Below are 57,671 nucleotides of genomic sequence, written 5' to 3' on the forward strand. Positions count from 1 at the left end.
GTGGATCCGTATTACCTGATCCAGAAGGCGCAATCCACCGGCTACTACCCCGACATCCTGCTCGCCTGCCGGCGCATCAATGATGCGATGGGTCAGCATGTGGCAAGCGAAGTCATCAAACTGATGGTCGGACAGGGCCACGCGATACGCGGCAGCCGCGTGCTGGTGCTGGGGCTTACCTTCAAGGAGAACTGCCCGGATCTGCGCAACACGCGCGTCGTGGACCTGGTGCGCGAGCTGCAGAGTTTCGGTGCGGCCGTGGACGTGCACGACCCATGGGCCGATGCGGACGAGGCGCGCGGCCACTACGGCCTGGAGCTGCTGCCGAGCGTGCAAGCCAGGCACGACTACGCCGCCGTGGTGCTGGCCGTCGCGCATGATCGATTCAAAACCGATAGCGCCTACGACGTCCGCGCACTGACCATGGACAACGGCGTGGTCTACGACATCAAAGGCGTGCTGCCCAAGGAACAGGTCCACGCGCGGCTATAAGCCGGCCGCATCCACGCCAACCCTACCGATACCGGGCGCCACCATCACAGGTGCGCCAGGGCAATGCTGGCATTGCCCACCACACGCTCCCGTTCCGCTCCCGGCAACGCCTGGGCCTTGAGCAGGTGCGTGCAGGCATCGAGCGATGCCGGGTAATCGCCACAGCCATACGCGGCGATGGCGTACTCATCCATCAACTTGTAGGCATAGACATCGCTTTCGATGGCCAGGCCTTCGGTGGGCTTGGACAGCTGCATGCCTTGCCCGGCAAACAACCGCGCCCAGTGAAACTGGTGCTTTTTGCGCGCATAGACCGCCAGGTCATGGAGCGGCTCGGCGCGTTTCGGGCACGCGGCCCAGGCTTGCAAGTAGGCATGCATCACACGCTCCTCGCGGTAACCGAGCTGCACCATGATGCGGGCAATGCACAACAAGCTGACGAACAGCTCCTGCTCCCAGCCGCCATAGCGCACCCGCATGTAGAAAGCGCGAATGGCCCGCTTGAGGTCGCCGCCGCGCATGTAGCATTGTCCAAGGTAAAAGCTGTAGCGCGACAGCATGAAGGGATCGGTCTCTTCCTGCATGGCTTGTTCGATGACGCGGGCATCGTCCAGATACTTTTCCGGATCGCGATGGTGCGCGCCATCCTGCACCGTATGCAGGTGAAAACCATCGACGTCGCTGCGCGTCACCTGCGCGGGCAATACCAAAAATTCATGCACCTTGCCCCGGTAGTAACAGCCCAGCCGGGTTTCGAACAAGGCCGGCCGGCGATGCTCGGTATCGCCATGGCGAAAACGCACATCGTACACATCGAACCACATCTGCTCCTTGAACCTGCGCGCATCGAATGCGGCATCGACGTGAATCACGTCATGCGCGTCCAAAACAAGGCAATAATCGACGTCCTTGCGGCGGCGCGTCCATTCGATCGCCAAGTTTCGATTGCTGGCAAAATCGCGCCACGTATCGCGATAGACGTCGCAGTCGATGCTGTGCTTTTGAAAGAAGCGCCGGGCAACGGCCTCCGTATCGTCATCGGAGCCCGTATCGACGATGCAGGCGTAGTCGATCAACGGCAGCGCCGAGGCAAGGCAGCGCTCCAGCACCGGCGCCTCGTTGCGAACAATCATGCACAAACCAATACTTGCCATAGGTCATTCCTTGACGATGAGGCATGGAAACGGCACTGGCAACGATCAGCCGTGCCGTCCATGTTAGGCGACTTGTCCAAGACGCCGGCGATCAGCTGCTATGCGCGGACTTTCCAATGTTTGCGGTAACCGAGCTCAATGCCGAACCGACGAACGGAATGGCACTGAGCAGCGAGCTGAGCAACGACTGCAGGACTTGCGCAAACTTGAGCATGCCGGCTTGATCCTGCTGGCCGCCGCCGGCACCGCCCTCCTGACCCGAACCGGTGGAAGGCGCTTCGCGTGGCTGCGCCGCCGATGGCTGATTGGCCTCGCCTGCGCCTTGCATACGCGAAACACGGGCTTGCGGTTGAGCCGACTGGCTTGCATCGCTTGCATCGCTTGCATCGCTTGCATCGCTCGCATCACTTGCATCGCTCGCATCACTTGCATCGCCCGAATCGCTCGCGCCCTGCGCATTCCCCGCCGCCGAGCCATGCGATGGCGCCTGTCTTTGCTGGATCGATTGCATGCGCGACAAAGCACCCGAGACAAATTGAAGCAGAGACTGCAACACCTGCGTCGTCTCGCCTATCACATTCGAACCGGTTTCATTGCCCGGATCGGCGAAGGGCGGATCGTTCGATTGCACCTGCGATGGTTGGACGGCATTTTCGCCGTCCACATCGGCTGCGCTATACGTCGCCCCCTGATCCTGGCTAGGCAAACCGTGACTGGGAAAACCGTTGAGACCATTCATATCCATATTTCACTCCTGACACGTCATCCATGGTGACTACCGATTTTTGCGGCGATGGCGCGATGTATTTCGCGCCCGCCGGCATGGCCGGCGGGTCGCCGCCTTTACGTTATATCGATGGTGGACACGATGGTCTGCAAATGAGTAACCGCTCCTTGCAGGCCATCGCCTTATGGCATCGATATGCTTGCGATTTTCATCGCACCATCAATGCACCCCTTGCCTGCGATCTGGGCTGTAGGATACCCATTGACCTGCGTTGGCCAGGTACTGGTAGCCATAGGGCAGCGGTGCCGTTTGTGCTGTAGTGCTGTTTGACGGACCAGGCTGCGGACGGTTCGGCGGCCATTGACCTGCGCCGAGATTTTGCGGCTTCGTTTGCGCTACCTGACTGTACACCGGCGTGTACAGCGGGGGGTTGGGTCCAACCGGCAAGGTGACGGGGTTGTTGGGCGTTACAGTGGTTTGATTGACGGCGGGCCTGCCGTAAATCGTTTGCACGCCGGGCTTACTGATGAATGCATCAAGGTCATGCTCGACCGCCGCCTGGTCTGCCGCGGTGGTGCCTGGTACGAAACCCTTCGCCCACTGGACGGCGTTGTGCACCACACCCTTGAGGCCAGATACGACGTGGCCGCCTTTTGCACCGACATAACCGCCGATGGCACCCACTGCAAAAACCTTCAGCATGTCCTTGTCCGTCAAATGTCCGGCCGGACCCGCGTCACCTTGGTAGCCCCTCGGACCCTGAGCGCCCTTCGGACCGTGGACACCCTTCGGACCTCGCTCGCCCTTTGGACCTCGCTCCCCCTTTGGACCTCGCTCGCCGTTCAGACCTTGCTCGCCCTTCGGTCCTCGCTCGCCGTTCAGACCTTGCTCGCCCTTCGGTCCTCGCTCGCCGTTCAGACCTTGCTCGCCCTTCGGCCCTCGCTCGCCGTTCAGACCTTGCTCGCCCTTCGGTCCTCGCTCGCCGCTCAGACCTTGCTCGCCCTTCGGACCTTGCTCGCCCTTTGGACCTCGCTCGCCCTTTGGACCTTGGTGTTGGTATTGGTGATGGTAATGACCATGATGGTGCGGCTTCTCCTGTGGATGAGGCGTACTCGGCTTGCCGTAGCTCGGAGCATGCGACTGCTGCTTTGCGTGATAGTTGTAGTTGCTTTCAACGCTCCCGGCGGACAGCCACTTGCTGTCCTGGGTGCCTGGCTTCACGTTGGAAAAAAAGCCGGCACCACTGGGCGCCATATAGACCTTATCGCCGTAACTCACCGTATCGCCAGGCTTATAGGTCTGACTGGCGTTCCAGTGAGGGGCAAACTGATTCTGCCACGCGGCAATCGCGTTGGCCGATGCGCTGGTGCCTTGCGCGTTGAAGGACGATTGCGGATAGTTCGCTGCCACCGATGACGGACTGGCCGATTGCGGATAGTTCGTTGCCACCGACGATGGACTGGCCGATTGCGGATAAGTCGCTGCCACCGACGATGGACTGGCCGATTGCGGATAGTTTGTTGCCGCCGACGATGAGCTGGCCGATTGCGGATAATTCGTTGCTGCCGAAGCAGACGATCCACCAGCCTGTCCGCTGCCGGACGACGACACCGGGCCGTACGCATCGTAATGGAAATTATTGGTATAAACAGCGTTATTTATAGACATAAAAAAACTCCTGAGAACCACCAGATATCGGCCTCGGCATCGCATTGACGGGATACCGGATACATCTCCGCCCATCGGCCTCGTCGCAGCAGCACGAAAAGCTCCAGCCAAGACAAGCCGCCATCAACAGCCCATCATCAACCCTCACACCGAGCGTATCGGGCGCACTCGCGAAGGCCGATCGGCCAATGACCGTTGACGAACTCGTGGGCGACTATTGCATTGTTGAATGTGCCACCTCCTTGCGTACCTGCATCCTGGATGCCAATGGGTTGTGGCAAGTGATATCGCATTTAAAGGCGCGAGCATCGTTAACTATGTACATTCGTAAAATTTGTCATGGCCGCTCGCCGATGACACAAACGCGCGACCATCGATGCCGCTCATGCGTAGATGGCCAGCATCTGCAGGGGCGCTTCAAGCAAGATCAGCCTTCGTATCGGGCGACATATTCACCCTCATGCGAATCCTTGATGAGAAAATCGTATTTCTTCTCCTCCGCGGTAACCCCCAGCGGGATCGTTTCGTACGCAGGCACGTACAGATAGCCGTAGTCGGGGTGGGTTTGCGGCACCTGCCAGCGGGGCCAGTCCTTTGGCACGATCGTGGTGGCGTCCAGGTCGATTTCCCTGCCACGAATGTTGAGGCTCTCGGCGTCAGTAACGACTCGGTAATGATCGGGGTCGATCCGGTCCGGATGATGTTTATCTTCCGGCCTCAAGTAAATGAATTGGGCGAACTTTCCTTGTTGCAACGGATGCTCACCCAGTGCCAGGGTTTTTTCATAGGCGCCAAAATCGAAGTCAAGCGCACTCCTGTCATGAGCATTCGATCCGCCATAGACGCGGACACCCGGGGCACCGGTTTGGCGCAGATAATTGCCTACGTCCTCGAACGCGTCATCAAATAAAACCCTCAGGCGATGCAGTGCATCGACCTGTTCGCCTTTTGCCTCTGACTTGGCATCCACGCCCACCGCGGGCTGCGGGGGCAACGCCGCGCCATGATTGACGTAGTACCGGTAATTGGCATCCACAGTGCCGTGGTAGAGCCACTTGCTGTCGTCGGTACCTGGCGGAACTCCTTGATGCGTGCCGCCGACGTTAGGCGCCTGATAAACCTTCCCCGCACAAATCACCTGATCGCCTGGGCGATAGACACGGCTCGCATCCCAGCAGCCCGGTGCAACGTGCTTCAACCACGTTTGGAAATCGGTGCGCGCCCGCTCCGGTTCGCTACGTTCATGGATGTCTGGCAAGACCGATCTGCCGCGCCGGCCGACCTGAGCGCTGGGCAAAGGCGACCCCTGCGGCGGTTTCCCATCAGGAAAAAGATGGGCGATGTGCGGAAACAGGGTATGCATGGTGGTACCCGATCCGCCGGGAGGGTTGTCACCGTTCATGCCCGAATGATTCAGACCCACGACCTCGTGCGTGTTCGCATCGATCACAGGCGAACCGGACGCTCCGCCTGCCTGCGTGAAACCATGAGTGAAGTAGCGGAGTTTTCCGTTCTGGTTTGTGCCTGCGCGCTCGATCGTGGCGGGCGCTCCGTTGCTGTCGCGGTAAGCGATTCGCTTGGGGCCGGCAAAGGAGTGGTTGGGCATGTAAACCCGCTGCCCCGATTGCAACGGCGAGGCGTCGATACCCAGATAGCCGAATCGATTCAGCACCCCGCTCTGGTAGTCGCGTGGGTCGATGGAAAAAACGACCGCATCCATGCCACCGCCTGGGCCTGGCATGTAGCGGTCGCTACGGAAAAGCACCTTGTCAACGCGCACCGTTACCGGTGTCTTGACGCCCTTGCCCGACGGGTCATCTTCGAAGCCGGCGATCAGCTCGTACTTTGTGTTGCGCGGATCGGTAGGGATGACGTGCGCATTGGTCATGAACAAATTGTTCGGACCGAGGCGAAACGCCGTCTCCTGGGCTGGGTGGCCGTTGACTTTGAACACGGCTTCGGAGCGCGCGTACATCTGTGGATGAGATGCCTGCATCGACGTGCTTGAAGGGCTCTCGGCCGGGTAAGTCCACCGCGTGTTGCCGACGACGGCACGACGTGGCGGAGCGCTGGGCATGGGGGTAGTCGTTTGGGTACCGGTTGCCCGTGGCGGCGCGGGTAGATTTTTCGAAGGGCCCTGCCCGGACGGCGAAGCGGTTTGCTGGGGCAAAGTGGCCTGCCGTGTTTGAACACGTCCGCTGCGCCACCACGGGTTACGGCCCCACACCGCGCCAGCACCCTCCGGAGCAACACCCTTGACCAGTGCGGATCCGGACGCTACCGGGGTATAGATGTTGCCATTGATCGCGACACTGTCGCCATGGCGATAGGAGGCGTTGGGGTCATAGGTCGGCGGGATCGTCGCGGACCTCGCAAATCGCCCCGAATCCTGTCGCGCAATCTGCTCTTTCCATGGCCAATCCTGTATGACTACACCGGCCGGTTGCTGCGATTGGCTTGCCGATGGCCGATCCGTCGTGGCGGCAGGCGACGCGTCGGAAACGTCACCGCTGACCTGGGGCGAAACGTAATGGGTGTTGACAGGCATGCGTGATCTCCTTGCTTGACGTTCACATCGGATACTTCGCTTCTTTCAAGTCATCGGACGCCACAAGCTTCGATAAGCCATCGTGCTTCTCAGCCGACGATTGGTGGATGTGCCCGCGCGACGTATCGACGTGACGCGCCAGCATGGCCACGCACCACGCACTCAGCCGCTCCTCGTTGCTCAGCGCACGGTCGCTGCGCGTGACCCACGCGCGGCTCATGGCGAAACCTCCGCATGATGCGCGCTGAGCGCCCACGTAACGGCCAATTGAGCCGCCATGGCCGGCGCGCATCCTTGGCCGATGCGCCGCATGACCCGCGCCTGAGCTTGCGCCAGCACGGTGGAGGACACGCAGCCCTCCAACCGGCTGCGCACTTGGCTAAGCGCGTCCTCGACGCCGTTTTCCGGCCGCCGTCGAAAGAAACGCGATAGAAGGTTCATCATTGAAAGCTCCTGCAATGGATCGGCCACTGGCGATTTTCTTGGCCATGTCCGATGGGTGCGCGTTGCATCACGGTCAAGCGCGAAAGCCATTGCGCCAGCACCGTCAACGCTCCGTGCCTCCGATGGGAACGGTGGTGAATCCGCCTGTCGTCCTTTGCGTTGCCGGGCTCGTTGCCATCGTGCAGGCGGATTGCAAAATCTGGGTGCGATTGTTGCGCGCGCCTTTTGCCGGCGGTGGTATGGAGATATTCAAGCGGCAGCTTTCGTCCTCGCCGCCGCCCCAACGCACAGTCAACGTGCCTGATTTTTCCACGCCGCGTACCACCAATCGGCTGGCCTGCCCTGCAACGCCCACGCTATTGCCGTGTTCGTCGAGCACTTCGGCGCCGAACGGCACCGGCTCGCCGTTGGGCAACGCGGCGTCGATAAGCAGCAGTCGGCTGGTGTCCACCTCATAACGCAGACGCACCACACTGCCCAGGCGCGGCGCGACGTTTTGCGTGGTGCTCTTAAGCTCGACGTTGTCGGCCGCACCCTTGGGATCGAGCTCGACGGTATTGAGCTGGTACGGCAGCAAGTTGGGCACCACTGCGTATCCCGTGGCATCGACCCGCGCATTGACCGCGGCACTCACGCGCGCGCCGCCCGCGCCGGGTGCATAAACCAGGCCCACGGTATCGCCCGACGGCGGGGCAAACGTGATGCCGCCGGCATGCACGACCACACTGCCGCTGGCACCCGTGCCCGCCTGCCGGTATCCGGAGCCGTAACTGACCGAACTGGCAAGGTTGGTATGCGCGCCGTTGTACTGGCCGCTGAGCGATGCGTTGGTGCCATCGTCATGACTCAACGAAGCGTTATAGGTGAAGCGACCGTTCTCACCCAGCGACCCGTTCAGCGATGCCTGCCCTCGCTCGCCGGAGGTGTCCGCATGCGTGACGTAGCCGGTAAAGGTGGGGCGGTTGGGTCCGCGTCCGAGCGGAATGGTCATGTTGAGCATGATGCGCGTATCGCGTACCGTGCTTTGCAGCGCCGTATTGAAATAATCACCCAGCGAACCGGGAATGCGGTTGGTCAGCACCTGGCCTTGGGTGATATCGCTGCTGGTATCGCGGGTGCGCTGCACCGAAACGCTGTAGCTGATCGCCTTCCAATGATTGCTGTAGCCGGCGCTGAAGTCGACCTGGCGGCTGCGGTTGTTCCAATAGTCGCGCGAGGATGCATTGAGATACAGCTGTCCCCCATCATCGCCCAGCGACTGGTTGATCGTCACGTCCATGCGATTGCGCGGATGCAACACGTAATTGACATTGCCCAGCGCCGCCGCGGTGCGCAACGCCATGGCATCGCTCAGCCCGACGAATCCCGGCGTGGCATAGCGATACGCGGCCAGGCTGAAACTGGTGCCGGTGTCGGAAAAGCTTCGGCTATAGCCGGCCCGGTAACTGACGCCGCGCGTCGTGGCCGAACCGGGAACATGGTTGTCGGCGTAACTGATATCCGTGGAGATGGCACCGAAGGACGTATTGAACGCCATGCCGCCCAGCACCGAATGGTAGTCGCCGGACAAGGTCGCGCCGGCATAGCCGGTAAGCAGGTTGCTCAATCCGCGTTGATAGGTAAGCTGCCCGATGACCGGCATGTCGCCGGCGAGGCCCGCCTGATCCACCCGGCCAGCCGCTACGCTCCAAAGCTGCTGTCCGGGACGCAGCAATTGCGGTAACGCCGCGTACGGTTGCGTGAAGGAGCGCACGCGGCCATCAGCCTCGGTGATGTCGACATTCAGATCACCGCCATAGCCGGTGGGGTAGAGATCGTCGATCACAAATGGGCCGGGCGCTACCGTGGTGTCGTACACGATGTAGCCGTTCTGGCGTACTACGACGTGCGCATTGGTTTCGGCGATGCCATGGATGACCGGCGCATAACCGCGCAGCGACTGCGGCAGCATCTGCGTATCGGTATATATGCGCACACCGCGCAGGCGCACGCTGTCGAACATGTCGCCGGCGGTGAACGTATCGCCGACCACCAGCTGCGACTTCCACGCCGGAATGTCGTGCTGGAGATAATTGGAGGTGGTTTGGTACTGCGCGCCGGTATGGCGCGTCCAGCTCAACGCGCCAAGATGATAAAGATGCCACGAACCGATATTGAGCGACCCATTGAGGCCAAGATACCCCGTGGACTGCGTGGCACCGCGCGCGCCGCCGTTATAGACATTGGCGTTGTAGTTCAGCAGTGCGGCATTGATACCCGCATCCCACTGCGAGGGATCGATGTAACCGCGTGCGCCGCGTAGCGTATATATCTGCGGCACCGAAAGCGACAGCGATTGCTCGCCCGGATCGAACTCGGCCGTGGCGCCGGGGATGTAATCGCCCAGATCGCCGCAGAACTTGCCATTGGGCATCGCCAGGCGCGCCGGATGAGCCTTGTCGGCGGCGACCTTGCCCAGGTCGATGCCGTAGCTGACAAGCGCCGACGCGTCATAGCACGGCAGCGTAGACTTTCCGTCCGGCGAGCCGACCAGCACGATGTCGGTGCGCGCGCGCCAGCTTTTGTTGACGCGAATATCGCCGTGGTAAGTACCCGGCGGCACGTACCCTTGTTTTTCGAAACGCGACAGGTCGAGGTTCGCGCTTGTCCCGGACGACAGAAACGCGCTTTCGAACGAGACAGGGTCGGCACTTCCCGGCGAAGCCGGATCGGCCGGCGCGGCAGCCTGCGCGCGTGGCGTCAGGGCACTGAAGATCATGGCCGGGATCATCGCCCGGCGCCACGGCAATAATAATAATGGATGCTGTCCTTGCGCGGGATCAGTCTTCCTTGACGACATGAACGCCTCTCCTGTGCACTCGTGCCGAACACACCAGCGGTGCGCTCGCGAGCAGATAAAGTAAATGGAAGTTATGGGCCGACCGGCTTTTGATGTTTGCCGACCGCGCCAAAGTCATTGATGGTCTCGAAGATGGCCTTCACGTCGTTGCTGGGAAGGCTGTTCAAGTCCGGGATGGGAAACATGGCGCTCGTTCGCGGCGCCACCATGCCGCCACCGGGGTGTTCGTAGTTGCGCCCGTCGATACCGACGCCCACATAGGTAAAGTTGACGTAGTACGGCGTAGGATTGCTCGCCTGGAGCGCGACGCCCTTGCCGCTCTGGTCGGGCACGATCCTCCAGCTCAGCTGCTCGGGCGCGGTATCGGCGCTGCCTTGCAGACCCTGCGGACGGAACAGCAATTTGATGCGCGTGCGAACGGCAAACTGCATCACGCCGCCGTCACCGCTTTTCGCTTTAGGCGGCACTTCCAGCACGTTGAACCAGAACAGGGTTTCTTTGTCCTGTGGCAACGGCTCCTTCGAATACAGCACGCGAATGGCCTGGCCCTTGCCCGGATCCAAGCGAAACACCGGCGGCGTCAACGTAAAGGGGACCTTGGCCTTGTCCGGGGCCGAGCTGTCGTCGGCCCGGTTCATCCAGGCTTGCACCAGCCGCGGCCGTTTACCCACATTCTCAAGCATGACCGTCACGTCCTTGTTCTGCCCCGGATAGATCACGCGCGTTCCGCCGATCACAACACCCGCCTCGCCACGCCCCGTCCACATGCAAGCCAGCGCAGCCAGCAGCACGACGGCATGGCGCCATACGTTCGTCATACATCACCTCAAGAAGGAAAATGTCGGCGGCCAGCACCACCGCCGACTGGGATAGCCCTATCGATCAGTTGTAATCGACGGCGTACTCGATATTGGTATCGACTCGTCCGGACGTGGCCGCACCGGTGGAGAAATACTGCGCGTAGTAGGTCAAGGCGGCGCTGTTGTTTTGAACGACCACGCTCTGCAGACCCGCTTCAGACTGCCTGAGGTCGATCGGTTGCTTGTTGGCATCCAGCAACTGGATCTGCACATTCGTTGCCAGGTCGCCTTCGGCGTCAATGTTATTGTCCAGATTGCCGTTTTCGCCCGACACCTTCTGCGAGGTCGGCACGAAGTACATGCTCACCCGATGCCCGTTTTCGCAACTGGTTTGGCCAGTGCCACCCACCACCACCTGGAATGCCTTCTGGCCCGCGGTGATCCCTGCGCGCGGCAACAGGCCGGACTTGACGCCGCCCAAAACGACAGTGAAGTCGTCGATGCCGCCTTCCGTGCCGGCACCACCTTCCACCGAGCACGTACTGTCGTCGATCTGGCCTTCGAAGGTAATCACGCCGCCTCCGATTTCGTTTGCATGGACCGTAGCGATGGCCATGGCGCTCGCGGCGAGCGCGATGGCCGATGCATATTTGATGCCCTTCATTTCATCTCCTTTAACGGACTGGTTGACGCCCACCTCAACGTGGACCTTGAAAATGCACCGATGCTTTGCTTCATCGGTGCGAAAAAATGTGGCGTTCCGCTCGACCGGCAACACCTTGCCGGCGACTAACGGCGTGTTTACGACAGCACTTTCAGGCGACGCGGATCGCATCGAGGATTCGATACGCACTCACGAGGAACGGATGGACCGTGCCATGCACGCGCCCCTTCCTCTGGAGCCGGGAGCGCCGTCGTGTAAAACGGCTCGCCCCGCCCAAGGCGGTCTTGAACGCCGCGCCACTCCCCGTCATCCCTGCCGGGCAAGATAGGCCGCTACGTGAACCATCAACGCCTGGGCACTCGTGAAACCCATTCGAAAAAAAGCGACGTCCCTGTCAACTTCTCCATGACCATGGGCTTCGTCGAGCACCGGTTGCGAATACTGCACGCGGCGCGACGGCTGTTGGCGTTACATATCTACGACGTGATTCATCGCCGACGCGCCGCGATCGAAATCGCGCGACTACTGGGATGCATGGACCTGGCGGCGCGACATGCGGCGGCATCGTATCTACAACGCATGCCCGGCATGGCCATGCTTGTGCACGGGGCAACATGATCCGCACGACATATCGGGTAACCACCCGCCTTCGCCACCGCCGCCACATGATGCGACCCTTTCATCCCATGGGGCCCGACATGTCTGCACACGATCCTTTATCGCACGCTTCAGCATCTTCAGCCGGACAGCCGCCAAGTGCCGCCCATTCACATCAAGCGGCACCGATGGGGCGCGCTGCTTGCGCAGACCAGGGTGCGTCTTCGCAAGCAGCCGGTTGCGCGCCCGACGCTTACGCCGCAGCCCTGACCGCTGGCATGCCCACACCCACCCAACTGGCATCGCTCCTGCTGCGCAGCGCCTTTAGCGACCAGTGGAGCATCGATATTGGTTGCCACGACGATGCCCAGGGATGGCTAAATGAAACGGCCTTGCCCGCTGGCGTTTCGCTCGATCAATTTCAGCACGTGATGTGGCATACCGACGTCACCGCGATCTATATCGACGCGATCGATCGGTTCTGGAGCGAATACGCGAGCAGCTATCCGCTGCTGGCCAGAATCGGCCTGGTACGGGCCGCCATGCTTCAACACGAAGAAAACAGCCTGAGCGATGACGGCCGCCGGCTGGCCGCCCACCTTGCAGGCACGGCACCGGATGCGGCATTGCAGACGCTGACGCTTGAGGACTTGCGCACTCATCGCGTACCCGATCGTATGCGTGAAAGCGGCCTGCTTCGCGTGGGCGATTGCCACGCCGTGGATCTGCTTTACGCCACCGATCGAATCCGCCGCAAGACCGTGCTTTATATCCCGGGAAACGCCTCACCCTTGCACGAATTCGACAATCCCGATGGCATGAAGGATTGGCTGGCCGAACAAGCGCGCAACGAGGTCAAGCGCGATGCGCTTTCGACGCATTTCCAACTGGCCGACCGACCCGACGGATGGCTCCATGCCGGGCTGGATGAGACGCTCAAGGGCCTGGGCGCATGGCCCCAGCCGCACACCACGGCCGGCCCCTGGAACGACTGGGGACACGATTCCTCGATCGACACATTCGATCCGCACCACACCATCGTTACGGTGGCGCAGACCGATCCCCTGCGCACGCTTGCACGGCGACAAAAGGTGCGCATGTATGCCGATGCGAAAACCCATCTGGTCACCCACAACGATCTCAACCGCAGCCGGATTTTCAATATCGCCTCGGCGGCGGCCGTCTATGGTATGGCGTTGGCGCCATTGGCCTTGCTGCGGCCGGAGCTGGCCGTACCCGTGAGCGCACTGCGTGCGCAAGCGGCGTGCACGCAGAACGAACCGTGCGACCCGGCGCAAGCCGCCGGTCGTACCACGCCGCGCATCGTATTCGGCGCGCTCAACGCATCGCCTTCGGTCGCACCCGCAGCGCCGCCGGAAATCGGTGGCCATGAAGTAGACATGTAGCGCCTGCGGTCCGGTCGAAGCGGCACACAATGCATCTGATAAACGGGCGGCGTCTCCCACCAGGAATTGGCGCCCCGAGCGACGAGCGATCATTAAGGATAGATGATGAAGGGCATTGCCCGATGTAAAAAATGGGTCGCCGGCGGCGCCCTCGGCATGTTGCTTGCCCATGCGTTGACGGTCCATGCCGCGGATGTCCCGTGGCGCGACGGCATGGTGGTCTACACCGCCAAGGACAAACCGCTGGCGCAGGTACTGAAGGATATTCTTGCCACGCAGCCTTTTCCCGTCATCGTCAAACCTGACGTGCGCGGCCATGTCAACGGACAATTCCAGAAGCCGGCGCGCGCGGTTTTTTCCGATCTGGAAGCGGCCTACGGATTTACCTGGTTCTTCGACGGCTCGGCGATGTACATCGCCTCGAGCGCGGACAACATGTCCGAGGTGGTGGCCATCGCGCCGCTCAGCGGGCCGCAAGCGCTGCATGCGCTGGCCGATCTTGGCTTGATCGAGCCGCGCTTCAACGTGCGCATTTCCGGCGGCAGCGTGCTGGTCACCGGACCAAGCCGCTATGTCGAACTGGTGGTGAAGGCATTGGAAAGCGAACGCAACCGCGCTTCGCTCGCGATGAACCAGCGCAGCATGTCGATGGTCGGGGCCCTCGCGAGGCCCGTCCCGGCAACCACCGATGCCGGCATGGAGATTCGCGTTTTCCCCCTGCGCTACGCGCAGGCACAGGACAGCGTGCGCTCCTTGCACGGCAACGCCGAAGGCGACGTCGTGCCCGGCGTGGCGACGCTGCTGCGCAACCTGCTCCAAGGCGCCTATGCCTCCAGGCAGCCTGACAACAACAGCCTAATCCAGGGTTTGTCGGCCGGTAGCGCACTCGCTGCCCTGGCGCCCTTGCCGGGCCAGGATGGCGACGCCGGCGACTTGCGCACGCAGGCACTGCTGGCGTTCATCGCCGCGCAGCAAAGAAGCATCCCGCAAGCCAATCCCGCCGAAGGCCAGCTCGATCGATCGGTGCATATTCAGGCCGATGTACGCACCAATTCGATCGTCGTCTTCGACACGCCGGCCATGATGCCGATCTATGCGCAATTGATCCAACAGTTGGACCGCCCCCAACGGCTGGTGCAACTGGACGTTGCCATCATCGACATTGATAGCGAAGACGTGCGCGATCTGGGTATCGACCTGTCCCTGCGCGGCGACCACGCCGAACTCGGCATCTCCGGACAAGGGTTGAATTTTCAGTCGATCGGCGGCGCATCGCTGGACCGCTTGAACGCCCGCCTCAGCGCCCTGCAGACGCACGGACGCGCACGCGTGCTGTCGCGCCCGAAGATCATGACGCTGGACAACACCGAAGCGTTCATGGGCAATGAACAGACCTATTACATCAAGAGCAGCGGCGAGAAGTACGCCAGCGTCACGCCGATTCATTCGGGCTTGTCTTTCCGCGCCACGCCGCTGGTCATCCCGATGGACAACGCACCGGCGCGCATCAAGCTGTCGCTGGAGGTGGACGATGGCGGCTTTGTCGATTCCAACGTGGACGGCGTGCCCGGTTCCAGTCACAAATACCTTTCGACCGAGGCGGTGGTGGAAGATGGCCAGAGCTTGCTGGTCGGCGGCTTTCAATATGAAAACGTCGGCAACAGCCTGTCCGGCGTGCCGGGATTGAGCAGCGTGCCGGGCCTGGGAGCGTTGTTTCGCCGCACGCGCAAATCGCACGAAAGCGTGGAACGACTGTTCCTGATCACGCCACGCGTGGTGGACGACCGCCTCAACGATACCCCGGTGATGCAGGCCATGCTGCCCGCGCCGCCAGTCGCGCCCTCCAACCCGATGCCGTCTGTTTCGGCCACAGCGGTGCCTCCACCACCGCCGGCGCCGGCAACACGTGCGCGAAACGGGGATAGCGTGCAGTTCATGAACGTCTGGGCCACGCCGAAACGAAAGATCGATACAGCACCGCCCGCTGTGCTACCCGTGAAACCGCTGCCACCGATTCCCGATCCCCATGCCGTGCCGGCATCGAGCCAGGCCACATCCAAAGGCATCAAACCGCGCGCCGACACCCCGGGCAAACCAACGCCCAAGACATCGGGCGACAACCCCAAACCGTAACCGGCGATCTTATTCCACACCTATGGGTCATGCATGACTACATGCGCGCTACGCATTCTCTCGGGCATGCACGCCCAAGCGATCGTCCTGCTCGCCGACCGGGCCAGTTGGTCGATCGGCCGCGACGAACGCAGCGACGTGCTGTTGCTGGATGAGGACATTCACGCCACCCAAGCGCGTCTGCTTTGGCAAGCGGAACTCGCATCGGGTCAATTAGTAGCCGATGCGGACGGCGTGGAAGTGTTCGATTGTCCGCTGCCGGCAGGACACAAGGCCGAACTGGCGCTGGGTAGCCGTCTGCGCGTGGGCTCTGTGCTATGCGACGTGGTGGCCGTGGACGGCACCGATGCGCTGGGCGTGCCAAAGGTCAGGGACGCCAACGCCGTCGAGGAGCATGCGGCGCGCATGCTATTTCTGCGCCACGCCCATTGGAAGCGTTATGCCTTGCTGCGCCTGCGGGAAACCGCTCGCCCAAGGTTCGTCTTGCCCCTGGTCGGCGCGCTGACAGCCAGCGCCGCGATGGCCGCGATAGTGCTGAGCAAGCCGGATCTGGCAACCGAGTATCGTGAAGAAAGCACCACCGAAATCGCCCGCACGTATCCCAACGTCACGCACCGGCTCGATCCGGTCACCGGCTACATGACCTACACCGGTTACGTTGACGATCAGCATCAACTGGGAGCCCTGCGGCAACTGGCGCTGAAAGCCAATTACGGATCGGTGATCATGAATGTCCTGCCGATGGACGTGCTGGCGCTCAACGTGGAGGAAAATCTTCAAAGGCACTATCGCGATCCACGCGTGCGCGTGAAGGGGCCGGGCAAGGTTGAAGTGGACGTCCTCTCCTCCGATGCCATCAAGGATCTGGAAGGCTGGAACTTCCAGGCGATCGAGGCCCAGATGCGCAACAGCCTGCCCGAGTTGAAGGACATTGCCATCAAGCTGCGCGAGCCCCCGCTGGATGAGGTGCGCATTCCACTGGAACGGCTCGGCTACAGCGTCATTTCTTCTTCGGCCGGCGAGGCGATTGTCGTCAATCAGCGCGGCGATCGACTATTCGCCGGGGCGCTGGTCAACGAAGGCCATGTCGATGCCATCAGCCTGTGCCAGGTGAAGCTGAAATCGATCGCCGATGCGGCGGTTTTCGACGCCTACGTATCAAAGGAAAAGCAGCATGTTTGTCCATGACCCGGCAAGCGGAGCGACCAATCGCGCGCCAAAAGCCAAGCCGAACCACCAAGAGGCCGACGCGGCCTTGAGCAAGCTGTTGGAAACGCTGCGCAAACTCGAACAAACGCAGCGTAGCGCAGCGCAGAAAGCCCCGTCGCGCGCCGCCTCGCAGCGGCACGACGAACTGGCGGCGGGCATTGCATGCGCGCGCGACATCATCGTGCGCTTGAAGGGAGCAGACCGGGATCAATGGATCATGTCGCTGTCGAAGGACATGTCGTGCGAATGAAGCCGTGCTCGCGCCACGTGGCAACCGCTATCAACGCTCGCTTTTCCCGCCCCTTGGTTTCAAAAACGTGCCCGCGCAGCATTCACTAGACATGTAACGCCGCCTCCATAGCAGCCTGCCCTATCTTGGTTCTTCAAGGCGCGATGTGCCCGGCATTGGCCTCAACTTTTATGAATCCGGGTTTTTGGAGCTCAATCATGGACACGAATACCAACGTCAACCTTCCCAATCCGGTCTATCCACTGGATGGCTATGTACGCAACGACTACCAGAACGCCGCTTACCAGACCAATCTCTTCTCCAACATGTCGACGGTGCTGGGCAACACGTTCAGCGCGTTCAATACCGTCGCCGGCGGCCCGAACACCACGTCCATGCTTACCAGCGGCGCGGCGGGCATATCGGCGCTGCTTGCGCAGGCACAGGGTTTGATTGCCGCCGCCGCCGCCGGCGACCCGCAGGCCGCGATGGAGTTCCAGCTGGTCATGGAGCGCTACAAGGCTCTGGGCGAAGCGGTGCAGAACGGCATCAAGACCGTTTCGGATGTCGATAGCAATGCGATCAGGAACGCGGCCGGCTGATTCTTGGGCCGGCGCCCCGGCAAGGCAGGTACAAGGCTTTGGACCTGCCTTGCCATGAAAAGATATCGCGCCGAACGGCGCATCGATAGCCCACGGTGTGGCATCGGATAACGCTTCACCGACGACAAGCATGAACATGATTTCCGATAACGCACTCAACGCCCTGATCCGTGTCGGCCACCTGGCCACCCAGGCCGGATTGGTCGCGCAATCGATACGATTTTTCGAGCATCTTCGCGATGCCTATCCTTTGAAGGCCTTTCCTTACGTCGGCATCGGTCTGGCCTGTATCAAGACAGGGCGCTATGCGCAGGCCTACGAAGCCTTCGAGCAGGCAAGGACGCTCGACGGCAGCAACGGCGATATCCGCTTGTGGTGCGGCATCTGCCACTTGCATTGCGGACGGTTTGCCAAGTCGGCGCAAATTTTCCGGGAAATTATTGCAACACCGCCCGCAACCGGTCTCGACGGCTTTTTGGAGTTGGCCAAGCTATTGCTCGATTCACCGCAGCTGTCGCCGTTCCGGCGCCCCATCGTCCCCCAACACATACGAGGTTGATATGTCCACTTCTTCCATTACGTCCGTCATGACCGGCGACGCCATCGCCGATGGCATGCAAGCCACGCCGTCGATCCTGGACGACGCAACGTCCGGCGACATCGCCGACGATACCGCCTTGAGCAAGATCGACGATCAATGGCTCAAGAGTCAGACCGACATGATGCGTTCGCTGCTCAGCATCGACAAAAACCCGGCCTCCTCCACGGCATTTGAAGCGGCGACCTTGCAGCACAGAAATTTCGTGAGCGGCTTTTCCACGATGGCCGGCAACCTGATGAAATCCATCAACCGCCTCTCACAGATCAATGGCTGACCATGCGCAGACTGGTCCTTATCGGCCTCGCCTTGCTGATCGCCGGGTGTAGCCCGGCTTTTCGCGAAGGCCTGAATGAAAAGCAGGCCGATGACGTGGTGGTGATGCTGCAACTACAGGGCATCAAGGCTAGCAAGACGCACGCGAAGGATGGCACCTGGAGCGTGGAAGTCGAGAGCAGCGGCGAATCGACGGCCGAGCAGGTCATGCAGGCCTACGATCGCCCACGGCAGCCCCATCCGACGCTGGGCGACGTCTTCCCCGGCGGCAGCTTGCTGCCAAGTGAAACCGAAGAGCGCATTCGCTACGAATACGCTCTTTCGGAACAACTTAGCGATACGTTGGAACGCATCGATGGCGTGCTGACCGCGCGCGTGCACGTGGCCATTCCGGAGCAGGATCCGCGCAGGACCGAACCGGTACCGCCCTCGGCCGCCGCCATGATTCGCTATCGCAGCGACCAGCGCATGGATCTGCTCAGGCCGCAGATCAAGCGGCTGATCGCCGACAGCCTCACGGGCGGCTCACCCGACAACGTCGATCTGCTCATGGTGCCGGTGTATCCGATTGTGCAGGACGAAGCGATCCAGGAAGTGAAAACCTACGCGGGCCTGCGCTACCGCGCCTCCGAGTGGGCGCGCGTGGTTTTCCTTACCGGGCTGCCATGGCTGGTGGCGTTCCTGCTGCTCGTGCTGATGATCAAGGCCATGGGCCGATCCGAAAACCGCTTGATCGCGGAACTTTGGAAAAACATGCGGCAACGGATCATGCAACGTCGCGGCGGTGGATCGCCGATGAGCGGCGGCTCGGGTCCGAGCTATGGCCCCAAGGGCATGGCCGGGCTGGCCAAGCGACCGCCCAAGCCACCCGCCGGCAGTTAAGATCGGGAGAACCCATATGTTTTGCACGCGTGACGCATTGATTCGCGCACTGCTGCTGCCGGCGAACCAGTGGTCGCCGCACCGACTTTCATACAGCACAACCACAGCCGATCGGCACGATCGCCGCACGCGCCTGCTGCAAGCGCGCTTGCTCAGGCCTTTTTCGCCACCGGCCACCGCGTCGCACGCGGCATGCTGGTCGTGGGTGACCGGTCCGCGCGATGCATGCGAGCTGGGCTTGCTTCACGCCGGCATCGTGTTACACGGCGCGCGTCTTCGAAGCCGTCTCGTCGCCGGACCGCTGAAGGATCAGCTGACGGCGCACATCGGCACCAGGCGCCTGGCCGAAGCCCTGCGCTACAACGACGAAGTGGCACACGTTACCGCCGACAACCCAGACGAACACGCATTGCGCGCATCGGGCCTGGCGGTGATGTACCGCCACGCGAGCAAGGTGAGCGTGGAAGCCGCACGACGCCTGCTGCGCCGCCTGGCAAGCGACGACCCGGCCCTGCGTCCCGGCCTGGCCTGGGCGCGCCGGCTTCCTGCCGGCGCCTGCGTAACGATCGGCGAGATGGTGCTGGAAAGCTTCAATCCGAGCAAGGAAGGACAGACGTGATCATTACGCGGATAGGTCAGTGGACAGTTCATGGCGGTGCAATCGTGTCCAGGAACGAGCTCGATTCGCTGGAAAACCTTCAGCTGCTGCAGGATCAACTGGAAGAAGAATCCAGGCAGACTCGCCGCCGCGTGGCGAGCGCCCTGCTGAAAGGACGGCATGCGGCGCGCAAGAAAGGTTATGAAGAAGGCCGCAGGCAGGCGCTGAAAGACGTGTCGGCCGCTTTCTCCAAATACATCAAGACATGGAGCAACGTGGAAAAGCACGTCAAGTCCGCCGCTGACCATGCCATCCGCGAGGCCCTGGGCGACGTAGCCAGCGACGTGCTGCTGATTGCACGGATCAACCAGGCGTTGCTGGCCGCACGTCATAATCCGGTGATACGCATCCACGTCCACCCATCGCAATTTGCGCTGGTGGACAAGATTATTGCCGCACTGGAGACCAAGCACGGCAAATCCGGCTGCGAAACCGTTTCCGATGCCTTACTTGGGCATGGCGAAGTGCGCATCGAAACGGAAACCAGCGTGCTGGAAGTGGGCCTGGACCGCCAGATACGCGCGATCAGCGCACGCTTGCTGCACGATCTTGGCCTTGAACGGGCGCACGAAGCGGACGGCGCCTCTCCATGAACGCACCGATCGCGCTGCGGCATATCGACAAGCAACTGGTCGGCCTGCGCAACACCCTCGCAGGTGCCCGCATCACCACTAAGATTTCACCGTCCGCGGGTAAGGACCGCCCCGTGCTGACCCTGGACAAGCCGCTACCCGCCTATGCACTGCAAGGCGAATACAGCGCAAGCTGCGGCAGCCTGTACATCGGCCTGGAAGTCGGCGCGATCGATCCCGCCTACGCGCCCGACGTTGTGGCGCGCGTGGCACGCACCGACGCGGCACTGCATGACTGGCTGGACTGGATGCTGTCGCCTTGGCTGGATGCACTGGAAAAGCATCTTGGCACGACATTTTCTCTACAAACCGCCAGGACCGGCGCCGCGTTGCCCGAGCAGAGCCTCGCCTTTCGGCTGGCATGCCAGACCGCCAACGGCCATATCGGATTTGCCGGCTCCGCGCTCGGGCACATCGACTGGCGACAACTCGTGCGCACAGAGCGTGGCGCCATCGGCTATTCATGGCTCACGACCAACGCGTACACGCTCGTGCATGCCGGCACCTTTCCGGTCCGCGCGCTTCGCACGTTGTCGCCGGGCGCCATGTTGCGGCTTGCCGGCTTTGCGTGTGCGTTGCACGTGGGCGACCTAAAAAAAGGCTTGAGAATGCCGTTACGGCGAATGAACAAGGAAGAAAAAATGGAAGCGCTGGACAGCCAGGACATGAGCACCTGGGACATGGCGGTGATGCCGCCGGATGCTGAAGCGACGTCCGTATCGCTGGAAGACGTGACGCTGCCCGTGGACGTCGTGATCGACAGGAGGGCACTGACGCTCGGCCAGGTCGAACAACTCCGGCGCGGGTCGGTATACGTTCTCGCGGGCGTGAGTCCGGGCAAATCCGTGGCGCTGTGTTGCAACGGCCACACCTTCGCGCTCGGCGAATTGGTCAGCGTGGAAGACCAGTGGGCCGTCTTGATTACCGAATGCCGCGGGGAACCGGCGTGAACCCCTCCGCCCTGCAGGCGCCGGAAACGCCGGCGCTGTTCGTGCTCGCAGCGATGCTGAGCTTGCTGCCGCTCATCGTGGTCATGACGACGTCGTTCACGAAGATCTCCATCGTGCTTGTGCTGCTGCGCAATGCGCTTGGCGTCCAGCAGGCACCCTCGGGCCTGGCGATCAGCGGCCTGGCGATGGCGGCGACGATGATGATCATGACGCCGGTATGGCAGCAGATCGCCTCGCGCCTGGACGTCGCCGCCATCCTGGACGGACGCGAAAGACCAAGCATGACCGACCTCGTCGAGGCATGCCGCGCGCCGCTGCAGGCGTTCATGCACAAGCACGTGGATGCCACCGAGCTGGCCTCGCTCGACAAGCTGGTGAGGGACATGCACCTCCATGGCAGCGACGATGCGACCGATGCCGCACCCGATCCCGAACACGCCTCCTGGCCGGTGCTGACGGCGGCGTTCACCATTTCGGAGATCGCCGCGGGCTTCAAGATCGGCATGCTGCTCTCGATAGGCTTTGCGGTCGTGGACCTGATCGTGGCGAACTTGCTCATGGCCATGGGCATGACCATGTTTCCGCCATCCACGGTATCGATACCGCTGAAGCTGCTCGTTTTCGTCATGACCACGGGCCTGTCGCGGCTCGTCCACAGCCTGATCGAATCGTATCCGCGCTGATGTCGGAGCTAGAGATCATTCACCAGGCTTTTCGGGTCATCCTGTACGGCACCGCGCCGGCCTTGTTGGCCGCGCTGGTCGTGGGCATTTTCGTGGGGTTGCTGCAGTCGATCTTCCAGGTGCAGGACCAGGCGATCGCCTATGCGATGAAGCTCGCCGTGGTATGCCTGGTCTTGCTGATGATGTCGCGCTGGCTACTGCAATCGCTCGATCAATTGTTCGACGCCATCTACTTGCTGGTGCCTGGTATGAAGGCGGGCGCCATATGAATGAGTTGATGGGCTCGGCCGTGATGCTGGCGCTGGCAATGACGCGAGCGCTATGCATGATTGTCACGATTCCCCTGGGCGGCAGCGGTCCGAGCGGACGCATGTTCGTCACGCCGCTGGCGATCGCGGTGGGCTTGTGCGTATGCCAAGCGTACACACTTCCCCATGTGCCGTCGGTCGCGCTGTACGCGCTGGCGCTGAAGGAAGCCGCGCTCGGTGTCGGGCTCGGCTGGATGGTCAGTCGCCTGTTCTTCGTGGTGGGCGCGGCGGGCGCGCTGATGGATCAGCTGGCCGGCTACACCATGGGACAGCTGTTCAACCCAAGCCTTGGACGATCCACCGGCCCGATCGAATCGCTTTACAGCCTGTTGCTGGTCATGATCCTGATGACGGCCGGCGGCGGATTCTATTTCGCAAAAATGATCCTTGCGACCTACCAGGTGTGGCCCATTGCGCAATGGCTGCCCGCGGCACCGACCGCAGCATTCATGCATACCCTGCTTACGCAGGGCTTGGACCAGCTGATCGATTTCGCCATCCAAATGGCGATGCCGATCATGGCGATGCTGATGTTCGCCGATATCTGCATCGCGCTGATGGCGCGTTACGCATCCGAATTCAATCCGCTCAGCTCATCCATGGCGATCAAGGCCTTTTTGGTCTCGTTGATGCTGTTGGCATCCCTGCTCGGCCAACTGGGATATATGCAACATCTGATGCGTGTACTGACCCGCGTGCGATGAGCAACAAGACCAAGGAGCCCACGCCAAAAAAGTTGAGGGACGCGGCCGAGCGGGGCGACATCGCCAAAAGCCAGTCCTTTGCGTCAAGCATCTCGATGCTGGTGTGGTGGATGCTGGTGCTGCTCGCGCCGGCAGCCATTTTTCGCTTGCTGCTGCCGTTTATTCGCGACCTCGCATCCGTGCAGGCCATGCAGGACGCATTGGCGTCGCGGCGCTTTTTCCTTGAAGTGCTGGGCATCGGCCTGATGGTGCCCGCCGGCGTCGGCCTGCTGTTGGCCTTTGCACTCGGCCTGGTCCAATCGCGGGGACGCATTGCCCGAAAACGCGAACCGTTCGATCTGAAACGACTCAACCCCGTCTCGGGACTCAAGCAATTGTTCGGCCTGCAGAAGCTGGCGACGGTGGGCTTGAGCACGTTGAAAATGGTCATGATCTGCGCGATCGGTTATCGCATGGGCCGGGATCTATTGGCCGAACTGGACCACTTGCCCGACAGCCGCTGGCGCTGGCCGTCGGTATTTCTGGCCGCCTGGCACGCGGGATGGCTGGCCGCCGGCCTGGTCGTGCTGGGATGCGCGGCATTGGGCGTTTGCGATCTTCTTATACAGCACAAGCTGTGGATACGGCGGCATAGGATGAGCGACGACGAAATCAAGCGCGAGTACAAAGAGCAGGAAGGCAGCCCTGAGATCAAGGGCGCCCGACGGCGGATGCACCGCGAGCTGACCTCCTGACGGACCGCCCGATGAATATTTCGCAATTCGGTGATTTGAAAAAGTGGGATATCACGCCCTTCATCGAACGCTATATCGACATTGCGATGGGCCTGGTGTTTCTGACCATTATCGGTCTGCTCGTGCTTCCTACGCCGGGCTTTTTGCTCGACATGGCCATCGCGACCAATTTCTCGTTTTCGCTGTTGTTGATCGCGGTGGCGATCTACATCAAATCGACGCTCGACCTGGCCATCTTTCCCTCGCTGCTGTTGCTCACGACCTTGTTCCGGCTGGGGCTGGAGGTGGCGACCACCAAGGGCATTTTGCTGCATGCGCATGCGGGCGACATGGTGAAGGCGTTCGGCCAACTGGTGGTGGGCGGTAACGTGGTGGTTGGGCTGGTCATCTTCCTGCTGCTGTGCGTGGTGCAGATCGTGGTGGTCGCCAAGGGCGGCGACCGCGTGGCCGAAGTAGCCGCCCGCTTCACACTGGATGCCATTCCCGGCAAGCAGATGAGCATCGACGCGGATTTGCGCTCCAATGTCATCACGCCGGACGAAGCGCGCGCGCGACGCGAAGTGCTGCAGCAGGAAATCCAGCTGCACGGCGCGCTGGACGGCGCGATGAAGTTCGTCAAGGGCGACGCGATGATCGGCATCATCGTGGCGTTGATCAACATCGTCGGCGGCATCGCGGTAGGTGTGGCGCAGCGCCACATGGCGTTTTCAGACGCCGTTAACACTTATGTGATCCTGACGGTGGGCGATGGCCTGGTATCGCAGATACCGTCGTTGATGGTAGCCATCGCCGCGGGCCTGGTAATTACGCGCGGCGACTCCGGCGGCGCTTCCAACGAAATGTCCAACCTCGGCCGGCGCATTTACGACCAGGTCGCCAACCAGCCCCGTCCGGTGCTAATGGCCTCGGCCATCGCGTTCATTCTTGCATTGGTGCCGGGTTTTCCGCATGTGCAATTTGCGATCATCGCCCTGGCCCTGCTCGGCATCGGCACCGCCAAACACCGGCGCGAACAGGTGGTGGCGCTGTCGCGCCAGGCGCCCATGCCGAACATGGCGCGCGATGGCTCCAACTATGTACCCTGCCTGCTCGATACGGTTGAATTCGGCACGACGGTACCGTTGCGCGTACGCGTGGGCAGACAGGCTTACAACGCACTGGCACCGGCCGACTTCAATCGCGAATTGGGCAACGTCCGCCGCTACCTGATGCAGAACCTGGGCCTGCCCTTCCCCGGCTTGTCGATGGTGGGCGAACCGTCCATGCGCGATGACGACTATGTCGTGGAGGTCAACGACACCCTCGTCGCGTCCGGCGAGTTGTACCCGGGATTGTTTCTGGTGCATGGCGAGCCCGACCTGCTTATCGATTGCCCGCAGGATCGTCCGGCCTCGTTCCCGGGCAGCGCGGCGGCGTGCTGGGTGGATGCGGCAACCATGCAGACGATGCGCGAGCACGGCGCTGGCGTGGCAAAGGCGGACGAGGTCTTGGCGGCGCAGATCTACGGCGTGTGCCACCAGCATGCCTGCGAGTTCGTCGGCACGCAGGAAGCCCAATTCCTGATCAACCGGTTGCGCTCATCGTTTCCGGATCTTGTCACGGCACTGCTTGCGTCGATGACGCCGACCGTCATGGGCCGTCTGCTTGCCGATCTGCTTGAGGAGTCCGTATCCATACGCAACCTGCGTGGCATCTGCGAAGCGCTCGTGCGCATGCCGCCCGGCGACCGCTCCCGTCATCGCCTGCTGGAGGTGGCCAGAACAGCAGTAATTCCCTTGATGATCCATGTGTATATGGACGGTGAAACCGGCACGTTGAAAGTCATTGCCATCGACGAAGCGTGGGCCGTGCTGCTGACGCAAGCGCTGCGTCCGGACAGCGACGGCGAACCATGCCTGGCTTTGGGGTTTACCGATGCCAAGCGCTTGCAGGACGCTCTGAGCGCGGCACTGGATTCTGCGGATCCTGCCGCCGTGGTGCTGACCTCGTCCGCACTGCGCAAGCACGTTTCCGGATTGCTCAAAGGCATGGACATCAAGCGACACGTGCTTGCATTGGAAGAAATACCTGCCGAGGGCATCGCCATCGAGCGCATCGCGGTGGTGGGCGAGGCGCATGATTGAGTTTGAATTTGACGGGCGCCGGCACGCGCCGATCGCACCCGTGCGGCAGGGCGGCAAGGTGGTCTCCGTGGTGGGCACCCTGGTTCGCGTCGTGGGTGTGCAGCTTCGCGTGGGCGATCTCTGCCGCATGTATTCGTCGCCTTCCGACCCGGGACTGCTTGGCGAGGTCGTGGGACTGGACGGTGGCCAGACCATCGTGATGCCGCTGGGCCCGATGACGGGCCTGTCGTCCGCAAGCATGGTCGAATCCAACGGCGGCGGACTGCTCATTCCACGCGCACAGTCCCTGCTCGGACGCGTTGTGGACGGTTTCTGCCGCGCATTGGACAAGCGCCCGATCACGGCGCCATGCGTGCGGCCGGTCGAGGAGAACATTCCCTCGCCGATGGATCGCCCGGTCATCGATACCCACCTTGAAACGGGCATCGGCGCCATCGACGCATTGCTCACCTGCGGCACGGGACAGCGCGTGGGCATTTTCGCTCCGGCGGGGGTCGGCAAGACGTCGCTGCTATCCATGCTGGCGCGCTTTTCCCATGTCGATGCCGTGGTGGTGGCGCTGATCGGCGAACGCGGACGGGAGGTGCAGGAGTTTATCCAGCATGCGCTGGGGCAAAGCACCTTCGCGCGCTCGGTGGTGGTGGTGGCGACGTCCGATCGTCCGGCGGCCGAACGCATCAAGGCCGCCCAGACCGCCTCGACCATCGCGGAGGACTTCCGCGCGCAAGGGAAACATGTCTTGCTGCTGTTCGATTCGCTGACGCGATTTGCGCGCGCGCTGCGGGAGATCGGCCTCGCGGCGGGCGAGCCGCCGGCACGCAGAGGATTTCCGCCCAGCGTATTTGCAACGCTGCCGCGCCTGCTGGAGCGCTCAGGGCGGGATGCGGCAGGTGCCATCACGGCGTTTTACACCGTACTGGCAGAAGACGAGGACGGCAGCGACCCCATCTGCGAGGAAGCGCGCTCGCTGCTCGATGGGCATCTGGTGTTATCCAGCGAACTGGCTGCCGGCGGCCATTACCCGGCACTGGACATTCTGGCCAGCAAGAGCCGCGTCATGCAAAACATCTGCACGCGCGAACATCTTTCCATGGCGGCGACGATTCGAAAATGGATGGCCGACTACAAGAAGTCGGAAATGCTGATCAAGCTTGGCGAATACCGGCCCGGCGTCGATCAGGACCTGGACCGGGCCGTGCAAAAAAAAGATGCCATTGGCCACCTGCTGCGCCAGGCCTCGCACGAACGGCGCGACTGGCAGGCAACGGCAGAAGCCATGCGCCAACTCACGCTATCGGCCTGATCATTGAAGCATCTGCGCGCGACCGACTCATCAAAGGCATCACAAATGGAACGCAAGCAGATCCTTGCCGTGGCCAGAAGCGAACTGGATACGATCATCGACGTACGTTATCAGCGGCTTGACGCGCAGGTGCAACGGATCGGTGCCCGTTATCGGGAAGCGATGGCGCAGGAACAAGCGTTTGCCGATCGGATCGCCCAAGTCGAACAAGAGATGAGGATGATCCGCGCCGCGAGCCTGGACGCCATCTGCGAGCGCCCTGGACATATCTCTCTGTACCGCAACATGCTACGCGGCATGGATGCGGAGTGGCGTCGCACGCACGCGCACAAGGATGCCAAGCACGAGGAGTGCAAGTCGATTTTCGTGGAATGGTCCCGCGCCAAGGCAAAGCTCGCGGCCATGGATGTCAGGCGCGACATTTACGCAAAGATCGCACGCCAGGCGAAGGCCATGATCGCCGCGCGCGTGGACGACGACCTGCCTTGAACTGGCCGCATCGTTCCTCACACGCGACGCCGTTGCGAATAGAAGAATACGCACGCCACCCGCCCGCGGCATCGCCGCGGGAACGGGCGCTCGACGGCGGAAAGGACGAAACTTCGCGTCGTCACATTGCCGCTTCGGCAGTGCGACGCGGCGAGCTAGCGCTAACATTTCAGTCCATGTTTTCCATGACATTTCTCAGCACTTCCTCAGGGCACATCCTGAGCAGCTGCGTGGTGCTCATCACGCGAATGAGCGAACTGAAATTCTTGGCGCCGCCGAGGCTGAGCTGCACCTCCCGATCCAGCGCGGACAGCAACACATTGGTCGACATATGGTTATACGACGCCATCGTTTTCAGTATGGCCCAATACAGGCCCTCAAGCCGCACGCACGTGGACATGCCATCCAGGCGAATCGACTTGGGCTTTGGCTCGGTCATCTTTCTGTCCAGGCCTTCGAGAATGATGGGGGCCGATTTGCCAGTCTTGAGTTTGAACCATGATTGCTCACTGTACGGGATAGCTAATTCACTGCTCACAAAACCACTTCCTATTGTGTTTTTTCTTGTATGACGCCGTCTGCTTCTGGACGTCTAGATCGATAGTGGTCTATGTGTGATGGTTACTGGCGTTACATATTTATTATCCGATGACCAAAAAAGAGCACCGCTTGACCGATCTCCTTACGGTCAATCCGAAAAGATAATTTGTGGAAATACGCGATGCGATAAAGGACGGGCGTCCTTGCGGGCACCTGAGGGAACACTTCTACCGGGAAGAAAAATGTCGATGCCATGCGTTGCGCGATGGCACCGTCCTAAGCCGCTAAAAAAGCCGCGTGATTCGTTTCAAAAGAAGGAACCTCTCCACACAAAGCCACCGTCCGAGCGCAACAACCGTCGCCACTCGCTTATGCGAAGACCTTCCGTGGCCGATGCAGCCATTGAGTGCTTGAGCGCACCCGCACAAATTGCCCGCCGTCACTCGGTGGGATAGTCACAACCCGTTGTCATGTGTCATCGCGCAAACACCATCTTTGATCCAAAGCTTCTGACCCATTGCCTTCAATCTCGGCGCGACGCGGTCAGTCGCGACACAAAACTGCCGTTCCCAGTCGGTGGCGGCAGTGCAAATGGTTATACGCGAGGGACCACTCTTTTTCGAGACAGTCCAATGACGCCTCCGGGACTTCGGCTGGCCATTGAGCAACGCGGCATCGAACCTGGAAGAGTTCGCCGCCCTTCTTTCGCTGAATCTTTTTTGGATATGAATAACGTTGTCATACGTGTGAATTTGCCATATCTGCGACATGGATACGGCGATTATTGACTGATGACAACGTTATTTCTTTTTGCTTAATTCAAAAACGACGGCGCACAAGCCATTGATGATCGCCCGTCATAGCGCCAACCATCCCTCATCGAACAACGATCAGCCTTCGTAAGGCTGCGCTTTCGAGCATTTCCCTGACGCGTCACGTCTGGTCGCGACTTCGGGAAAAGTAGCTCATTTCCACTAAGCGCCGCCATGTTGGCTTACTTACTAATCGTAATGGGCCATTGATGGGGGAAACGGGCCCATCAAACCGCCGCAAGAAATACTCAACTGGACATCCGCGAACGGTCCGCTTTAAACATTGAGTCAAGACTGCAAATACGGGACGAGTTTTGGCGTAAGCAGTATTCGAGCGTTGACGGCCGCGTAGCACGGCGTAGGTAATGGACGTCCATATCGCCGGGTGACGAGTTTGCCGCGCGTGCGCCAGGGAAACATCGGTGCGACCGTGCCAGGCGGGCGCGTGAAGTTGTCCAGCGAGCTTGCGTCCGCCTTCCCACTGCCTTTAGCGGCACATACCCGCTCAATGATTGCTTTCAACGCTAGAACGATTTTTATCATTATCTAACGAAACCAACATTGAATTATGTACGGCCCGTAACGTCGCCGCCGCTCAGCGCCGCACCAAGCAGGGTGATCTGAGCCCGCAGCAAAGACCTCATGGCATCCATTGAGCGGATGGATATCCAAGACAGGCCCGCGCCAAAGTTTGTAACGAGCGAAAAAAAGGCCTCGATAGGAGGCCGGGAGCGTTACGCGACGGAAGGGAACGTGGGTGGCCGTGTACATGCTTCGATGGAGGATTTACCGCGCATCCAGCTCGAGCCCGATCCGCATTATCGCCGATGAGGCTCGATTAGCGCGAAAACCGGCTCGCGGCGCACCCGGATGCGTACCATCCACCTCACGAGATGCCCGCAACCAGACGCAGTTGACGACGATTGCGCTGCCATTCGTCGTCGCGCCCACCCTGCTCGCCCCAACGCAAACTGGCCTCTTGCCATAGATCTTGCATCGGGTCGGGAAGCCTCGTTCCCGGCGCGCGGATCGCCTGCTCCAGATACCGGCAAGCGTCGGCCGGCATGTCGTCCTGATAGGCACTTTCGGCAAGCAGCGCCAACGACAGGCCGTCGGTCGGCATCATCATCTGCAGGCAGCGCGCATAGACCCTTCGCTCTTTGTTCTCCCGCATCGCCAGCAGGGCTTTCAGGGCGCACTGCAACGCAGGCACCGCAACGGAGGGCACGGCAGTCAGCGGGCGTGCCAGTTCCAGCGCGCGCAAATAGGCCTGTTGCCGTGCATGTGTATCCTGCTCAAGTGCCGCGCACATCAGCGCCAGTTTGCTTGTCTCCAGGCGCAATGGCGCCGGAGCTTCCCGGCGCCCGGCCAGCAAGTGTTTGGTGCGCGACAGCAGATTGCGCTTTCCTTCGTCGTTTTCCAGCGGAAGGCGGCTGTGCAACATGTCCATCCACGACGCCTTGTATCCGTGACCGTCCGGATCGCTGGACAAAAGGCGCGCGAGCACGTCGTCGATCTCCTGATAGCGCTTCATGGCCGCGCCTCCCGTCGATGCGCGGGCGCTGGCACAAAGCAGGTCGATCCAGGCCGCAAGCACTTCGGGCGCGTCCTCGCCTTGCATCCTTGGCGCGTAATGCGCGTGCAGGTCGATCAGGCGAAGTCGCCGTGAAGCCGCCCCGACCGGCGCACGCAGCACTTCTTCCAATTCCGCGCGCAGCAAGGCCGATTGCCAACGTACCCGCTCCGGCGACGAGCCGCTGGCATTCACACCTCGACGCAACAGGACAATCGACTCATGCAGCCTCGCCAGCAGAGCCGCTGCGTCCTTGCCGGGCAGTTGGACGGCGAGTGCGGTTTGCAGCCACCAGGCGGCCTGAGAGTCATCCGCGTCCTCGCCATCTATCGCATGCCGCAAAATGTTCTCCGCCTGTGTGAGCACCGATTCATTGACGCCCATGCCTGACGTCGCATGACGGCAAAGCGCCTCACCCAACAGGCTGAGCGACGCACGACTCGGCGCCTCCATGGCGTCCACGGCCTGTGCGAGCACCTCGGCACTGCGTTGCCACAGCGACGCTTTGGCCAGTTCTTCCTGTTCGGCATTGGCCTGCTCGAGCAGGCACTGGCCTAGTTGCAGCACAGACTCAGCATCGCCGGGCGCATGCGTCAGGCAGGCTTCCCATGCCTGCACGGCCTGGGCGAAGTCTTCGACCTTGCCGCTGCGACGTGCCAGGCGCACGCGCATGTCCGCGCGCATTGCGGTCACCTCGCGCTGCGCAGCGCGACGTTGCTCGATGTCGGCCATCTCCGGCGCTGGCCCGGTATCGTGGCGAAGCCCAGCTGACGGCCCGCGCTGCAACTGGCGCAGATGGACGTCGATGACGGACAGCGCCGGCTCCAGCTCATGCTGCCCTGAAAGCAGGCGCACCTGGCGAAGATCACGGGCGAGCGACTGCATCGTCTCTTGCGCGAATGTGGTGGACGAATCCGGTGGGGGCTTGCGCTCGGGGTCGGCCATTGTCGCCATCGGCGGCGCGTCTTCGACCGCAACATCGCCATTCGTCGTCGATGGCTGCGCTATGCGCACCGGTTGCATCAAGGCATCGGCGTAGACGAAGGGCGCGGTTTGCGCGCGGACTGCCACCCACTGCACGCTCATCGGCGAGGTCGAAGCGGGCTGGCCGGCCTCGTCGGTTTGCGTCGCTTCCGCTCCTTGTTCTACGGTAGGTATTTCATCCGGAGCGTGCGGACGATCGGCGCGCATGTCCGTCAACTCGCCGGTCCACTGATCGTGAAGAGGGAGACGGTCGTCGGCCTCAGCGATATTCCGCGTCGCCGTGTCGGACACATCGGCGGGCAACACGGGCGCTTTGCCTGTGCGCGTCAAACGTCGCCGGCGCGGCCGAAGCAACGGCAAGGCGGCCAGCAGCAAGCATGCCGCCGACATGGCCAAGGCCATCCACAGTGTTCCGCCGTACAAGTGCAACAACGATTCATGCTTGGCCTGCGCACCGGACGGCGACACGGCGGTGTTGTCCGCCAACGGGTTGGGGAATGGCATCGCCGCAGATGCGGCGGGAGCGGCGGACTCCGCAGGCGCCTGGAACGGGGCCGTTACCGTGGACGACGGCGCCGCGCTGGACGGAGCCGGCGCGACACCGCCGGCTGTCGCATCGACACGCCCGTCATCGGGAACCACCGAAACGATCACATCGTTCTGGTCGGCAGGCAGAGCTTGTTCGCCCGCTGGTGCATCCGCGGAGGCCGGCGCAACGCTAGCGGTTGACGCCTCGGCAGGTGCCAGGGCTTGTGTTGCGCGACTGTCGCTCACCACGCGCCCATCGATATCCCTCATGTCATCGACCGCGTCTTCACTCAACGGGGCCACGTCCGGAGGCCCGGGACGAGCCCTCGCCGCTGGCTGCGCGGCGTGGAGAGACGTCCCGGCAAGCACCAGGAAAATGCCCAGCATGCTTGCGTACGCCAGGCTCCGCCGGGCTTGCGCCTGGCATCCGCGTTCGGGGTTGCCGGTGTGCATGGACATGCCAGGGCGATCAAATTTCCGGAAGATGCTGGAAATTCACCGGCGCATCGCGATGCACCGCGATCACGTTCTGGTGCGACCAGCCGGGGAAAATATTGCGTTTGTTTTCCGCGAAGTTGCCGGCGTTATACAGATAGGGCAGATGCGACCAGCAGCGGTATCCCGTTTCTTTCAGCGCCGCGACCTCGTTGGCCGCCGACTCCAGCGTCGACAAGCGGAAATAAATGGCCGGTTTGTGCTTGCGCAGGGTTTCGCCCGCGCCCGACAGCAGAGCAAGCAGGCAGCCGTGCAGATTGATCTTCAACAGATGCAGCGCCGAAAGTTTCAGCGCATCCAGGGTCAGCATGCGTACCCGCTCTTCCGGCTGGTCGGTCGAGGCCGGCAAGTCCACGCTCCCCTGACGATCGCCCAGCGCCGCCTGCCATGGATGGACGTTGCGCACGTTGTTCAAGCCCAGTGCCGTGCACAGCGCAATGTGCGGCAGACGGCGCGGCTCCACCACATGCACTTCGCCGGCCACACCGACCAGCTTGGACATGTACAAGGCGTGCGCGCCATGCTCGGCTCCGTATTGCAACGCCACGTTGCCCTCGTCGAGCAAGGCGCCGACCAGGTCAAGTTCCTGCTCCGCCCATTCGCCGTAGCTGGACAGCGAACGAGCGATCACGTCATCGGCCTGGTTGTCGTGCACCATGCCATAGCGCGTATTCCACAAAGGTACGGAAGGCACGGCTTTCGACAAGGCTTTATGCACAGGCGTAAAGATCGCGGGAATGTCGGCGGCGATCGCCGGATTGGCGGCGTTTTCAGGTTGATTCATGGGCAAGCCTCAGGAAAAGGGATGTCGAGCGGACGAGGCGGCCGCGACCGGTCAATCGGCATCACCGAAGCACGATGCCGGATGAGCGCTGGCCAATAAGCCGCCCGTCGTAAAAAGGTTTCACACCGTAGCGCAGCGCTCCCTCGATAGCCGTCAGCGTAATCTGAGATTTCAGTCCGCCGGAGTCGGCGCTTTCAGTAGCCGGACAAGCGTTGCAAACACCGTCGCATGGGACTTGACCGACTGCGCATCGGCACGCCATCGCAATGATCCGGGATGGACGGCGCATGGATGCCGATGTGTACGAAAAGGCGAGCGAGCGTGATGCGCTCGCGGCCCTTTGCCGCCCTAGGTCGCGGCGACGGCAACCTATACCGGGGACGAAAGCCGGCCCCGGGGAAGTGGCCCCAGGGAAAACGGCCCCAGGGAAAATGGCCACGAGTCGCCGGATGAATCAGGCGTATTTATGAAACGCCTGCACTGCATGCGCCAAGGAATCGGCGGTGTTGATGGCCGTGTCGAAGTTGAAGAGCGCCTGGTGCCCGTCCCAGTTGGGATACCGCTCCTCGTTCGGGTACAAGTACCAATCGTCCACCGTCTTCGCGCCGGCGTGAGTGGCTTCGTGCACCATCGTCTGGATGAGATACGACTCCGATGTCTGGCGCATAAAATCCGGTTTGAAATAGATATCCCCGGTGACGGTATTGGTGAACGCCGGCGCGTTCGGATGCTGGGGGTTGAGATTCTCTCCACTTATGTGCAGGTTGCCTTCGCCGGAGCTTTTGCTCTGCTGCAGGAATTTCAAAGTCTGCTCCAGCTTCTGTTCGATGCGAGCCTTGCCTTCCTCGGTAAGTGCTTCGTCGCCGAAGAGCTTGTTCATCTCTTCGGTAAGGGCGCGCGACCACGGCTGGTGCAACTTGGCGATGGCACCCTCGATCCAGTCGATGGCGCCATCGACCAGCCTGGCCATGTGCCCCCGGTCGGCGGCTGAATGGGATTCCGATGGGGGCGCACCCGTTCGCGATGTACCGGACGCACCGCCACCGCCGCCGCCACCGCCGCCTCGTCCTGCGCGCGCGCCGCCAGCTTGCGCGCCCTGTCCTTGCCCGGAGCCAGCGCCGCCATGCGTCGCAACCGGTTGCTGCACCGAACGCTTATGAGATGGCTCGACAGATGGCTCGACAGATGACTCGGCAACCGCCCATTGGCCATCTTTGCGCTCCAGCCGGGCGACTTCCTTTCCGGATCGAGGGTCAAGCACTTTCCAGCTCGGATCTTGCTTGTTGAAGCCGCCCACCTGATAAACGCCTTCGCCTACGCGGGCGAAATAGCTGCGACGGTGATCGGACCCCACCCGGGTATAGATGCCGTCGTGATCGGGTTTGAGTCCGCGCAATTTGTCCGGGGAAACCCGGTACCGACTCAGCCCCTTGTCGCGGGGCGCGGCGGCGGATGTATGCGACGCAACGGCCGGAAACCCTACCGATCGCTCAATGCGATAAGGCGAAGGCTGCGGTGCCGGCCTCGGTGCGGAAAATCCGGTCGTGGCCTGCGCATGGGCAGCTGCCGGATGGACGTTGGTGATGTACATGCACGCGTTCCTTCGCTGCGACGATCCAAATGTGCGTCGCATCGTAGGGCTTGCATTCGCCCTAAACGTGGTAAGCGTGTATGCGAACCCTTGCGCGGACGAAAACCGCCTGCCCGCCCGCCGCACGCGGACGCCTCGCCATCCGCGTTGAACATTCGCCAGTTAGCGATGGCGCCATGCCACCTTGTTGTTGACCGCGACACCCGCGCCGGAACGTGCGCGGCGACCGTCAGGTGTCCAGCACCACCTCGCCATGCTCCACTCGCACGGCCACCGCGCGCAGGCTCTCGCCCCTGCACGGGCCGCCCACACATTGGCCGTCCTGGACACTGAACGCAGCGCCATGGGCGGCACAGACCAGCATGCCTTTGGATACCAGAAACTTGCCCGGCGCCCAGTCGAGGCGGCGCCCCGCGTGCGGACAGATGTTGAGCCACGCGTTGACGCGTTCGCCCAGCCTGAGCAGGATCACGCTTTCTTCGCCTTCGGGCAGCGTCACATCCAGCGCCATCGCCTCGCCATCGGGCATGTCGTGGAATCGGCACAGGCGGCGGGGGGTGGCGTTTGTATCCATCGGCACTTGTCTTGGAGGCCGGTTGGCCTCATCGTTACACGCGTAAGTCTTTGATTTTACCATACGGATTTTTAACATGCGCATCGTCCTGCCACTGATGCACCGTCGTCGTCACCCGCTGGTCCAGGCATTGTCGCTGGTGCTGGGCCTGGTCGTCATTGGCGTGCTGATGGTATTTGGGCTGGTCGTGGCCGGCGTGCTGCTGGTCGGTGGCGCGCTGTGGCTGGCCTGGCGGCAATGGCAACAGCACGCGCGCGTGGCCAAACCGGCGGCGCCGAGCGCGCGCGATCCCCAAATCCTGGAAGGCGAGTACGTGGTCATTCGCCAGCACTCCCGTCCCACCGCGCATTGACGCTTAGCGGCAAGCACCGCGCGAAATCCCGATAGCTTCCAACCGCAACGTGGCGCGAGCCATTCGGGCCGCTTGCCGCGCTCGCGTGCATGCGGGAGGCGCCAGCGTATGCAACAGGGCTGCTATCGCCGCACAAACACGTCGGTTATCGTCTGCGCCATGACTGACTCCGCCACTTCGCCCGCTACCCACTCCGCTACCGACGCCCCGCACGAGACATTCTGGCTGCCGCTGTGCCTGCTGGCGGTTTACGTGATCTGGGGCTCCACCTATCTGGGCATCCGCATCGCGCTTGAGAGCTATCCCCCGTTTCTGCTGGCCGGTTTCCGCTTTGCCTGCGCCGGCTTGCTGTTGCTGGGCGTGCTGCGCGTGCGCGGTGCGGCCATGCCTACCGCGCGCCAGTGGCGCAATGCGGCGATCACCGGCATCTTGCTGTTGGGTTTTGGCAATGGCCTGGTCTGCTACGCCGAGCAAAGCGTAAGCTCCGGCATTTCGGCGGTCGCCGTTGCCAGCGTACCCTTGTTCGCCGCACTGTTTACCGGCTTTTATGGCGAATGGCCGTCACGGCGCGAGGCGTGGGGTTTGTTGATCGGCTTCGTCGGCGTGGTGGTGCTGAACTTCGGCAGCGGCCTGACCGGCTCGCACGTCGGCGCCGCCGCTTTACTGGTAGCCGCGGCCGCGTGGGCGTTCGGTTCGATGTGGAGCCGCCGCCAGGAGATGCCCGCGGGCCCGATGAACACGGCAGCGCAAATGCTGTGCGGCAGCGCCGCTCTGCTCGCCGTAGGTTTTCTTGCCGGCGAAAGGCTTCCCGCGCATCCGGGCATGCGCGCCACGCTGGCGGCGGTGTATCTGGTGATCTTCGGGTCGTTGATCGCCTTTAGCGCCTATCTCTACGTGCTCAAACACGCGCGCCCCGCGTTGGCGACCAGCTACGGCTACGTCAATCCGCCGGTCGCGGTGTTGTTTGGCGTGATGATCCTGGGCGAGCGCATCGGCACCAGCGACCTGGTCGGCATGGCGATCATTCTGCTCGGCGTAGCCATCATTACGCTGTCGGCACGCCGGGGCCGTGCTGGTCGCGGCGCGCAGGCCATGCCTGCGCGCCGTCAGTGACTACAGCTCGCGCAGCGCCGTCGTGACCGGCAGGCGTGCGGCGCGCAGCGCCGGAAACAGGCCACCGACGAAACCGATCGCCAGCGCCCATTTCAAGCCTTCCCATAACAAGCCAGGCGTCACTTTGAAAGTAAACGCCAATTGCCCAGTGGACCCGGTGGCCAGCGTGGACGCTGTCCACCCGTTGAAGATCAACCACGCGAGCAGGCCGCCGATCACGCCGCCAAGCAGCGCCAGCAGCATGGTTTCCAGCATCACCGCCACCACGACCGGCGTGCCGCGGAAGCCGATCGCGCGCAGGGTGGCGATTTCACGCGCACGCGCGGCCACCGCCGCGAACATGGTGTTGAGTGCGCCGAAGATGGCACCGATCGCCATGATCGAACCCACGGTGAGGCCCATGACGCGCATCACCTTGCTCATGCCTTCGGACTGCTTGCTGAAGTAGTCGAGCGTGCTGTCCACATCCACCTGCAGACGGGGATCGCCGGCCAATGCGGCTTTGAACGTGTCCATCGCCTTGGCGTCGGTGAGCTTGGCGAACACGGAGGTGCGGCTGCTGCCGCGGCGATAGGTTTCGGCCACGACGCCCGCATCGCCCCAGATTTCCGAGTCATAGGCATCGCCGGACGCGAACACGCCCACCACCTCCCACGTTTGCGTACCGAGCCTTACTTCGTGCCCGGGTTCCAGACCCGCAAACTGCCGTTGCGCGCCCTGCCCCACTACCAGCTCGCGCATGCCGGGCCGGAAACTGCGGCCGGCGATGATTTTTGCGTTGGGGCGCAAAGCCCACGCCTCCTCGCCGACACCGCGTACCTGCACACTGCCTTCGTCGTCCGGCGCGCCTCCCTTCACCGGCAGGTTCGCCGCCACCACGATTTCGTCCGAGGCGATCGGTTTGCCTTGTTTGTCGTGCGCAACGCCGGGTGCCTGTTCGATCACCAGGATGCTGTCGCGCGTCAGTACGGAGCTGACCTCGCTGGCCGAACCGCCGCGCAGCACGATCGCCGTATCCTCGCTGCCGGTGTTGCGCAGCGTCTGGCTATAACCTTCGCCCATCGCCAGCAGCGCCACCAGCACGCCCACGACGCCGGCGATGCCGACCACCACCACGGACGACGAACCCAGGCGCTGCTTCAAGGTACTGATGCCTACGCCGGTCACCGATGCGGCCTGCCGGCCACGCCGCGTCAGCGCCATCCACGCGGCGAACACCGCCACCAGCGCCAGCACCGCGAACCAGGGCAATTGCGCCCAGACCAACAGTGCGACGGCCAGTATCGCCAGCACAAGAAGATTGAAGAAAAAGCTCGCGAAACCATTGAAACGAGAATTCATGATTCCAACTCCTGTCACCGGCCAGCCAGCGCATCGACAATGTTCAGGCGCATCGCCCGCCACGCGGGAATGGCACCCACCACCAGGCCGATGGCCAGCATCAGCGCGATCCCAAGCAGCCAGCTGTCCACGCCCACGGTGGGCAGATTCAACATGCCGCCGCTATGGGCACTGACGCCGGGAATCAGCACCGTCGCCAGGCCAATGCCGATGACGCCGCCCAGCACGACCAGCAGCACGGATTCGGCCAGCACGATCGCCAGCACACCGCGATCGCTGAAGCCGAGCGTTTTCAGCACCGCCAATTCGCAAGTGCGCTCGCGCACCGCCTGCATCATGGTGTTGCCGGTCAACAACAGCAGCGTGAAGAACACCGCACCCATGATGGAACCCACGATCAAGCCGATGTCGGCCAGTTGCTTCATCCATGATGCGGTCGCGGCCGCTTCGGTCTGCGTGCGGGTTTCGTGATCGGAGTTGGCCGAAATCGCATCGATGGCCTTGGCCACCCGGTCGGCCTGGTTCACATCGTTGACGCGCGTGACGTACCAGCCGACATGGCCATCGTTGTAGCCCTTCATCACCGCGTCGTCGAAGTACTTCCAGTGCATCAGGATGATCTGGCCGTAGAAAGCCACGCTCTGGTCGGTGGGATGCAACTGGCCGACGATGTCGAACGTCCAGTTCTTGCTGCCGTCCTGTTGTGGAAAAATGTTCGACTGCAACGGAATCTCGTCACCGATTTTCCAATGGTATTTCTCCATCAGCTTCTCGCCGACCAGGATGCCGGTGCGAGTGGAAAGAAACGCCTTGCGGGCCTCCTCGCTCACCTGCACTTCCGGATATTGATCGACATAGTTGTCACTGACGGCGAAGGTGAAGACCTGGTTGTGCGGATCCTGGTACGCGCCGCCGAACCAGTTGGCGTAGGCCACCGATTTGACGCCGGGCACGGCGGCGATCTTGTTGCCCAACCCCTGCGGCAGCGTCTCGATGAACGATAGCTTGGAACCGGTTTGCAGACGCTGCGCACCGTTGGCGCTCTTGCCTGCCTGATCGAAGGAGATACGAACCGCGTCGAGCATGCCAAACAGCAAAAACGCCGCCGCGATCGACACCAGCGTGAGCACCGTGCGCGTCTTGCGCCGAAACAGCGCCGCCCAGATGAGATGGAAGTATTTCATTGCCGCCTCCTCAGGCCACGGCCGATTCGACCAGCGTGCCCTTGTCCAGATGCAGCGTGTGGTCGGCGTACTCGGCAGCCTTGGGATCATGCGTGACCATCACGATGGTTTTGCCGTGCTCGCGGTTGAGCTGGCGCAAGAGTCCGAGCACGTCTTCGGCCGATTGGCGGTCCAGGTCGCCGGTCGGCTCGTCGCACACCAATAAGCTGGGGTCGGACACGATCGCACGGGCGATGGCCACGCGCTGCTGCTGGCCGCCGGATAGCTCGCCGGGTTTGTGCGTGGCGCGCTCGGCCAGGCCTACCAGTTGCAGGGCGATAGCGGCATTCTTGCGCCGCTGCGAGGCGGACAGCTTGGTCAGCAGCAGCGGCAACTCGACATTTCGTTGCGCGCTCAGCATCGGCATCAGGTTGTAAAACTGGAACACGAAGCCGACGTTCGAAGCGCGCCAGCGCGCCAGGGCACCGGCGCTGAACTGGTCAATGCGCTGCCCGGCCACGCTGATGCTGCCGGCGCTGGGCGTATCCAGGCCACCCATCAGGTTCAGCAGCGTGGTTTTGCCCGAGCCCGACGGCCCCATCAGCGCAAGGAAATCGCCCTCGGCAATGCTGAGGTTGATGTGATGCAGCACTTCGACTTTCTGTTTTCCGCGTGCATACACTTTGGAAAGATCGCGAATTTCGATCAACGTACCCATGACGACATCCTCCGGAACGGAACTGTCCTGAACATGCATCGGCGACGCATGTCGTGTGTTTTGCCTCTCCCTTCCCCTCTTCTGCCCGCAGGGAAGGGAGTGAAACCGTTACTGCGTTTGCACCGTCACTGGCGAACCATCGTGCAGATCGTCCGGCGGCGACACCACCACGTTGTCGCCGGCGTCGACAAAGGCCGGGATCAGGCGCTTGTCGCCAAAATCCTGCGCCGAAGGCTGCACTGACTGGCGGCGCGCCTTGCCATCGGCAACGATGAATACGCTGCTGCGGCCATCGCGCTCAACGATGGCCTTGGCCGGTACGAACACGCCCTTGGGCCCTTGCGTGGCGGCAACCGACCCGTTTTCGAGGAAAGACACACGCACGCCCATGTCGGGCACGATGCGCGCATCTTTGCGCTCCAGCGCCACACGCACTTTTACGGTGGCCTTGCCGCGGTCGGCGGCGGGCACGATGGCGATGACGTGCGCGGGAATCTTCCAGTCCGGATACGCATCGAGTACCGCTTCGGCGGCCATTTTTGGCGTCACGCGGCCGATGTAGGCTTCGTTGACATCCACATCCACCTCAAGCGAATCCATGTCCACGATGGTGCCGATGCCGGTGCGCGTAAAACCGCCGCCGGCGGAAAACGGCGAGATGATTTCGCCGACCTGCGCGTCCTTGGTGGTGATCACGCCATCGAAGGGCGCACGCACCACGCAATAATCGAAATTCACCTGCGCCTGCACGGTGTTCGCATCGGCTGCGAGGGCCTGCTTTTCTTGCGAGACCAGTTGCGCGCGCGTGCTGTCGGCCAGCGTGCGCGCCTGCTCGGCCGTCTGCCTGGACACCAGGCCCTGCCTGGCCAGCGTTTCATCGCGCGCCGCATCGCGCAGGTTCTGCGCCAGCTCGCTTTGATATTGCGCGACCAATGCATGTGCGGCCTTGGCCTGCGCGGCAGCGGTGTCCAGCGCGGCCTTGTAGGCGCTGTCATCCAGGCGCGCCAGCACCTGGTCTTTCTTGACGTGATCGCCCTCCTCGATCAGCACCTCGGTCAGCGTGCCGGTGATCTGCGCCGACACGGTGGCCTGACGCCGCGCGGTGACGTAACCGGTCGCCTGCAAGACCGCACCGGCACCGGGGTCGTTCGCGGCAGCCACGGCCGTTGCGATGCGCACGGGAATCGCCTTGTGCGCCAGCAGCCACCATACTCCCGCGCCCGCCGCGAGCACGATCAGCACGCCGGCCACGATCCAGGGCCAGCGGCCCGTGCCGCCGCCGTGCTCTTCGCGTTGATGGCGTTCGATGCGCAGTTCCTTCAACAGATCGCTATTGCTCACCCTGCAAGTTCCTTGTGTCGCGATAGACGCACGATAGGGCCACGCCGACGTGCCGGCCATGTGCGCGCATCAACCATTGCCCGTGACAGCTGTCATGTCTTACGACGAGCGAAAGGGCCGAGATTGGACAAGCGATGCGGCCCCGCCCTTCGCTTGCGCGACACCGGCACACGCCGGAAACCGTCCTGTCACACGGCCGCGGACGGTTTTCCTCGCATGCATCGGCGCCCCGGCGGACATTCTTGCGAAAGTCGGCGCAGGCAACACCTGCCATGACACCTAAGCCGTTTGCAGTGGCGTTGCGGCGGGTGGACGCTGGATAACTGTTATCCTTGGCCGATGCGCTACATCTTTGAAACCCCCGCCATTACCAGCCTTCCGATCATCGGCCGTGAAGAACGCTTCCCCGTGCGGCGCGTGTTCTGCATCGGGCGCAATTACGCCGAGCACGCGCGCGAAATGGGCGCGGCGGTGGATGCGTCGGCGCCGATGTTTTTCTGCAAGCCCGCCGACGCGCTGGTGACCGATGGCGCGGACGTACCTTATCCGCAGGCCACGTCCGACCTGCACCACGAAGTGGAAATGGTGGTGGCGCTGCAAAGCGGCGGCATGGATCTGGATGCGGCGCAGGCGGCCGCGAGCATTCTGGGCTACGGCGTGGGACTGGACCTGACGCGCCGCGACCTGCAGGCGGTGTTCAAGGCGAAAGGCCATCCATGGGATGTGGCCAAGGCATTCGACCATTCCGCGCCGATGTCCGCGCTGCGCCTGGCGAGCGAGGTATCGCCCGACGCGGATACGCAGATCACCCTGCACGTGAACGGCACGCTGCGCCAGCAGGGCCGCCTGGGCGAGATGGTGCTGGGCGTGGCCGAGATCATCGTGGCGCTTTCCAAGCTGTTCGAACTCAAGCCCGGCGACCTGATCTTCACCGGCACGCCGGCCGGCGTGGCGGCGCTGGTGCGCGGCGACCGCTTCCATGCCCAGCTGCATGGCATCGCCGTGCTGGATGGCCGCATCGTCTGATCCGGCGGCGCCGCCGCGCCGCCCCTCTCTGGTTGGAGCCGGTTAGGTTAAAGTCCCTACGCCATCCGGCTCATTACTCGGGAGATGACACATGGGCATGCTGCAGGAGTTCAAGGAATTTGCGGTGCGCGGCAACGTGGTCGACATGGCGGTCGGTATCGTCATCGGCGCGGCGTTCAGCAAGATCGTCACCTCACTGGTCAGCGACGTCATCATGCCGCCGATTGGCTGGATTACCGGTGGCATCGATTTCTCGGACATGAAGTGGGTGATCCGGCCCGCCGATGCCAGCAATCCGGCGCACAAGATTCCCGAAGTCGCCATCAGCTACGGCAGCTTCATCAACAGCATCATCGCCTTCCTGATCGTCGCCTTTGCGATCTTCCTGCTGGTCAAGCTGGTCAACCGGTTCTACACCAAGGCCGCTGCCGCCACGCCGGCGGAAGTGGCGTTGCTGACCGAGATCCGCGACTTGCTGAAAACCAAGTCATAAAACGCGCTCACCGGGGCGGCCATGACTTTTGGCCTAAGCGTCGCCTGCTGCCTAATACGAGTCCCATAATCGGGACTCGTTATCAGGAGCCATCCATGCACCGCCCTTACCTTACCGTGCTCGCCGCCAGCGTGATGCTGGCCACCGGACTTGCCAGCGCCAAGGAGGCTCCCACCACGATTCCCGCATCCGCCGTGCAGACGGCCATCGCGTTGCGCGACAAGGCCATGCACGACGACACCGCCTACAAGGTGGTGGCATCGATGACGACCGAGGTCGGCGCCCGCCTGGCCGGCGGCGTGAACGACCAGCGCGCGCGCGACTGGATGGTGGCCAAGTTCAAGGAGCTGGGTTTCGACAAGGTATATACCGAGCCGGTGACCTATCCGCGGTGGGTGCGTCGCAGCGAGCATGGCGCGATCGTCGCGCCCTTCCCGCAACCGCTGACGCTGACCGCACTGGGTTATTCGCCAGGCACGCCCAAGGGGGGCCTGACCGCACAGGTCGTGCAGTTCGCCAGCCTGGATGCGCTCAAGGCGGCCGATCCGGCCAGCGTGAAGGGCAAGATCGTCTATATCGGCGAGCGCATGGAGCGGCACAAGGACGGCGGGGATTACGGCAAGATCGGCTCGCCGATCCGCGTGGAAGGCCCGGTGATCGCCCAGTCCAAGGGCGCCGCCGGCTACCTGCTGCGCTCGGCGGGCACCGACGCCAACGACCGCACGCCACACACCGGCGTAACCGGCTTTACCGACCCGGCCAAGGCCATTCCGGCCGCCGCGCTATCCAATCCGGACGCCGACCAGCTCGAACGCGTGCTGGCTTACGGCAAGCCGGTGACGGTTAAGCTGGACCTCGATTGCGGCATTGAAGGCCAGTACACCGGCGCGAACGTGATCGGCGAAATTACCGGCAGCAAATATCCCGACCAGGTGGTCGCCATCGGCGGCCACCTCGATTCCTGGGATCTGGGTACCGGCGCCATTGACGACGGCGCGGGCGTAGCGATCGCGGTGGGCGCGGCCAAGCTGATCCACGACCTGCCGCAGCGCCCCGAGCGCACCATCCGCGTGATCGCCTTCGCCAACGAGGAAATGGGCCTGTGGGGCGGCAGGGCCTACGCCGAAAAGCACGCCTCGGAAGTAAGCAAGTTCCAGCTCGGCACCGAGTCGGATTTCGGCTCCGGCCCGGTTTGGAAGATGACCGCCAGCGTGAAGCCGCAGGCGCGCGGCGCGATCGAGCAGATCGCCAAGGTGCTGGCGCCCATCGGCGTGGCCTATGACGCGCAGCATCCGGGCGGCGGCGGCTCCGATCTTTCGCAGATGCACGGCAAGGGCATGGCCGCGCTCAGCCTGGTGCAGGACGGCACACACTACTTCGACTGGCACCACAGCGCCAACGACACGCTGGACAAGATCGATCCCAAGCAGCTGGCGCAGAACGTGGCGGTGTATGCGGTGTTCTCCTACATGGCCGCAGAGGCCGATGGCGACTTCGGCTCCGCGCCGGGAGCCTTTGCGCACGACGGGGCTGAGGAATAATCCGGCCCCGTTCCATGCACGCCCTCTCCCCTGCGGGAGAGGGCGGTGCCACTCATTGCTGCATGGCTTGCGCGCCCGGTTCCTCGGGCGCTTCGGTGGCGTCGATGGCTTGCAGGTTTTCCTTGATGCGCGTCATCACGTCCATCGCCTGCGTCATTTCTTCATAAGTGATGCCGGCGGTGCATTCGCGGCGCAATTCGTAGGCGATCCTTTCCATGTCGTCGATCACGCCGCTGGCCTGGGCAGTGGTGTACAAATGCCATGCCCGGCGATCCTTCGGATCGGGACGACGCTCGACGAAGCCGGCCGCCTGCAGGCGATCGATCACACGGCCCACGGCAATGGGCTCCATTTCGAGAAATTCGGCCAGCTCCGTCTGGCGCAGGCCTTCGCGGTGGTACAGCATCTTGGTGGCGCGCCACTGCGCGCGCGTCAAGCCGAATTTCACCGCGCGACGGTCGAAATGCTTGCGAAACAACAACGTTACGTCGTTAAGCAGATAACCGAAGGAAATGTCTTCCGTTTTAGGCATGACGTGTTGCACTCTGGGTGTCATATAACTTAAGCATAAGCCGAAAACCATTGCCCGTAGCTATCGTCCAGACTGACATTACGCGATTGGCACTGGACGCCATCGTAAATGCCGCCAATCCCCGCCTGCTGGGCGGCGGTGGCGTGGACGGCGCCATCCACCGTGCCGCCGGCCCGGCCCTGCTGGCCTCCTGCCGGGCGCTGCCGGAGGTATCGCCGGGCGTGCGCTGCCCGACCGGCGAAGCGCGGCTGACACCGGGTTTTGATTTGCCGTCACGTTACGTGATCCACACGGTCGGCCCGGTCTGGCATGGCGGTGGGCATGGCGAAGCGAAACTGCTGGCCGCCTGCTATCGCGCTTGCATCGCGCTGGCCATGGCGCACGAGCTGCGCAGCATTGCTTTTCCGGCGATCAGCTGCGGCGTCTACGGCTATCCGCCCGGTCAGGCGGCGGAGGTGGCGATTGCCGCGCTGGCCGACGCACTGGCCGCGCACCCCTCGCTGGATGTGCAGCTGTGCTGTTTCGACAGCCGCATGGCGGCGATCTGGCAGCAGGCACTCAATCGAGCTTGAAGGGATACAGCGGCGGCAACGGCGAATCGCCTTCCGCGCCGTCGCCGGGTTGCCATACAAAGCCGTGCGCGAACGCCTCGGCAAGATCGAATGCTTTTTCCGTTACGGCATCGGCAAATTGCACGCGCTGCAGATACTCGATGGCCTGCCGCTGCGACGCGGAAGCCAGCGCCTGGTTAAGCTGACCCAGATTCTGCAGCTGTGGACGCTCATAGCGCGCCCAGTCCAGCAGGCGATGCGCCTGCTCGGTCGCGTCATGCCCACGCGCCGCGTCAAAAAACGCCTGGCGCAGCGCATGTGCGGAGCCGGGTGACAAGGAGGCCGCGGGCGCGGGTACAGCCCTGTTCCGGCGCGACCACCAAAACGCCGCTGCGCTGAGCAGCCATACCCCGATGCTGGCGATGGCGATCCAGCGCCACGGCGTGGCGGCGGCTGGTGACGCTGTCGCCTTGACCGGCGCGGCGGCAGTGTTGCCGGCACCCGCGATGGCAACGGTGGAAGCGGCCGCGGACGGTGCGGGCGGGGAAGCACTGGCGGCGTCGGCCGCCGGCAGAACGGTCAGCGTGCGGGCCGGCACGGTAGCGACCTGCTTTTGTCCGCTCTGCACGTCGAACCACGTGAGGGTGATGGCCGGAATGGTGAGCGTACCGGCCCGCTGGGGAAAGATCGCAAAACTGCGCTCGCGCCGCCCGATCAGCCATTGCCCGTCATCGTGCGTGGTATCCACGGGCTGATCGGGATAGACCTTGGCGCCATCGATGGGCGGCAGGCTGGGCGCGGGCAACGCCGTGGCGCCCAGCCCGGTGGCCTGCACGCTCATATGCAGATTGATCGGCTGTCCGACGTGGACCTGGTTGTCTGCCGGCAATCCCTCCGCGCTCAGCGAAAGCGCACGCGCCGGCAGCCACGTGGTGCCGCCCCAGTTCGTCGGCGCAGGCAGTACGTCGATGGAACTGGGCGTGGAATCGGCCGTTACCGGCGTGGTGTCGCCAAACAGACCGCCCTGCCCGAGCAAACCACCCGGATCGTTGGGATCGGCCGCTTCGACCGCCTCGCCCTGAAACTCGATCGAGGGAATGGTCAACGTGCCTGCATGGCGCGGGATGATGGCGTAGTGTCGCTCGACCACGTGATAGCGATGGCCGTTGCGCTCGGATTCGTAGTTGAGCTCACTACCTAGACGCATGATGTCTGCGTCGTCCGCAACAGGATCGGGCAAGGTGCCGCTGTTCAAATTGGTGTCGTAAAACAGGCGGACGGTGTAATACAGCTGCTGTCCCACGTAGACGCGCCCGGGTTCGGCGGTGGTCTCCAAAAAGATGTCTTTCTGACTGTCGGCGCTGGCTGTGTTGTCCGGCGGGCTGACGTGCAAGCTCAGCGGCGCCGTTTGGCTGCCCGCGATGGTAAGGGATGGAATTTGCAGGTTGCCGATGTGCTTGGGACGCAGCGCAATGCCGATGATCGTCTGCGTGCTCTGCTGTCCATTGTCGACGCTCAGCGTGCTGCTTTGCGAGGTACCGAGTACCTCGAAGTCGTTGGCGAGCGCATTGAGATCGGGTGCCGCGGCGTTCATGCTCCCGTTGATGCGCAGATTGAGCGTCACCGTTTCGCCCAGATGAACCTGGTAACGATCGAGCGTCGCCTGCACGCCGCTGGCGAAAGCGGCAAAGGGAAACAGCAGGGCAAGCAAAAGCAGTAAGCACGGGCGGCTCATGGCTGTTCTCCCTCGTCCGGTTGTTCGCCCATGCGCTCGCGGTATTCGAGCTGGAACTTCCTGCGCAACAGCGCGCCCGGGTCGTCCGGCACGCGCTGCAGGTCGCGCCGCACGTCGTCGGGCAGTTTCGATAGCGGGTCGTCGCTCGGCGCCTGGCCCAGTTCGTAGCTCTTGGGTGTCTGCGCGCGGCTCTTTGGCATGCCATCCAATGCCTGGTTCATCTGTTGCTGCAACCCTTGCTGCGCCTTGGCTGCCTGCGCGCGCTCGGTGGTCGATGCGGGTGCCGGGGCTTTGCTCAAGGACAATGGCTGGGCTTGACCGTTGGACTGCTGGCGCGCATCCAGGCTTGAAGGCTGGGCGGAGGATGCCTTGCTCCCCGCTTCATTCTTTTCGCCCTGACGCTGGCCATCTTGCGACTGCGACTGCTCGGCTTGGCGCTGTCCTTGCGAACCATTCTGGCTTTGCGGCTGACCGGATTGATTTCCTTGCTGGCCTTGCTGGCCTTGCTGGCCTTGCTGGCCTTGCTGGCCTTGTTGCTGGCCATTCTGGTTCTGGCCGGAGCTTCCGTTCTGGCCGTTTTGCTGGCCATGGCCTTTGCTGGACGATGGCTGCGGTTGCGGCGATGCGCGCTGTTGCTGGCGCATGGCGTCCTGGACCAGCTTGCGATTGGTGCGCGCATCGTTGTTATCCGGGTCGTCCTGCAAGGCCTGATCGTAGGCCTTGATCGCTTCCGGATATTCGCCGAGCCTGGCGTAGGCGTTACCCAGGTTGTATTGCGCGTTGGGACCCTTGGCGTGCTTGTACGCCTCGAGCGCGCCGGCATAATTCTTCGCGCGATAAGCGGCGGCGCCCCGCCAGGTGGGATCTTTGGCCAACAGCTCGGCCTTGGCCGGGTCGCCCTGACGCAAGGCGCTGGCGACTTGTTGATCCGGGCGTTGCCACCAATCCTGCATGCCGCTGGCGTGCGCCTTGCCCGGCATCATCGGCAACACCACCAGCGGCACGACCAGCACCCAGCCGCGCCGAAAGGCCAGCGCCACCACCAGCAACAACGGCAACAGCAGCCATGGCCCTTGATCCTGCCACGCATCGCCACGCAGGCCGCTGGCCGCGATGTCGTCGTGCTGGGGCAGTTGCAACTGGTCATGCAGCAAAGTGGTGTCGCGGCTGTCTTGACTCATCGCAACGTAAATGCCGCCACCGGCGCGGGCGAGCGCGCGCAGGTGGGCGTCGTTACGCCGTGCGATCACCATGTCGCCCTGCTCGTTACGGAGAAAGGTGCCTTGCGGCTGCATCACCGGCGCACCCTGCTCGGTACCGACACCCAGCACCGAAACACGCACGCCGGCGGCGAGCGCCTTGCGCGCGGCGGCCTGGGCAGCGTCATCGGCATCATCGGTGAGCAGCACGATCGATCCGTGAGCGAGCTTGGCGTCATGGATCAGCGCGACGCCTTGTTCGATCGCCTGCGCGGCGTTGTCGCCGTCGACCGGCATGGTATCGGGCGCCAGCGCATCGAGCAGATCGTCGAGGCTGTGCGCGTCATTGGTCAGCGGGGCCACCACGAACGATTGGCCGGCATATGCGATGAGCGCGTTAAGGCCGTCCCGATTGGCGGTCAACAGGTCATGCGCCTTGAAGCGCGCCCGCTCAAGCCGGCTGGGCTGCACGTCTTGCGCAAGCATGTGCTGGGACAGCGATATCGCCAGCACCTGCGCTGCGCTGTCGCTGTACATGGGTTCGGCGACATGGCTCCAGGTGGGGCCGGACAAAGCCAGCACGCATAGCGTCCAGCCCGTGGCGAGCAAGCCCGACGTCCAATGCCTGTGGCGCTCGCCGCCGGTCACCAGGTGCGGCAGCAGTTCGGCGTCGACCAATTTGCCGAGTTCTTTTTGCGCGGCGTCACCGCGCAGCGCCAGCAGCAGCGCCACAGGCAAGCCGAGCAACCCGAGTAGCCACCATGGCTGCAGAAAATGGAAGTGATGCAGTGCCTCGATCATGTCCGCACCCTCGGCAACCTTGGCCACGCCAAGCCGAGCAATAAGCAGATCACGGCCGCGGCGAGCGGCAGTCGAAACCATTCGTGATGCAGACGCAAGCTGGGGCCGCGTTGCGGCATCGGTTCCAGCGCATCGATGGCGCGATAGGCATCGGCGAGCTGGCTCCCATCGGTCGCGCGATAAAACTGTCCGCCGGTTTCATGCGCAAGGTAAGTGAGCATGTCCGCATCCAGATCGGCGGATGGATTGACGATGCTGTCGCCGAAGAATCCCGGCACGACCATGCGCGTGGCGCCTACGCCAATGGTGTAGATGCGCACGCCTGCCGCTTTGGCCGCGCGCGCCGCATCCCGCGGCGAAATGCTGCCCGAATTATTCGCACCGTCGGTGAGCAGGATCAGCACACGCGCCTGCTCGGGCATCGCGGCCAGTCGCCTCACCGCGACGCCGATCGCATCGCCGATGGCGGTTTCGGTACCGGGCAATCCCACCGCTGCGCTTTGCAACTGCGCCCGCACGGCGTTGAGATCGTAGGTAAGCGGCGTCACCAGGTAGGCGTGGGTGGCAAACAGGATCAAGCCCATTTCGTCACCGCTGCGGCGCGAGATGAAATCGCTCGCAATCGCCTCCACCGCGCCGAAGCGGCTGAGCTGTTGCCCGCCCAACTGCATGTCGGGCGTGCGCATGCTGCCGGAAAGATCGACCGCCAGCATCATCGCCCTGCCGCTGCGCTGCTGCGCCTGCGGCGGCCCGAGCGTCTGCGGCCGTGCCGCGGCGGTGAGCAGGCATAGCCAGCCCAGTGCCAGCAACCACGGCGCCAGGCTGCGCGCCGGCAAACGATCCGCCGCGCTCCATGACAGCGCGGCGTGCGGCAACTGCAGCGCGCGGCCAGGCAATACCGGCTTGAGCGCAAGCCAGGCAAGCCATGGCAATGGCAGCAGCAGGAAAACCCATGGCCACGCGAACTCAGGCATGCCTGCGCTCCAGCAACTTGCTGTTGCGCAAGGCCGATTGTATCCAGCTGTGCGCGGCGACCTGCATGCTGCTGCGATCAAACGCCGCCTGCGGGCGATACATGCCGGTTTCCAGTGTCATCAGCGTATCCAGGGTGGCATCATCCACCGGCACTCGCGCCAGAATGCCGCGCCAGCGTTCACCCTGGACCTGATGCGCATCGGCCGCGTACAGACACGCCACGCGGCGTAGCAACTGATGCAGCGAACCGGCGTAAGCGATGTCGTCGTGGGAATGATGAACCGATATCGCCTGTATTTCGGCAAGCACGCGCGCCCGCCAGATCCGGGTGCGACGCATGCGGCGATAGATAAAGAACACCATGGCGAGCGAGACGCCAAGCACGCCGGCCAGCACCCACCAGCCCGGCGCGGGCGGCCACCACGGCGGCGCGGGCGGCAGATGGATGTCGCGCAGCGGCAGCTCGTTGGGCATAAGCGTCGAGGCGAGTTTCATCGGTGCCCTCCCGCATCGCGCAGTAGCGCCAAGACCGGTTCCAACGGATCGGCCGCGGTATCGATGACCCTGCACGGAATGCCGAGCGATTGCGCCATTTGCACCAGGCGCGCCTGCCCGGCGCCCAATCGCCGCTGGAAGTTGCGGCGCTGTTGCGCCGACTGCAGCGTGAGTTGGTGGCGTTCGCCCGCGTGCTCGATCGGATACTGTCCCGGCGGTGCCAATTGCAATTCGAGTGCATCGGCCACGACCAGCACGCGCAGCGCGGTATGCCGCATCGTCTCGACCATGCGACGCCGCGCCGCCTCATCGGTACTTTGGCCGTCGCTGATCAACAGCACCCGATTGGCGCTGTGCTGAAGTTTTGCGAGGTTGTGTAACGCTTCGGAAAGCGCCTGCGATTGATCCGACGAGTTGGCATCGCATCGCGCGATGGCGCCGCACATATCCAGCGCACCACGCACGCCTGCGCGCGGGCGCTGCAGATGCGCGTGGCCGCCAAACGTCATCAAGCCGACGCGCTCGCCCGCGCGTGCGGCATACCACGCCGCGCTGGCCGCGGCTCGGGCCGCCTGCACGGACTTGAAGCGCACGCGCGTGCCAAAACGCATGCTGGCATGTTGATCGAGCACGATCAGCAGCTGGCCTTCGCGCTCCTCCTGGAACAGCTTGGTATGCAGGCGGCCGCTGCGGGCGGTCAGGCGCCAGTCCATCCGCCGCACGTCGTCACCGGGCTGGTAGGCGCGCGACTCGGCGTAATCCATGCCGCGGCCGTATAGACGGCTGGTGTGCGTGCCGATGTGGGTGGCACGGCTGTCCTGGGGCGGCAATTTCAGGCGCCCGATGCGGTTGCGCAGGGCGATCAGCTCTGACAGCGCGACGCGGACGCGACCATCGCCGTCCGTCATGAATGGCACCGCCGTGTTCACGGCAGCGGCACGAGATCCAGCAGGCGGCGGATCACCTGTTCGCTGCGCACGCCCTCGGCCTCGGCCTCGTAACTGAGCAGCACGCGGTGGCGCAGTACGTCATGCGCGATGGCATGCACGTCTTCCGGCAGGGCGAAATCGCGGCCGTTCAACCAGGCATGGGCGCGGGCGCAGCGATCCAGCGCGATGGTGCCGCGCGGGCTGGCGCCCCAGGCGATCCAGCGCTTCAGTTCAGCGCCATAGTGCCCCGCATCGCGGGTGGCCAGCACCAGCTGAGTGAGGTATTGCTCCAGCGCCGGCGCCATGTGGATGGCAAGCACGGCTTCCCGCGCGGCGAAGACCTCCTCCTGCGTCACGATGGCTTGAGCCGGCGACGGCGCATGTGCCGGCTGCGCGGATTGCTCGCGAGCCAGGCGCAGGATCGCCAGCTCCGAGGCCGCGTCGGGGTAGCCGATGGTGACATGCATGATGAAACGGTCCAGCTGCGCTTCGGGCAGCGCGAACGTGCCTTCCTGTTCGATCGGGTTCTGCGTGGCCATCACCATGAACAGTCCCGGCAGATGCCAGGTATTGCGCCCGACGGTAATCTGCCGCTCGGCCATCGCCTCCAGCAGCGCGGATTGCACTTTGGCCGGGGCGCGGTTGATCTCGTCCGCCAGCACGATGTTGTGGAACAGCGGCCCGCGCTCGAACTCGAAGCTGCCCGACTGGGGGCGAAAGATGTCGGTACCGGTGAGGTCGGCCGGCAGCAGGTCGGGAGTGAACTGTACCCGGTGGAAATCGGCTTCGATACGCCCGGCCAGGGCCTTCACCGCCGTGGTCTTGGCCAGGCCCGGCGCCCCCTCGACCAGCAGGTGGCCATCGGCCAGCAAGGCGACCAGCAGGCGATCGATCAGCTGCGGCTGGCCGATGATCTGGCGCTTGAGGTCATCACGCAGGCGGGAAAAGGCTTGTTGCAAACGCCCTGGGGCGGAGGCTTGAGGCATGTCCATCCGATAATCCTGTACTACTTCATGCCGGTACAGACCACGACACAGTACGAAAGTTTACGGCCTTTGGCACCCGGGAACGTGAAAAGGGGTGGCACCCGGCCACCCCTTTTCCCGGTTCGTGCTGGAACGTTCCGCTTATTGCAGGCTGTCGCTGAGAATGCGCGGCGTCACGAAGATCAGCAGTTCATCCTTGTCGTTGATGTGCTGCGTGTTGCGGAAGAGCACGCCCAGGCCGGGAATGTCGCCCAGGCCGGGCACCTTGTAGATCGTATCGGTCTTGTTCACCTCATAGATACCGCCGAGCACCACGGTCTGGCCGTTGTCGACCAGCACCGAGGTGTTGAGCGAGCGGGTATCGATGACAGGTACCTGGCCGCTACCCGGAACCGTGATGTATTTGTCGAGCGAGTCCTTGTTCACGTTGATCGCCAGATACACACGGCCATCGGCGGTGATCGTCGGGGTGACCTTCAGTTCGAGCACGGCGTCCTTGAAGGCCACCGTGGCCGTGCCGCTGGCACCGCCGCCGCCCACGCTGTTCTGGTAGGTCACGTAACCGATTTCCTGACCCTGGCGGATATCGGCTTCCTGCTGGTTGGCGGTAATCACGCGCGGGCTGGAAACCACCTGGCTGCGTCCTTCCAGCTGGGCGGCCTGGAGTTCAAGATCCAGCGCGTAGTTCTTGCCCAGGATCGCCGCCGCAATCGAGGAGGCCGTACCGGTGGTCGGCGTCGCCGGCAGGTTGACGTTCAAGTTGCCCGAGCCCAGCGTGCTCGATCCGCTGCCGTTGCTGCCCTGGGTACTGCCGAGCGAGCCGCCCACCTGCAGGATCTGTCCGCTGGGATTGGTGCGATTGCCGTTGACGCCCCATTCCACACCCAGGTCGCGCTCGAAGTCATCGGTGGCGATGACGATGCGCGATTCGATCAGCACCTGCTGAACAGGACGATCGAGCTCGGCGATGATCCCCCGCAGTTCGGCGGTTTTCTCCGCGGTGTCGTTGATCAGCAAGGTATTGGTGCGCACGTCGAACGACACGCTACCGCGCACCGACAGGAAGCCGCGGTGCTGCGAAGCCGCACCGCTACCGCCACCACCGCCGATGCTCTGCATACTGCCCGTCGTCAGCAGCTTGGCAATGTCCGCCGCCTTGCCATAGCTGATCGGAACGTACGTCGTAATCAGCGGTGCGTTGTCTTCCGCCTTGAAGCGCGCGTCAGCAAGGCTCTGTTCGTAATCGGCAAGCTCCTTCTGGGGAGCGATCCAGATCACGTTGCCGTCACGGCGCTTGTCCAGGTCCTTGGCACGCAGGATCACATCCAGCGCCTGGTCCCACGGCACATTCACCAGCCGCAAGGTGACACTGCCACCCACCGTATCGGAAGCGACCAGGTTCAGCCCGGACACATCCGCCAGCAACTGCAACGCCGAGCGCACCGGAATATCCTGGAAATTGAACGTCACGCGGCTGCCCGTATAAACAGGCTGCGCAAACGATGCGGGATTGGTGTTCTTCGAATTCTGCTTCTTGGGCGTCACTTCGATCACATACTGATCGGCCGTCTGGTACGAAGACGTCTCGACATCGCCGCTGAAGGCGATATCCAGATGCGTTCCGCCGGGTGTGGCACGCGGCGTGATCGACTGCACCGGTGTGGCGAAGTCGAGCACGTTCAGGCGCTGGGCCTGGCTGGCCGGCAGCTGGCTGTTGGGGATGTCAACGAGGATGTCGTTGGCTTCGCGGTGCATGTTCGCATTCGCGCCCGCCCCGTTGAAGTTGACCAGCACCCGGCCGCTGCCGTTGGCGCCACGCTGGAAATCGATGTTGACGATCGCCGGGCCACTCATCGCCGAAGGCAGCGCCTTGGATGGGTCGATGGTGGAAGCGGTCGTGACGGGCTGCGCGATCGTACCGTTGTTCACCACCAGCACAAGGCTGTTGCCCTCGACATGCGACTTGTAAGACGAAGCCTGCACCAGCTCGACGACCACGCGGGTGCGCCCTCCGGCCGAGACCGCCGAGACACCGGTCGTGCTACCGATACCGATATCCTGGTGTCGCGAGGCATCGTTGGTCGTATCGGGAAAATCGATGGCGATGCGCGGCGGCGTCTCGGTGGTGAAGATGGTCGGCTGCGGGACCTGGCTGTTGTCGAAGTTCATGCGCAGCTCGACGCGACCGCCCGGCAGGGTCTTGTAGGTGATGTTCTGCAGCGTGCTGGTTGCGGCGGCGGCGTTGGCCCACGCCGCGGCACCCAGCACCATGATGGCTATCAGGCAACGGCTCGCCAGGTGCATGGCACGGCTCCGGACTGGTTTGATTGGATTGGTCATTGCATCAGCCCCTGTCATCCTATTTCGCGCCTAGCGCGATGCTCGCCGGACGTTCCATCCAGCCGCCATTGCCGTTGGAAACCAATTCGACCAGGTCGACCTTGTCACTGCTGATGGCAGTGATCCGGCCATAGTTCTGGCCCATGTACTCATTTGCATGCACGCGGTGGATCACGCCACCCGGATCCTTGATCAGCGCTTCCATGCTGCCACCGCTGCCGATCGTGCCTACCATCTTCAGGCTATCCAGCGAGAACGCTTCCAGCGGCTCGCGCACGCGCCCCGCGTCCGGGCGGGGGCCGTTATTGGCATTGAGCTCGTCCGCGCTCGCGCTGAACGGATCTCGCTTTTCCTGGTCGTTGTAAATGAAGGTTTCGAACGTCTTGATGACAGGCAGCGGCGGAATCGGCGCGCCACGCTTGGCTTTCTCCTGCGCGACCCATTCATGCAGATCCGATTGACCGCTGCACCCGGCCAGCACTACCGCCGTACCGAGCAGCAGGAACGATTTGGCCAGGGCAGCTGGCGTGAAGGCAGTCATGATCTTCATTTCCGCCCTCCCGCTTTCTTGCCCTTCGCTTTGCCACTGCCTTCGGCGGTTTCGGAATCTTCCAGGTAGCGGTAGGTTTTTACCGTTCCCTGCAACACAAGCAGTTGATTGGGCCCGGGCTCGGCGCCCTTGCCAGGCGGGTTCAGCGGGGTCAGCGAAACGTCGTGCATGGTGAGAATCACCACGCGAGGAAGCGACGCGACTCCGCTGATAAAGGTGCCGAACTGGTGATAGGTACCGATCATCTTCAGCTGGATCGGCTTCTCCGCGTAGAAATCCTTCGGAATCTCGGTACCGGGCTGGAACAGCTCCTGCTGCAGCCCGGCCGAGAGCGCGGTCTGGGACACGTCAACCAGCAGTTCGGGCATTTCCGTCTTGCTGGGCAATTGACGCAGCAGCTGCCGCAGCATGTCCTTCATCTCGTCCAACTGCTGTTGCAGGGCCTCGAGGTTGACGGACTTGGCCTGCTTTTCCGCGAACTCTTGCTTGAGCTGTTCTTCCTTGCCCGCAAGGCTCGTGAGGGTGTCTTGCTGGTCATTGATCACCGTGTACCAGCCAACCAGCATGATCAGCAGGAACAACAGCACCGTGAAGAATGTTTTAACCGACATCGGCCAGCCGCCGATGTTGTTGCGATCGAGACTGCGCAGGTCGTCAAGGAGTTTCATTATTTGCCCCCTGCCTTGACCGGCGTTGCGCCAGATGATGCGGGAGTCCGCGCGGTCGCCGCAGGCGCGATGGCCGTCTTGGACTGGTTCGTCACGGGCGCCTCTGGTGTCATGACCGAAGCGCCGCCCGCCGGTTCGCCGGCGCTGTCATCCTGCTTGGGACGCTGCAAGGTCACCGACAAGCCGAAGCTGTAGGGCATGCGCGAGGCATCGTGGCTGTTTTCCGTCTTGCTCAGATCAGCCTGCCCCATCCAGGGCGAGGCCTCGATGTTGCGCATGTACTCGGCCACGCTGGCATTGGATTGGGCCACGCCGTCGAGCACCATTTTATCGCCGTTCTGCTTGATCGACGTCAGGCGCGCGCTGGGCGGGATCGTCTTAACCAGCTCGTCGAACAGGTGCACCATCTGGGAGCGATTGGCCTGCAACTGCTCGATGATCTGCTTGCGCGCCAGCAGCTGGTCCCTGACTTTTTCCAGGTCCTTGATCTTGTCCAGGCGCACGTCCACTTGCTTGATCTGGTCTTGCAGATAGGCGTTGCGCTGGTTCTGGTTATCGATGCGCATGTCCATCCACAACCACCAGAGCAACATGAGTCCGATGGCTACCAGCGCGGCGGCGCCCAGCTGCATGAAGAACTCGCGCTGACGTATTTTGCGGCGTTCGGCACGCCAGGGAAGTAGGTTGATGCGTGCCATCAGTCGAAACTCCTCATGGCGAGTCCGACCGCGATCATCAGCGCAGGGGCATCCTGGGTCAGCGATTGCGCCTGGACGCGGCTGGACAGCGACATGCGCGCCAGCGGGTTGGCCACGATGCAAGGCAATCCAAGCTGCTCTTCCAGCATCGAGGTGATGCCGTCGATCGATGCGCAACCACCGGCAAGCACCACCTGGTCGACTTTGCTGAATTCACTGCCCGCGTAGAAGAACTGCAGCAGGCGGCTGATCTGCTGCACCAGCGATTCCTTGAACGGCTGCAGCGCTTCGGTTTCGTAGGATTCGGGCAACCCGCCCTTGCGCTTGGCGCGTCCGGCTTCCTCGTAGGAGAGGCCATAGCGGCGCATGATTTCGTCGGTCAACTGCTTGC

Annotated in this window: 55 protein-coding genes (2 of these 55 cut by a window edge); 26 read left to right on the plus strand and 29 right to left on the minus strand. The window is 62.8% G+C overall.

Annotated elements, in window-relative coordinates:
- Window positions 1-492, plus strand: the final stretch of a protein-coding gene (locus VME63_RS17810) for a nucleotide sugar dehydrogenase (RefSeq protein ID WP_325434806.1). It extends 792 nt beyond the left edge of the window; only the last 492 of its 1,284 coding nucleotides appear in the window; its start codon lies off the left edge, out of view; it ends in the stop codon at window positions 490-492.
- A 44-nt stretch (window positions 493-536) separates the two neighbouring features.
- Here the strand turns inward: VME63_RS17810 and VME63_RS17815 are convergent, their stop codons facing one another.
- From VME63_RS17815 to VME63_RS17850, 8 genes are all read right to left on the minus strand, one after another.
- Window positions 537-1,625, minus strand: a complete 1,089-nt coding sequence (locus tag VME63_RS17815) for a glycosyltransferase (RefSeq protein WP_325434808.1) — start codon at window positions 1,623-1,625, stop codon at window positions 537-539.
- A 112-nt stretch (window positions 1,626-1,737) separates the two neighbouring features.
- Window positions 1,738-2,391 carry a hypothetical protein gene (locus VME63_RS17820; RefSeq protein ID WP_325434811.1) on the minus strand — a complete coding sequence of 218 codons (654 nt, stop codon included), beginning with the start codon at window positions 2,389-2,391 and terminating at the stop codon, window positions 1,738-1,740.
- A 201-nt stretch (window positions 2,392-2,592) separates the two neighbouring features.
- Entirely contained in the window at window positions 2,593-4,041 is a 1,449-nt protein-coding gene (locus VME63_RS17825) for a hypothetical protein (RefSeq protein ID WP_325434812.1), read from the minus strand.
- 427 nt (window positions 4,042-4,468) lie between these two features.
- Window positions 4,469-6,589 (minus strand): trypsin-like peptidase domain-containing protein, encoded by a 2,121-nt coding sequence (locus VME63_RS17830; RefSeq protein ID WP_325434813.1) that lies wholly within the window; start codon window positions 6,587-6,589, stop codon window positions 4,469-4,471.
- A gap of 22 nt (window positions 6,590-6,611) precedes the next feature.
- Complete coding sequence (locus VME63_RS17835; RefSeq protein ID WP_325434815.1) at window positions 6,612-6,809, minus strand: hypothetical protein; 198 nt, start codon at window positions 6,807-6,809, stop codon at window positions 6,612-6,614.
- Window positions 6,810-7,136: 327 nt separating this feature from the next.
- Window positions 7,137-9,791 (minus strand): fimbria/pilus outer membrane usher protein, encoded by a 2,655-nt coding sequence (locus tag VME63_RS17840; protein ID WP_325434817.1) that lies wholly within the window; start codon window positions 9,789-9,791, stop codon window positions 7,137-7,139.
- 152 nt (window positions 9,792-9,943) lie between these two features.
- The gene (locus tag VME63_RS17845; protein WP_325434819.1) at window positions 9,944-10,690 is read right to left on the minus strand and encodes a fimbrial biogenesis chaperone; all 747 of its coding nucleotides are present in this window, start codon (window positions 10,688-10,690) and stop codon (window positions 9,944-9,946) included.
- A 64-nt stretch (window positions 10,691-10,754) separates the two neighbouring features.
- Complete coding sequence (locus tag VME63_RS17850; RefSeq protein WP_325434821.1) at window positions 10,755-11,525, minus strand: fimbrial protein; 771 nt, start codon at window positions 11,523-11,525, stop codon at window positions 10,755-10,757.
- A gap of 147 nt (window positions 11,526-11,672) precedes the next feature.
- On the opposite strand from VME63_RS17850, the gene VME63_RS17855 reads away from it, so the two are divergent.
- The 19 genes from VME63_RS17855 (at window position 11,673) to VME63_RS17945 (ending at window position 27,852) form a co-directional block, all read left to right on the plus strand.
- Window positions 11,673-11,954 (plus strand): hypothetical protein, encoded by a 282-nt coding sequence (locus VME63_RS17855; RefSeq protein ID WP_325434823.1) that lies wholly within the window; start codon window positions 11,673-11,675, stop codon window positions 11,952-11,954.
- 257 nt (window positions 11,955-12,211) lie between these two features.
- The gene (locus VME63_RS17860; protein WP_325434825.1) at window positions 12,212-13,339 is read left to right on the plus strand and encodes a dermonecrotic toxin domain-containing protein; all 1,128 of its coding nucleotides are present in this window, start codon (window positions 12,212-12,214) and stop codon (window positions 13,337-13,339) included.
- Window positions 13,340-13,495: 156 nt separating this feature from the next.
- Window positions 13,496-15,472 carry a type III secretion system outer membrane ring subunit SctC gene (gene sctC, locus VME63_RS17865; RefSeq protein WP_325434827.1) on the plus strand — a complete coding sequence of 659 codons (1,977 nt, stop codon included), beginning with the start codon at window positions 13,496-13,498 and terminating at the stop codon, window positions 15,470-15,472.
- A 33-nt stretch (window positions 15,473-15,505) separates the two neighbouring features.
- Window positions 15,506-16,660 carry a hypothetical protein gene (locus VME63_RS17870; RefSeq protein WP_325434829.1) on the plus strand — a complete coding sequence of 385 codons (1,155 nt, stop codon included), beginning with the start codon at window positions 15,506-15,508 and terminating at the stop codon, window positions 16,658-16,660.
- Window positions 16,647-16,931 carry a hypothetical protein gene (locus VME63_RS17875; RefSeq protein ID WP_325434831.1) on the plus strand — a complete coding sequence of 95 codons (285 nt, stop codon included), beginning with the start codon at window positions 16,647-16,649 and terminating at the stop codon, window positions 16,929-16,931. Before VME63_RS17870 ends, VME63_RS17875 begins: the two co-directional genes overlap by 14 nt.
- A 197-nt stretch (window positions 16,932-17,128) precedes the next feature.
- On the plus strand, window positions 17,129-17,512 hold the full coding sequence (locus VME63_RS17880; protein WP_325434833.1) for a hypothetical protein: 384 nt from the start codon (window positions 17,129-17,131) through the stop codon (window positions 17,510-17,512).
- 130 nt (window positions 17,513-17,642) lie between these two features.
- Window positions 17,643-18,071, plus strand: coding sequence for a tetratricopeptide repeat protein (locus VME63_RS17885; protein WP_325434835.1), 429 nt, complete (start codon window positions 17,643-17,645; stop codon window positions 18,069-18,071).
- A gap of 1 nt (window position 18,072) precedes the next feature.
- Window positions 18,073-18,387, plus strand: coding sequence for a hypothetical protein (locus VME63_RS17890; protein ID WP_325434837.1), 315 nt, complete (start codon window positions 18,073-18,075; stop codon window positions 18,385-18,387).
- 2 nt (window positions 18,388-18,389) lie between these two features.
- Window positions 18,390-19,268: a type III secretion system inner membrane ring lipoprotein SctJ gene (gene sctJ, locus VME63_RS17895; RefSeq protein WP_325434839.1), complete on the plus strand. Its 879-nt coding sequence runs from the start codon at window positions 18,390-18,392 to the stop codon at window positions 19,266-19,268.
- Window positions 19,269-19,284: 16 nt separating this feature from the next.
- Window positions 19,285-19,887 carry a hypothetical protein gene (locus VME63_RS17900; protein WP_325434840.1) on the plus strand — a complete coding sequence of 201 codons (603 nt, stop codon included), beginning with the start codon at window positions 19,285-19,287 and terminating at the stop codon, window positions 19,885-19,887.
- A gap of 44 nt (window positions 19,888-19,931) precedes the next feature.
- A complete protein-coding gene (locus VME63_RS17905; protein ID WP_325434842.1) occupies window positions 19,932-20,519 on the plus strand; it encodes a FliH/SctL family protein in 588 nt (195 codons plus the stop codon).
- Window positions 20,516-21,508 carry a FliM/FliN family flagellar motor switch protein gene (locus VME63_RS17910; protein ID WP_325434844.1) on the plus strand — a complete coding sequence of 331 codons (993 nt, stop codon included), beginning with the start codon at window positions 20,516-20,518 and terminating at the stop codon, window positions 21,506-21,508. Before VME63_RS17905 ends, VME63_RS17910 begins: the two co-directional genes overlap by 4 nt.
- On the plus strand, window positions 21,505-22,191 hold the full coding sequence (locus VME63_RS17915; RefSeq protein ID WP_325434846.1) for an EscR/YscR/HrcR family type III secretion system export apparatus protein: 687 nt from the start codon (window positions 21,505-21,507) through the stop codon (window positions 22,189-22,191). Before VME63_RS17910 ends, VME63_RS17915 begins: the two co-directional genes overlap by 4 nt.
- Window positions 22,191-22,460, plus strand: a complete 270-nt coding sequence (locus VME63_RS17920; RefSeq protein ID WP_325434848.1) for a flagellar biosynthetic protein FliQ — start codon at window positions 22,191-22,193, stop codon at window positions 22,458-22,460. Before VME63_RS17915 ends, VME63_RS17920 begins: the two co-directional genes overlap by 1 nt.
- Window positions 22,457-23,203 (plus strand): EscT/YscT/HrcT family type III secretion system export apparatus protein, encoded by a 747-nt coding sequence (locus VME63_RS17925; protein ID WP_325434850.1) that lies wholly within the window; start codon window positions 22,457-22,459, stop codon window positions 23,201-23,203. Before VME63_RS17920 ends, VME63_RS17925 begins: the two co-directional genes overlap by 4 nt.
- Window positions 23,200-23,937, plus strand: coding sequence for an EscU/YscU/HrcU family type III secretion system export apparatus switch protein (locus VME63_RS17930; RefSeq protein ID WP_325434852.1), 738 nt, complete (start codon window positions 23,200-23,202; stop codon window positions 23,935-23,937). The genes VME63_RS17925 and VME63_RS17930 overlap by 4 nt, the downstream gene beginning before the upstream one ends.
- An 11-nt stretch (window positions 23,938-23,948) precedes the next feature.
- On the plus strand, window positions 23,949-26,060 hold the full coding sequence (locus VME63_RS17935; protein WP_325434855.1) for a flagellar biosynthesis protein FlhA: 2,112 nt from the start codon (window positions 23,949-23,951) through the stop codon (window positions 26,058-26,060).
- Window positions 26,053-27,363, plus strand: coding sequence for a FliI/YscN family ATPase (locus VME63_RS17940; protein ID WP_325434857.1), 1,311 nt, complete (start codon window positions 26,053-26,055; stop codon window positions 27,361-27,363). Before VME63_RS17935 ends, VME63_RS17940 begins: the two co-directional genes overlap by 8 nt.
- Before the next feature lie 3 nt (window positions 27,364-27,366).
- Window positions 27,367-27,852 carry a hypothetical protein gene (locus tag VME63_RS17945; RefSeq protein ID WP_325434859.1) on the plus strand — a complete coding sequence of 162 codons (486 nt, stop codon included), beginning with the start codon at window positions 27,367-27,369 and terminating at the stop codon, window positions 27,850-27,852.
- A gap of 169 nt (window positions 27,853-28,021) precedes the next feature.
- Here VME63_RS17945 and VME63_RS17950 read toward each other — a convergent pair whose 3' ends face one another.
- From VME63_RS17950 to VME63_RS17970, 5 genes are all read right to left on the minus strand, one after another.
- Window positions 28,022-28,291 (minus strand): ribbon-helix-helix domain-containing protein, encoded by a 270-nt coding sequence (locus tag VME63_RS17950; protein WP_325434861.1) that lies wholly within the window; start codon window positions 28,289-28,291, stop codon window positions 28,022-28,024.
- A gap of 1,799 nt (window positions 28,292-30,090) precedes the next feature.
- Window positions 30,091-32,136 (minus strand): hypothetical protein, encoded by a 2,046-nt coding sequence (locus tag VME63_RS17955; protein WP_325434863.1) that lies wholly within the window; start codon window positions 32,134-32,136, stop codon window positions 30,091-30,093.
- A 622-nt stretch (window positions 32,137-32,758) separates the two neighbouring features.
- On the minus strand, window positions 32,759-33,568 hold the full coding sequence (locus tag VME63_RS17960; protein WP_325434864.1) for an FkbM family methyltransferase: 810 nt from the start codon (window positions 33,566-33,568) through the stop codon (window positions 32,759-32,761).
- Between the two features lie 454 nt (window positions 33,569-34,022).
- On the minus strand, window positions 34,023-35,159 hold the full coding sequence (locus VME63_RS17965; RefSeq protein WP_325434866.1) for a hypothetical protein: 1,137 nt from the start codon (window positions 35,157-35,159) through the stop codon (window positions 34,023-34,025).
- Window positions 35,160-35,388: 229 nt separating this feature from the next.
- The gene (locus VME63_RS17970; RefSeq protein WP_325434868.1) at window positions 35,389-35,733 is read right to left on the minus strand and encodes a Rieske (2Fe-2S) protein; all 345 of its coding nucleotides are present in this window, start codon (window positions 35,731-35,733) and stop codon (window positions 35,389-35,391) included.
- Between the two features lie 76 nt (window positions 35,734-35,809).
- Between VME63_RS17970 and VME63_RS17975 the strand changes: the two genes are divergently transcribed.
- Together VME63_RS17975 and yedA are read left to right on the plus strand one after the other, a co-directional pair.
- Window positions 35,810-36,085 carry a hypothetical protein gene (locus VME63_RS17975; RefSeq protein WP_325434869.1) on the plus strand — a complete coding sequence of 92 codons (276 nt, stop codon included), beginning with the start codon at window positions 35,810-35,812 and terminating at the stop codon, window positions 36,083-36,085.
- A 159-nt stretch (window positions 36,086-36,244) separates the two neighbouring features.
- A complete protein-coding gene (gene yedA / locus VME63_RS17980) occupies window positions 36,245-37,198 on the plus strand; it encodes a drug/metabolite exporter YedA (RefSeq protein ID WP_325434870.1) in 954 nt (317 codons plus the stop codon).
- On the opposite strand, the gene VME63_RS17985 is transcribed toward yedA, so the two are convergent.
- The 4 genes from VME63_RS17985 to VME63_RS18000 form a co-directional block, all read right to left on the minus strand.
- Window positions 37,199-38,539, minus strand: a complete 1,341-nt coding sequence (locus VME63_RS17985; RefSeq protein WP_325434872.1) for an ABC transporter permease — start codon at window positions 38,537-38,539, stop codon at window positions 37,199-37,201.
- Between the two features lie 14 nt (window positions 38,540-38,553).
- Window positions 38,554-39,723: an ABC transporter permease gene (locus tag VME63_RS17990; protein ID WP_325434874.1), complete on the minus strand. Its 1,170-nt coding sequence runs from the start codon at window positions 39,721-39,723 to the stop codon at window positions 38,554-38,556.
- 10 nt (window positions 39,724-39,733) lie between these two features.
- Window positions 39,734-40,420 carry an ABC transporter ATP-binding protein gene (locus VME63_RS17995; protein WP_325434875.1) on the minus strand — a complete coding sequence of 229 codons (687 nt, stop codon included), beginning with the start codon at window positions 40,418-40,420 and terminating at the stop codon, window positions 39,734-39,736.
- A gap of 108 nt (window positions 40,421-40,528) precedes the next feature.
- Window positions 40,529-41,761 (minus strand): efflux RND transporter periplasmic adaptor subunit, encoded by a 1,233-nt coding sequence (locus VME63_RS18000; protein ID WP_325434877.1) that lies wholly within the window; start codon window positions 41,759-41,761, stop codon window positions 40,529-40,531.
- Between the two features lie 339 nt (window positions 41,762-42,100).
- On the opposite strand from VME63_RS18000, the gene VME63_RS18005 reads away from it, so the two are divergent.
- The 3 genes from VME63_RS18005 to VME63_RS18015 all read left to right on the plus strand — a co-directional run bounded on the left by VME63_RS18005 (window position 42,101) and on the right by VME63_RS18015 (window position 44,821).
- Window positions 42,101-42,787 (plus strand): fumarylacetoacetate hydrolase family protein, encoded by a 687-nt coding sequence (locus VME63_RS18005; protein ID WP_325434879.1) that lies wholly within the window; start codon window positions 42,101-42,103, stop codon window positions 42,785-42,787.
- Window positions 42,788-42,878: 91 nt separating this feature from the next.
- Complete coding sequence (gene mscL / locus VME63_RS18010) at window positions 42,879-43,280, plus strand: large-conductance mechanosensitive channel protein MscL (RefSeq protein ID WP_325434880.1); 402 nt, start codon at window positions 42,879-42,881, stop codon at window positions 43,278-43,280.
- 95 nt (window positions 43,281-43,375) lie between these two features.
- Complete coding sequence (locus VME63_RS18015) at window positions 43,376-44,821, plus strand: M20/M25/M40 family metallo-hydrolase (RefSeq protein ID WP_325434881.1); 1,446 nt, start codon at window positions 43,376-43,378, stop codon at window positions 44,819-44,821.
- A 52-nt stretch (window positions 44,822-44,873) separates the two neighbouring features.
- On the opposite strand, the gene VME63_RS18020 is transcribed toward VME63_RS18015, so the two are convergent.
- The gene (locus VME63_RS18020) at window positions 44,874-45,353 is read right to left on the minus strand and encodes a MarR family transcriptional regulator (protein WP_325434883.1); all 480 of its coding nucleotides are present in this window, start codon (window positions 45,351-45,353) and stop codon (window positions 44,874-44,876) included.
- Window positions 45,354-45,403: 50 nt separating this feature from the next.
- Between VME63_RS18020 and VME63_RS18025 the strand changes: the two genes are divergently transcribed.
- Entirely contained in the window at window positions 45,404-45,925 is a 522-nt protein-coding gene (locus tag VME63_RS18025; protein WP_325434885.1) for an O-acetyl-ADP-ribose deacetylase, read from the plus strand.
- Here VME63_RS18025 and VME63_RS18030 read toward each other — a convergent pair.
- The 11 genes from VME63_RS18030 to VME63_RS18080 form a co-directional block, all read right to left on the minus strand.
- Window positions 45,912-47,639, minus strand: a complete 1,728-nt coding sequence (locus tag VME63_RS18030; protein ID WP_325434887.1) for a BatD family protein — start codon at window positions 47,637-47,639, stop codon at window positions 45,912-45,914. The two genes, VME63_RS18025 and VME63_RS18030, sit on opposite strands and share 14 nt — an antisense overlap.
- Window positions 47,636-49,639, minus strand: a complete 2,004-nt coding sequence (locus VME63_RS18035; RefSeq protein ID WP_325434888.1) for a vWA domain-containing protein — start codon at window positions 49,637-49,639, stop codon at window positions 47,636-47,638. Before VME63_RS18035 ends, VME63_RS18030 begins: the two co-directional genes overlap by 4 nt.
- Complete coding sequence (locus VME63_RS18040; protein WP_325434890.1) at window positions 49,636-50,613, minus strand: VWA domain-containing protein; 978 nt, start codon at window positions 50,611-50,613, stop codon at window positions 49,636-49,638. Before VME63_RS18040 ends, VME63_RS18035 begins: the two co-directional genes overlap by 4 nt.
- The gene (locus tag VME63_RS18045; RefSeq protein ID WP_325434892.1) at window positions 50,606-51,109 is read right to left on the minus strand and encodes a DUF4381 family protein; all 504 of its coding nucleotides are present in this window, start codon (window positions 51,107-51,109) and stop codon (window positions 50,606-50,608) included. The genes VME63_RS18040 and VME63_RS18045 overlap by 8 nt, the downstream gene beginning before the upstream one ends.
- A complete protein-coding gene (locus VME63_RS18050; protein ID WP_325434894.1) occupies window positions 51,106-52,017 on the minus strand; it encodes a DUF58 domain-containing protein in 912 nt (303 codons plus the stop codon). The genes VME63_RS18045 and VME63_RS18050 overlap by 4 nt, the downstream gene beginning before the upstream one ends.
- A gap of 17 nt (window positions 52,018-52,034) precedes the next feature.
- Window positions 52,035-53,024, minus strand: a complete 990-nt coding sequence (locus tag VME63_RS18055) for an AAA family ATPase (protein ID WP_414648291.1) — start codon at window positions 53,022-53,024, stop codon at window positions 52,035-52,037.
- A 141-nt stretch (window positions 53,025-53,165) separates the two neighbouring features.
- Complete coding sequence (gene pilQ, locus VME63_RS18060; RefSeq protein ID WP_325434898.1) at window positions 53,166-55,328, minus strand: type IV pilus secretin PilQ; 2,163 nt, start codon at window positions 55,326-55,328, stop codon at window positions 53,166-53,168.
- A 55-nt stretch (window positions 55,329-55,383) separates the two neighbouring features.
- Entirely contained in the window at window positions 55,384-55,914 is a 531-nt protein-coding gene (locus VME63_RS18065) for a pilus assembly protein PilP (protein WP_325434899.1), read from the minus strand.
- Window positions 55,911-56,585 (minus strand): type 4a pilus biogenesis protein PilO, encoded by a 675-nt coding sequence (locus tag VME63_RS18070; protein ID WP_414648296.1) that lies wholly within the window; start codon window positions 56,583-56,585, stop codon window positions 55,911-55,913. Before VME63_RS18070 ends, VME63_RS18065 begins: the two co-directional genes overlap by 4 nt.
- Window positions 56,582-57,280, minus strand: a complete 699-nt coding sequence (locus VME63_RS18075; protein WP_325434902.1) for a PilN domain-containing protein — start codon at window positions 57,278-57,280, stop codon at window positions 56,582-56,584. The genes VME63_RS18070 and VME63_RS18075 overlap by 4 nt, the downstream gene beginning before the upstream one ends.
- A protein-coding gene (locus VME63_RS18080) for a pilus assembly protein PilM (protein WP_325434903.1) crosses the window boundary here: on the minus strand, window positions 57,280-57,671 show its 3' end. It continues 667 nt past the right edge of the window; 392 of the gene's 1,059 nt are visible here — the last part of the coding sequence; the start codon falls outside the window, past its right edge — the gene reads right to left on this strand; its stop codon occupies window positions 57,280-57,282. Before VME63_RS18080 ends, VME63_RS18075 begins: the two co-directional genes overlap by 1 nt.

It is taken from the genome of Dyella sp. (assembly GCF_035503745.1).
GTDB lineage: Bacteria > Pseudomonadota > Gammaproteobacteria > Xanthomonadales > Rhodanobacteraceae > Dyella_B.

Coding starts and splice junctions, on each gene's coding strand:
- VME63_RS17935 (WP_325434855.1), top strand. CDS start 23,949: ATGAATATTTCGCAATTCGGTGATTTGAAAAAGTGGGATATCACGCCC.
- VME63_RS17900 (WP_325434840.1), top strand. CDS start 19,285: ATGTTTTGCACGCGTGACGCATTGATTCGCGCACTGCTGCTGCCGGCG.
- VME63_RS18055 (WP_414648291.1), bottom strand. CDS start 53,024: ATGCCTCAAGCCTCCGCCCCAGGGCGTTTGCAACAAGCCTTTTCCCGC.
- VME63_RS17975 (WP_325434869.1), top strand. CDS start 35,810: ATGCGCATCGTCCTGCCACTGATGCACCGTCGTCGTCACCCGCTGGTC.
- sctJ (WP_325434839.1), top strand. CDS start 18,390: ATGCGCAGACTGGTCCTTATCGGCCTCGCCTTGCTGATCGCCGGGTGT.
- VME63_RS17835 (WP_325434815.1), bottom strand. CDS start 6,809: ATGAGCCGCGCGTGGGTCACGCGCAGCGACCGTGCGCTGAGCAACGAG.
- pilQ (WP_325434898.1), bottom strand. CDS start 55,328: ATGCACCTGGCGAGCCGTTGCCTGATAGCCATCATGGTGCTGGGTGCC.
- VME63_RS18065 (WP_325434899.1), bottom strand. CDS start 55,914: ATGAAGATCATGACTGCCTTCACGCCAGCTGCCCTGGCCAAATCGTTC.
- VME63_RS17990 (WP_325434874.1), bottom strand. CDS start 39,723: ATGAAATACTTCCATCTCATCTGGGCGGCGCTGTTTCGGCGCAAGACG.
- VME63_RS18020 (WP_325434883.1), bottom strand. CDS start 45,353: ATGCCTAAAACGGAAGACATTTCCTTCGGTTATCTGCTTAACGACGTA.
- VME63_RS17995 (WP_325434875.1), bottom strand. CDS start 40,420: ATGGGTACGTTGATCGAAATTCGCGATCTTTCCAAAGTGTATGCACGC.
- VME63_RS17825 (WP_325434812.1), bottom strand. CDS start 4,041: ATGTCTATAAATAACGCTGTTTATACCAATAATTTCCATTACGATGCG.
- VME63_RS18040 (WP_325434890.1), bottom strand. CDS start 50,613: ATGCCTGAGTTCGCGTGGCCATGGGTTTTCCTGCTGCTGCCATTGCCA.
- VME63_RS17950 (WP_325434861.1), bottom strand. CDS start 28,291: ATGACCGAGCCAAAGCCCAAGTCGATTCGCCTGGATGGCATGTCCACG.
- VME63_RS18050 (WP_325434894.1), bottom strand. CDS start 52,017: ATGACGGACGGCGATGGTCGCGTCCGCGTCGCGCTGTCAGAGCTGATC.
- VME63_RS18030 (WP_325434887.1), bottom strand. CDS start 47,639: ATGAGCCGCCCGTGCTTACTGCTTTTGCTTGCCCTGCTGTTTCCCTTT.
- VME63_RS17860 (WP_325434825.1), top strand. CDS start 12,212: ATGCCCACACCCACCCAACTGGCATCGCTCCTGCTGCGCAGCGCCTTT.
- VME63_RS18045 (WP_325434892.1), bottom strand. CDS start 51,109: ATGAAACTCGCCTCGACGCTTATGCCCAACGAGCTGCCGCTGCGCGAC.
- VME63_RS17920 (WP_325434848.1), top strand. CDS start 22,191: ATGTCGGAGCTAGAGATCATTCACCAGGCTTTTCGGGTCATCCTGTAC.
- VME63_RS17830 (WP_325434813.1), bottom strand. CDS start 6,589: ATGCCTGTCAACACCCATTACGTTTCGCCCCAGGTCAGCGGTGACGTT.
- VME63_RS17815 (WP_325434808.1), bottom strand. CDS start 1,625: ATGATTGTTCGCAACGAGGCGCCGGTGCTGGAGCGCTGCCTTGCCTCG.
- VME63_RS18035 (WP_325434888.1), bottom strand. CDS start 49,639: ATGATCGAGGCACTGCATCACTTCCATTTTCTGCAGCCATGGTGGCTA.
- VME63_RS18075 (WP_325434902.1), bottom strand. CDS start 57,280: ATGGCACGCATCAACCTACTTCCCTGGCGTGCCGAACGCCGCAAAATA.
- VME63_RS17970 (WP_325434868.1), bottom strand. CDS start 35,733: ATGGATACAAACGCCACCCCCCGCCGCCTGTGCCGATTCCACGACATG.
- VME63_RS17965 (WP_325434866.1), bottom strand. CDS start 35,159: ATGTACATCACCAACGTCCATCCGGCAGCTGCCCATGCGCAGGCCACG.
- VME63_RS17890 (WP_325434837.1), top strand. CDS start 18,073: ATGTCCACTTCTTCCATTACGTCCGTCATGACCGGCGACGCCATCGCC.
- VME63_RS17845 (WP_325434819.1), bottom strand. CDS start 10,690: ATGACGAACGTATGGCGCCATGCCGTCGTGCTGCTGGCTGCGCTGGCT.
- yedA (WP_325434870.1), top strand. CDS start 36,245: ATGACTGACTCCGCCACTTCGCCCGCTACCCACTCCGCTACCGACGCC.
- VME63_RS17940 (WP_325434857.1), top strand. CDS start 26,053: ATGATTGAGTTTGAATTTGACGGGCGCCGGCACGCGCCGATCGCACCC.
- VME63_RS18005 (WP_325434879.1), top strand. CDS start 42,101: ATGCGCTACATCTTTGAAACCCCCGCCATTACCAGCCTTCCGATCATC.
- VME63_RS17925 (WP_325434850.1), top strand. CDS start 22,457: ATGAATGAGTTGATGGGCTCGGCCGTGATGCTGGCGCTGGCAATGACG.
- VME63_RS17875 (WP_325434831.1), top strand. CDS start 16,647: ATGTTTGTCCATGACCCGGCAAGCGGAGCGACCAATCGCGCGCCAAAA.
- VME63_RS17910 (WP_325434844.1), top strand. CDS start 20,516: ATGAACGCACCGATCGCGCTGCGGCATATCGACAAGCAACTGGTCGGC.
- VME63_RS17880 (WP_325434833.1), top strand. CDS start 17,129: ATGGACACGAATACCAACGTCAACCTTCCCAATCCGGTCTATCCACTG.
- VME63_RS17960 (WP_325434864.1), bottom strand. CDS start 33,568: ATGAATCAACCTGAAAACGCCGCCAATCCGGCGATCGCCGCCGACATT.
- VME63_RS17930 (WP_325434852.1), top strand. CDS start 23,200: ATGAGCAACAAGACCAAGGAGCCCACGCCAAAAAAGTTGAGGGACGCG.
- VME63_RS18015 (WP_325434881.1), top strand. CDS start 43,376: ATGCACCGCCCTTACCTTACCGTGCTCGCCGCCAGCGTGATGCTGGCC.
- VME63_RS17840 (WP_325434817.1), bottom strand. CDS start 9,791: ATGATCTTCAGTGCCCTGACGCCACGCGCGCAGGCTGCCGCGCCGGCC.
- VME63_RS17985 (WP_325434872.1), bottom strand. CDS start 38,539: ATGAATTCTCGTTTCAATGGTTTCGCGAGCTTTTTCTTCAATCTTCTT.
- sctC (WP_325434827.1), top strand. CDS start 13,496: ATGTTGCTTGCCCATGCGTTGACGGTCCATGCCGCGGATGTCCCGTGG.
- VME63_RS17870 (WP_325434829.1), top strand. CDS start 15,506: ATGACTACATGCGCGCTACGCATTCTCTCGGGCATGCACGCCCAAGCG.
- VME63_RS17820 (WP_325434811.1), bottom strand. CDS start 2,391: ATGGATATGAATGGTCTCAACGGTTTTCCCAGTCACGGTTTGCCTAGC.
- VME63_RS17885 (WP_325434835.1), top strand. CDS start 17,643: ATGAACATGATTTCCGATAACGCACTCAACGCCCTGATCCGTGTCGGC.
- mscL (WP_325434880.1), top strand. CDS start 42,879: ATGGGCATGCTGCAGGAGTTCAAGGAATTTGCGGTGCGCGGCAACGTG.